Raw genomic sequence first — 53624 nt, 5'->3', positions numbered from 1 at the left:
CCGCCTGGCGCGACGGTCACGCCGGTCACGTCGACGCCGCACTCGAGGAGATCCGCACCCCTGAGTCGTTCGTCCCGCGTGCCGCGCGGCGGGTGCCCCGCACCGTCGTCGCCGAACAAGGAGACCGCGTGGTCGGATTCGCCACGGTCGCAGGCAATGAGGTCGAGGAGCTGTTCGTCGACGGGCGGGCGCGTGGCACGGGCATCGCGATCGCATTGCTGCGGGATGCGGAGGAGCGAATCGCGTCGGGCGGGTGGTCGGACGGGTGGCTGGCAGTCGTCTCTGGCAACGCCCGCGCCCGCCGCTTCTACGAGCGCGAGGGATGGCGGGATGCCGGTCCCCTGATCTATGCGGCCGAAGGATCGGATGGCCCCGTCCTCGTGCCGAGCCGACGATACGAGAGACGCCTGATGGCCGGGCGCGGGTAGCGGCCACTCATGTACTCGCCTACTTCGACCACCCCGGAACCTCTAACGGCCCGGTCGAAGCGATCCACGGCCGACTCGAACGCCTCCGCGGCAGCGCCCTCGGCTCCCGCAGCCTGACCAACGACATCGCCAGATCACTACTCTCAGCCGGCGGGCTCATACCGCGAGCACATCCTCGATTGTGAAGAGCCAGTTTGCTTTCCTAGGGCGAAAGTGACACGCTTTCTCATATGGAAAATGTTTCTTCGTCGTCCGGGCGCCCGGAGACTGCGGCGTCGGAGTTGCGAGCGCTGGATGCGGACAGGGAGCGACTCGGCGGCCTGATGAGGGCACCGATCTGGTACGGGTTCCTGTGCGGCGTCCTTGTTGCGGGGCTGTTGTTGACGCCCATGATCGATGTGGTCTGGGTGAAGTCGGCCCTGTTGGTTCTCGGAATCGGCTTGGGCTTCGCTCTGGAGAGTCTCCGGCGACGCGTCGTCGGCGTCGGCAGGCGTGGCCTCGTCGGCCCGGCGAGCGCGGGCGCGCTCACCGTCACGATGGGCAGCATGGTCGTCTTGTACGGTGTCGCGTCCCTCTTCGAAGGAGCCGGCATGCCCTTGGCGGTCGCCGCCGTGGCTGCTCTGGGGTTCGCTGTCATGTGGCTGTTCGTGGTGGTCGACGGCCGGGCGTTCGCCTGGGATGTGCGGCGTGCGGCCTGAGCCGTTGTTCGATGCCGCGATTCACGCGCCGAACAGGCTGCGGTTGTGCTCGGCGCTGCGCGTCGTTGATCAGGCTGACTTCGCCGTATTGCGGGACGTGCTCCTGCTCAGCGACGCGAGCCTCTCGAAGACCATTGGCGGGTTGATGGATGCAGGATACGTGGTCACCAAGAAGGCCCCGTCCGTCGCGCGAAGTGATGCCCGACTGACCACGTCGGTATCGCTGACCGCCGAGGGCCGGCGGGCGTTCGACCGGCACATCGCGGCGCTTCGTGAACTCGCCGGCGACGCATGGGGGGCCTGATGTCGGTCTTGCTGTGGCGACACTCGGTCGAAACCGATCTGGCCTATGAGCGTTCGGTCCAGGCGAGAAAAACTTCCGGACTCGGATTGAGAGGATCGACGTATGTCCGACAGTTCACCTGATTCCGGGATTCCGGCGCGTGATCGGCGGGCCGGGCAGGCCGCGTCCATGTCATCGCAGGATCGGCGCCCTCGCGCCCTGACGCGCTGGGCGCCGCTCATCACCGCGGCTGTAGCAGTGGTCACGATTGTCGCCGACCAACTCTCGAAGTTGTGGGCCGAGACGCAACTATCGACAAGTCGGCGCGTTCCTATGCTCGGCGATCTCCTCGGGCTCCAACTCGACTACAACCCCGGCGCTGCCTTCTCGATCGGTGAGGATTTCACCTGGGTCTTTGCGGTCATCGCCGGTCTGGCTGCCATTGGCGTGTCTGTAGCTGCGTATCGCACTCGCTCGATCGCGTGGGCGGTTGCCTGGGGTCTCCTGCTCGGCGGGGCGGTGACACATCTCGGTGACCGCTTGTTTCGCGCACCAGGGTTCGCGCGAGGACACGTGGTCGACTTCATCGCGTACGGCAACTGGTTCATCGGAAACGTCGCCGACATCGCGATCTTCGCGGGCGCGGTCACGCTCCTCGTCCTCTCCCTGCTCGGCATCGGCATGCGTGCCGCCGAGCCCGCCACAGCCTCATTCTCCTGAACTCGGATTTGATCACTTGATGCGGCCTGAGTCTGATGCAGAGTCGCTCTGGTTCATTCCAACCAGCGGATTGTGGTGTTGAGGACAACGTGGAGTACCTTCTTGGACTCGGCGGACGGACGGTGATGAGGTAATGGTAAAGGCGCTGTAGGTCGTATCAGTGCACCTGGTCGCGCGTCGCGAGGCTTATCGGCTCATCGCAAACGAGGGTGTAGCGGCGGGTAGCGCGTCGTTGCCCGGGTAGGGGTCGAGGTCTTCCGACGATGGAGGTTCCTACGCCTTCCAGCCGAAAGACCTCGACGTGCCCCACGCTACCTTCGTCCCTGCTGACCTGTCCGCGTTCTGCGGTCTCGACGAACTCGGGCTCGTCGCGATGCGACAGGTGATCGAGCCCGATCGGGCGGTCGTCGAATGCCGGGCTGTTGAGCCAGACGGCTGGTGCTCCCGCTGCGGGGCCGAGGGGATCCCGCGCGGGAGCGTGGTCCGCAGGCTCGCGCATGTGCCGTTCGGGATGCGCCCGACCACGCTCTTGGTGCGAGTACGCCGCTACCGGTGCTTGGGCTGCGGCCGCCTCTGGCGGCAGGACCTGACGATGGCGGCCGAGCCCAGATCGAAGCTGTCGCGTGGTGCGCGCTGCGATGGGCGCTGAGCGCGCTCGTGGTCGACCACCTCACCGTCGCGCGGGTCGCGGATCATCTCGGCGTCGGCTGGCACACTGCGAACACCGCGGTCCTTGCCGAGGGCCGCCGTCGACTGATCGAAGACCCGACCCGCTTCGATGACGTCACGGTGATCGGCGTCGATGAGCACGCCTGGCGGCACACCCGGCTCGGCGATCGGTTCGTGACCGTGATCATCGACCTGACGCCGGTGCGCGACGGGACGGGCCCATCGCGGCTGCTGGACATGGTCGAAGGTCGCTCGAAGGCCGTGTTCGCCGCCTGGCTGGCACAGCAGTCGTCAGGCTTCCGCGCCGGGATCGAGGTCGTCGCGATGGACGGGTTCACCGGGTTCAAGACCGCGGCGGCGGAGGCTCTGCCGGATGCGGTGGAGGTCATGGACCCGTTCCACGTCGTCCAGGTGCGCCATGAGGCGCTGTGTGTGCGGATGGGGGTGAGAGACCTCCATCGCCTGGTCGTCGCAGCGGCTGGGTTGAAGTTGAGGGCAGCCTGACCCAGGAGACGCTGGGAAGGGTGGGAAGCAGCCCTGACAAAGCCGGGACGATCCAGTACTACCAGATGGGTCGGGTCCGGCAAACGAGGCAGGAAGGTATAACGAGAGTGAACCAGTGGTTGACCCTCCGTAATTGTGGAACCGGCTCCAACCTGGTGGATGTGGGCCGGGTCGCAGTGCACGCCGAACGGATTCACGGGGAGGCGACTTTCGGGATGGTTATGGATGCTGTCTCGGGAGGCTACGAGGAATGTCTGCGGCGTACTCGCAGCGATGCTGCCGGAGAAGAGCTGGATACCGCCCCTGCCGACCGTCACACAGTGAACATGGGAACCCTCCCGCGCCTGCCCTCCCCGTTCCGCAGCCAGCGGTTCGGCGGGCAGGGCCGTCGTCGCCTGTTGGGTGCGGGAGGGGGCGGAGCCGCCGTAGTAGTCCGAGGACGGGAAAGCCGTCCACACGACCGATATGGTCGCGGCGAAGGGCGGCAGCGAGTCCGCAGCGAACGTGCTGTAATGCCAGGAGGCCGCCGGTGAAGACGGGCGCATCGTGGCCTGGTCTCGATGAGGCCAGGGCGCGGGTACTGGGGATGCAGACCAAGCTGCACCGATGGTCGGAACGGGATGCCACGGCCCGGTTCGATGACTTGTTCAACCTCGTGGTCGACCCGTCATTCATGCTTATCGCGTGGGAACGGGTCGCCCGGAACACCGGGGCGCGTTCGGCCGGGATCGATGGGCTCACCGCCCGCCGCATCGAGGCCGAAGGGCAGGTGGAGCACTTCCTCACCGATCTGCGAATGCAGGTCAAGGCGGGGGTGTTCTCACCGTCGCCGGTCAGGGAACGGCTGATCCCGAAATCGCCGGGAAAGTTCCGGCGGCTGGGCATACCGACGATCGCTGACCGGGTGGTCCAAGCGTGTCTGGTGTTGGTGCTGGAGCCGGTCTTCGAAGCCGATTTCCATCCGTCCTCGTATGGGTTCCGTCCCAGACGGCGGGCGATGGACGCGGTATCGGAGATCCAGATGTTCGCGTCCCGCTCCTACGAGTGGGTTTTCGAAGGGGACATCAAGGCGTGTTTCGATGAGATCGACCACACCGCGTTGATGGGCCGTGTCCGTCGCCGTATCGGCGACCGGCGCGTCCTGGGCCTGGTGAAGTCGTTCTTGAAAGCGGGCATCCTCGGTGAAGACCAGGTGCACCGCGAGTCGAACACCGGCACACCGCAAGGCGGGATTCTCTCCCCGCTGCTGGCGAACATCGCTCTGGAAGTGCTCGATGAGCATTTCGCCCGCCCTCTGGGAGGAAACCTCTCCAACGCGGGTGGATCGCTCACGTCGTCGCCGCAACGGCCTGCCGGTGTTCCGGCTGGTGCGTTACGCCGATGATTTTGTCGTGCTGGTCTCCGGCACGAGAGAGCACGCCGAGGCGCTACGCGAGCAGGTCGCCGACGTCCTGACCATGGTCGGGCTGCGGCTATCGGAAGAGAAAACGCATGTGGTCCATATCGACGAGGGGTTCGACTTCCTCGGATTCCGCATCCAGCGGCACCGGAAGCCGGGCACCAACAACTGGTACGTCTACACCTTCCCGTCCAGAAAGGCCGTCGCGTCGATTCGGCAGAAAGTGAAGACAATCAGCAGGCAAGGAACGAACCACCCCCTGGCAGATGTCCTCCGCAGGCTCAACATGGCCTTGCGGGGATGGACGGCCTACTTCCAGCACGCGGTCTCCAAGCACGCGTTCGGTCACTCCGTAACTACACCTGGTGGCGCGTGATCGGCTGGCTCCGCCGGAAACACCGGAAAGCCAACTGGAAGCAACTGCGTCGCCGCTACTCCACCACCGGGTGGTGGCCACGCGATCAGGAGATGGTGCTGTTCGACCCCGGCAAGGTGACGGTCACCCGTTACCGATACCGAGGCAACATCCCCACGCCCTGGACCGTGACCGTCTGACCTGCGGCACGGACTCGTGGAGAGCCGGATGCGGTGCAAGCCGCACGTCCGGTTCGGGAGGCGGCCCGGGGAAACGGACCAGCCGAAACGGCTGACACCGCGCCCCGGGCCGACCTCACCTCGCCGGCGACAGCCTCGACCACGCCAGGCAGCGCGTCCAGCAGGCCACGCTCGGACACCGCGGCCATGCCGGCGACCCGCTCTATGGGATCCGCCGTGCTCTGCACACCGGTGAGGCGTTCCTCACCGATCGGCAGCGCGCCCGGATCGACGCTGCGTTCGCCGCTGACGAGCAGCACGTGATCGTCGAGGTCACCTGGTCCGTCTACCAGCACATCGTCGCCGCCTACCGCGACCCCGACAGGCCCGCCGGGAAGCACGCACTCCAAACCGTGATCGACTCGCTGCGCCGCGGCGTCCCGACCGCCCTGACCGAGCTGCGCAGACTCGGCCGCACTCTGGCACGACGCGCCGCTGACATCCTCGCCTACTTCGACCAGCCCGGCACCAGCAACGCCCCGACAGAGGCGATCAACGGCCGGCTCGAACACCTCCGCGGCTCAGCCCTCGGCTTCCGGAACCTGACCAACTACATCACCCGCTCGCTACTGGAAACCGGCGGATTCAGACCCCAGCTACACCCTCGTTTGCGATGAGCCTCCAAAGGGCGACTCTCTCCGGTCAACGCGTGCCACCGCAGCTGGGGAACCTTACGAACGACGGGCAGAACCCCGGCATTCGCTGCGCCGTGAACGTGACAACGAGAGTGATCTGCGACGAGCCGACTGCCTCTAAACGGGGTAACTCTGGTGGACGAGATCGCGTAACCTCGCGCCCCTTGTTCGGCACGACATCTCGTGTACGAAAGGGGCAGACTATAGGCGCCATATGTCGCCTAGAACGTTTGCATGTGCGGGGACGACGCGGTTCCTCGCCGACGCGACGCGCGAAGCTGAAGAGGCAGGAGCAGTACGCGCTCGCCGAGCCGGGTTGCTGTCGGGTTGCCTCCTCCGCACCATGGCCATATTATTATCGAGTATGCAACCAATCGCAAGAGAGAGAAGGGTAGGGGTGGTTCGCTCCTATCATCGCTGCCAGCGGCGATCGCCTCCCGCCGACACTGCCCGCTCCGTGCATGGCCTTGCATCCGGACGTGGGTCCCGCGTTAGTCCAGGGCTAGACACGAAGGAGTAGTCGGTTGGACCTACAGGCAGTCGCGGGGTTCGCTCTGATGTCGTTCGCGTTGATCGTGATCCCGGGGCCGAGCGTGCTGTTCGTAATCGGGCGTTCGTTGGCGCTCGGTAAGCGCGGCGGCTTGCTGAGCGTGCTCGGAAACGAACTTGGAGGGATCCCCCTGGTGCTGCTGGTCGCCGCCGGCGTGGGCAATCTCGTCGCTTACTCGGCTCCGGCGTTCCTCGCCGTCAAGCTCTTGGGCGCCGGGTATCTCGTCTACCTGGGAGTTCAGGCGATCCGTCAAAGGAAGATGGGTCTGACGCTGGGTGCTGCCGAGGTCGACCGTCATGTCTCGTCCTGGCGCACACTGCTGCAGGGGATCGTCGTGGGCGTGACCAACCCCAAGACGATCGTGTTCTTCGTCGCCGTCCTTCCGCAGTTCGTGAATCGAGGCACCGGAGGCGTGCCGATCCAGATGATAATCCTGGGCCTCGTGTTCACTGTGATCGCGTTCTGCTGCGACGCGTGCTGGGTGCTGATCGCCTCGGCGGCTCGGCGCTGGCTCGCCACCTCACCGCGACGTATGGCCACCATGCGCGGCGTCGGCGGCGGTGTGCTCATCGGCATGGGGGCCACACTGGCGCTCACGCCCGCCAAGAGCTGAAGGGGCGCAGACGCGATGCGAACTCCACGTCTGCCAGTGCGAACCTAACGAGCGTCGCCCGGCCTGCCAGCGATAGTCACAAAACCTCACGTACCCATATTTGACCTAAGGCAGTTTTCATGCTTGACGCATCATTACTCCCACTCGAAAATCAGAACGTACGACTGCGTGCGATTGAGTCCGGTGACGCCATCGCCTTCGCTGAAGGCGCCGCCGATCCAGTCGTGCGCAAGTACGGGCACCTTCCAGAATCGGAATACACGCCCACGTCGGTCAAGAAGATGATCGTACGGGAGGCAGTTCCCGGCCTGACTCGTGGCGATCTGGGAGTTCTTGCAATCGCAGACAGCTTCACTGACGCATTCGCAGGCAGTCTCGTTATCTTTAATATCACCGAACAGTTGGGGGAAGTCGGCTTCTGGATTCACCCTGCCTACCGTGGGTCAGGGTTGAGCATTGCCGCCCTGAATCTCGCCGTCCGATTCGCCCGAGAAAGTGGACTGCAGGAACTTACCGCTCGAACCGTGCCAGAGAACTCGGCGTCACAACGTGCCCTCGTCAGAGCCGGATTCATCTTCCGAAGGCGAGGGGTTGGAGTTGCACCCTCCGGAAATGCCTCCGAATTTCTGAGCTACTTCCGCGCCCTTGGCTAGTAGGTTGTTGTCCGAGCGCTTACGTGTGATCTTGTCGGTACCCTGCTCGCATGCTGGACCAGCTAAAGAGTGAACTTACTGCCTCCATCTGACGATGAAGTCCGCGCTCACACTCACCAAGAGCTGAAAGTTGCGCTCCAGGGAGAGCGAATTCTAATCCTCGTAGTGCGATCCGAACGAGCGTCAGCGCTCTCAACGTTCACTGCCCTTTCGCCCGAAGCGTGCGAGCAGGTGCCACGCGTACTTCACGGTCTGCGGATCCTGCTTGCCGCTGCGTGCGGCCTCGGCAAGGCGATCGGGCGTCAACGTGCGCGCCAGGCTCTGGGCGAGCCGTACTGGCTCCTCGCCTCGGTAGTCTCGGTCCAACCGAGCGGTGTCGACGCGGAATCCGTGATGGAACTCGATAGGGCAGCCGAGCTGCTCTGCGTACTCGCGAACGACTCCGTCGCGATGGCAGGGGTCGAGTACGAGCGCCTCGACATGCGTGGCGAAGAACACGGGCCTGTGGACGTGGGCTTCGATGTAGTCATCGAGACAGTCCTGACCTCCCTGGTCGGCGAGTTGCACGAGCCGTGGCAGTTCGACCTCCCCGCCCACTTCGGTGGGGTCGTGGACGCTGTCGGGGAAGCAGAAGGTCGACCAGGCTGTCGCTTCTGGCGTGAGGCGGAAGTATGCGGACCCGAACCTCGGCGAACCGCCATAGAGGTCTCCCCTCCGGTTCCAGGCACCGTAGACCGGCCGCGTGTGAGCGGGGAGGCTGTCGTATTGCCCCGCGAAGAGCCGGCTTTCCCACCGGAATCGATCACCACCCGGATGCGCGGTCAACCCACCGTTGCTTGTACGGGTCTCGAACTGCGACCGATACCTGCCATCGTGCACCATCGACTCGATGACCAGACCGTCGCGATACGGCCAGTCGGGATGGAACTGCAACGTCACGCGGGCCACTCGTCGGGCGAGACCGCCCGGGGCGCTGCCAGGATCCGCGTGGGGGGTGGTCATGCATCTTCCTTGCTTCGATTGGGTCGATTCGCTAATATTATCGCTTATGCAACTAATCGCTAGTCTGCGAACCGTGGGAACCTGATGGCAAACCGCGAAACTCGTGACCCCGTAACCGGCCAGTCTGGCTCATCTGTCCGTCGTATGGCGGCCCAAGCGTCGACGCTCGAACTGATCCTGCACCCGCTGAGGTTGCGGATTCTGCAAGCGATGACAGGACGGACCATGACCACCGCGGAGCTTGCCGGACTCTTCGATGATGTCGCTGCTGCAACTGTCTATCGGCATGTCAACACCCTCCTGGATGCCGGGGTGTTGACGATCGTGTCCGAACGACGGGTGCGTGGGGCGGTGGAGCGCACGCTCGCGCTCGTCGAAGATGCGGCACAGATGAACGCCGAGGACGCCGCGCAGATGTCCGAGGAGCAGCATCGGCAGGCGTTCACCGTGTTCCTTGCTCATCAGGCGGCCGAGTTCGACCGTTTCATCGCACGCGACGATGAAGCGGCGATGCCGTTGTTCGGTTACGGGCAGACCATCCTGCACCTGACTGAAGACGATCTCGGCGACGTCCAGGAGCAGCTCAGGGCCGTTCTCGAACCCTATCTCCGCTCGCGCGGCGGTCTTGACGAATATAGAGTCAGCCTGGCGACGCTCCTTATCCCGGAAAGTACGAGCCAGGACGACTGACGCACCACGGTTGCCGCCATGAGAATGGCGACTACCCGAGATGAAGAGGAGCCACTCGATATGCCTCTGGAACAGCTCATGTCTCTGGGCTCGGCCCGTCCGATCGTCCGGTGGGGCGAAGATGATGTGCTACATCGGCCGGCCAGACGGGTCACAGACTTTGGCCCCGATCTGTGGAACCTGCTCTGCGATATGTTCGCCACGAACACCGCCGCGGACGGCGCCGGTCTGGCTGCACCGCAGATCGGCGTGGACCTTGCCGTGTTCGTCTACGAATGCCACGACGCCTTTGGCCGTGAGCGCCGGGGCCTCGTCTGCAACCCCACGATCGCGCTCGCCGCAGAGCCGGAAGAAGAAATCCTTGGAGAGGGCTGCCTCTCGCTTCCCGGCGCATACCTGCCGGTCTCTCGCCCCGGTTTTGCCGTATGCCACGGCTATAACCAGTTCGGTGAGCCCATCAAGGTCGCCGGAACCGGAACCCTCGCACGGTGCCTGCAGCACGAGACCGACCACATCAATGGCATCGTGATGGAAGACCATCTCACGCCGGCTGAGCGCCGCGACATCCACCGCCAGCATAAGAAGATCGCCAAGCGATACCCCCGCACCTGGCCCGCGTAGGCCATCTCCTCGTACCCGCTGCGAGGCGCTCGGCAAGCATCGGGTCTCGCCGGGCGTCGTCCATGCGGCAGTCCTTACAACCGGAAGTCCCGCAGACTCCGATTCGAGGCCACGAGAAGCGATGCTGGGAGCGCGAGCGCACCGAACGCCCCGATGACGGCCCCCATGCCGAAAGCCTCCCCGGCGAATCCGACCAGCGGCGCCACGACGAGCTGCGGAGCTTGCTGTACAAACAGCAGCAGACTCTGAAACCGCGACAACATAGTGGCCGGTGCCAGGAGCAGGTATGTCGGGAACGCGTGAGCAGTGAACAGGACGACGCCCGCGCCGACGAGGACCGTGGACGACACCGCGACCTCCCACCTCGGTGCGATCGCGAGCAGACCGAGGCCCAAGGCGATGATGATCGGGCCGACGAACATGGGCTTCCAGGCGTTGGTCAGCGTTCCCTTCCAACCGAACCACGCCGTGCAGACGAGCCCGCCTGCGATCCACCCGGCCTCGATCAGACCCGCCTCGCCCGCCGACCATCCTCGCTCCCGCGCGGCGAGAGGGATACCGAGGGCGACGACGGGGATGACCGCACCCGCAATGATCGCCACTGACGCGAGAAGCGCCGGAACGTCCTTTCTCGATCGCACGGCGCTCATCGCATCGAGAATGCCGCGGACGCCGAGTCGAACATCTGACGGCTGAACCCGACGGGGGACGCGGATCAACAGAAGGACGCACAGCATCACCGCTGCACCCGCAGCCCCGATCCAGGCCACTCCGGCAAGCGTCAGCATGCCGATCAGGAATCCGCCGAGCGGCGGGCCTATGGTGCGCGCCAGCTGACCTGCCATTCCCACGCGAGCCATCGCCGTGCCCAGCTCACGGTCAGCGACGAACAGCCGCGCGAACACGGCAGAGGCTGGGCGGAAGAAAGCGGACGCGGTTCCCATCGATGCCGCGATGACGAACAGCAACGCAGGAGACGTTCCGCTGCTCCACGCCACGGCCGCCAGGACCACGGAAATGGCGACCAGCCCCAGGCTGCTGACGATCATCGTTCTGCGCGGTCCGACTCGATCGGCGAGCAATCCGCCCAGCAGCCCGAGCACCACGGCCGGAGCCACGGTCAGCGTGAGCACCGCGGATGCAGTGTCAGGGCCATAGGCCGACGCCGTCCACGTCATCGCGAACGCGAGAACCGCCAACCCGAGTTCTAGCCCGAAGGATGCGGCGAGCCAGGCTTGCAGGCTTTTCGGATAGCCGTTCGTCATGTCGATGCCCATGGAGTGCTCGGTACTCGTGACTCGTCAGTGTGTTGCAGCATCGGGCGCTTCCATGCGGCTCGCCGGCCCATCGTCCGGTATCAGCACCATTCCCAGAGTCGTTCGTGCCTCTCGCCCGGTTCGCGGTCGAAGGTGAGGTCTCAGAAGCTCACGGAGGCATTCCCGAATGTGCCGAAGGTCCTCATCGGTGACGTACAGCAAGGTCTGGCTGTAACCGAAGTCCGGTGTAACGGACCCCTTCGTGGATTCGATAAGGCGGTCGAACTCGGAGGCTAAACGCGCAAGGAACACCACGAACGCCCGCTGGCTCTCGTGAGTGGGCGAAGGATGGATCGTGTTGATGTCAGGAGGACGCGCGCCGTCCTCCGAGAGAGCGAGTTCGCGTTGGGGTGAACCGTGGCGAGAGCGCTTTGGTATGACCGTGAGCACGCCGCTGGCGATGAGCGTATTCACATGTCGGTACACCGTCGTGGCGGCGACTCCTTCGACGAGAGCCGCCAGCTCTGAGACTGTGACTCTTCGAGAGGCCACTGCCTGCAAGATGCGCAGTCGTACCGGATGGAACAGCGCTTCGAATGAGTTCAACTCGCCACTCATCCAACTCCTATCAGTCGCAAACTTGCGAATAGTTGCAATATAGAGAACACTAGAGGGCGAGAACGAGGGAGGCAACATGGCCACGATCGACGTCCAGGCGCAGTACGTCACCATCCGGATGAGCGGATGGGAGGCGATGGCGACACGCCGTCCTGCGCTGACCGTCCAGAGGTCGGCGCTTTTCGCGGTCACGGCCTCCGACGAATGGGTGACCAGGGGTCTGGGGTTGCGTCACGGAGGGGTGGTCGTGTCCGGGATGCTCAAGGTCGGCATCTGGGTGGGCCTCGATGGGACCCGTCGTCTGCTTGCGATGCGCCGAGGCATGCCGACGCTGAGACTGTCGTGCGCTCCCGGCGGCGCTGAGGGGTTCTCCGAGGTGTTGGTGAGCGCGCCCGACGCGCACGAGGTGGCGGCTCTCCTGGCCGTAGGAGCCAGGGCGTGAACGGCGTTGCCGTCGAGGCGGATCGGCTCACGAAGCGCTTCGGCTCGGTGTCTGCCGTGGAGGGGATCTCGCTCACTGTGACCCATGGCCGGGTCACGGGCCTGTTGGGGCCGAACGGTGCCGGGAAGAGCACGACGCTTCGCATGTTGCTGGGACTCATCCGTCCGGACGAGGGCACGGCGGTCATCGGCGGCAGCCGGTACGTGGACTTGCCGGACCCGACCGCCCGGGTGGGTGCTGTCATCGACGGTGGCGGCCTGCAGCCCTCACTGACGGCCCGGCAGCACCTCCGAGTCCACGCGGCCCTCGGCGGGCATGACGACGAGCGCGTGGAGACCGTCTCGGCACTCCTGGGGACCGACGCGTTCGCTCGGCGGCGCGTCAGAACGTTCTCCCTCGGTATGCGGCAGCGCCTGTCGGTGGCCACCGCGCTGCTCGGGGACCCAAGCATCCTGATTCTCGATGAACCGGCCAACGGGCTCGACCCCGCGGGAATCGCGTGGCTGCGCGGGTTCTTGCGGGATTTCGCGGATCGGGGCGGGGCCGTGCTGCTGGCCAGTCACGTCCTGTCCGAGGTCGAGCAGATCGTCGACGACGTCATCCTGATCGACCGGGGACGAACCATCAGGCGCGGCTCACTCGGCGATCTGACCGACGGCGGGCAGCGCTCTCTCGAAGACGTCTTCCTGACGCTGACATCGACCGGGAGCCGAACCGGAGGCGAAGGAGAGGTGCGCCGATGAAACGCGTGATCACCGGCGAGCTGCGCCGGCTGTTCGGAACCAGGATCCCCGCATGGGCGGCCGTGATTGCGCTCGCGGCTGGTGCCTTCTTCCCCGCGGTGATCTCGATCGTGGGGCCGGAGAACGCCACTCCTCCCATGCCCGGCCTGGACACGCCAGAAGGGGTGCAGATCGTGCTCGGGATCGCCGGGCTGACACTGTTCCTGCCCGCTCTGCTGGGCGTCTTCGCCGTCGCTGGCGAGTATCAGCACCGGACCATCGTCACCACCTTCATCACCGCCCCCCGACGCGGAACAGTTCTCGTCGCGAAACTGCTCGTCTACGCATTCGCCGGTCTCGGCTACGGCATCCTCCTGGCGGCGTCGACGGGAGCCGTGCTGCTGCTCCATGCCGGCATCAGCGGGACGCCGCTCGGACTCGCACCGGCCGATCTCGCCCGCGATCTCGCCGGCGTCGCCCTCGCCGCCGTCGCTTACACGGCCATCGGCGTCGCGGTCGGAGCCATCACCCGCAACTCCCGCTCGCTGCCGGGATCGTGCTGGGCTGGTTCTACCTCATCGAGCCGATGATCATGCTCGTCCCCGGAATCAACACCGCCTACCCGCTGCTGCCCGGCGGGGCAACAGCGAGCCTGGTCGGTTTCACCTTCCTCACCGACGCCATGAGCGCCCAGCTGCACTTGTCTGGGCCGAGCATCCTCAGCCCGTGGGTCGGCGCGCTCGTGCTCTTCATGTATGCGGCCGTCGCCGCAGCTATCGCCTTCGCTCTCCCGCTACGGCGAGACATCGCCTGAGCACGGCCGAAAACCCTGGCACCTCTCATCTCGAACGAACGGAGAATCATCGAATGAACAGACAGATCGCGGGCCTCGGCCGCCGAAGCGCCTACGCCCTGCTGAACCTGTTCACCGGGCTGGTCAGCCTCGTGTTCCTGCCGGTGCTGCTGCTCTGCGCGCTGCTGTGCCTGCTCGGCATCGGCCTCGTGCTCCTCCCCGCCGCGCTACGCGCACTGCACGCCTGGGCCACATGGCATCAGAGTGCCGCCGCACGGCTGCTGGGACGAGCGGCCCCCGAGCCGCACTCGCCCCACGAAGGCAGTGGCTGGGGTGTACTTCGTCGTCAGGTCCAAGATCCCAGTACCCGGCGGGAACTGGGCTGGCTTGTCATGCAGGCAGTCTTCGGCATCCTCCTCGGCCTACTGGCCCTCGGCGGTGTCGGCATCGTCCTCGTCACGATCCTCGCCGGCGCGCTGTGGTGGACGCCCATGCTCGCCGACCATGTCCAATTCCTGGGCGAACCGGTGACCAGCTGGGGCACCGCGGCGGGACTCGGCGGCATCCAGCTCGTGCTCGGCATCATCCTCTGGCTGCTCGCGACCGTCCTCGCTACCGCCCACGCACGGCTCACGCTGAGCGCGCTGCCGGTCACGAGATGACGGTCAGCGGGCCCTCGTCCGGGGTCGGCGGTTCGAAGTTGTCGAAGTAGGCCGCCGCGAGATCGGGGTCGAGCTGATATGCGTCTGCCTCGTCGGTCCGGCGGGCGCGCACCCTCTCCAGCGCGACCTCGCGCGGTGTGGCGAGGTAGATCGTCTCGGGCTCCACGCCGAGCGGCCTGACCAGGCTGCGCCACTTCTCGCGTTCCCGCCGCGACCAGAACGAGAAGTCCAGGACGACATCCGTGCCCGCGGTGACGAGCGCGGTCAAGCGGGCGCGGAGCCCGGCCTCGATCTCCCGGTAGAGTTCTGTCGGCAACGGCATCGACCGGATGCCGCGACGCCATGCCTCTTGGTCGAAGGACAGCCGCGCCATGCCGCCCTCTTCGAGCTGGCGGGCCACGGTTGACTTCCCCGAACCGGCCGGGCCGCACATGAAGATGACCCTGCTCATGAGCACGCCCTCCTATCGTTTCGGGTCGATGGCCAGTTCCACTTCGACCTCGTCGCCAGCTCCGCGTCCTGTTCGCTTGCGTGTTTCGGCGTTGAACGAGACGAGGTAGCGCCCTCGCATCACTCCCACTGTGGTGCTGTACGTGTAATCGCCGTCGATCGTCACGCGAACGGGGACACGCTTGCCGCGCTCGAAGGCGAGCACGATGTCCTCCGGGACGACGATGCCGACGTTGTTGCCGCCCGTGGCTTCGAGAACGGTTCGAAAGACAGTCATGACGCCCCCTGAGCTTCATCTCGCTCGGCGATCACAGGATGCGGGACCAGCGCATACAGGCGTGCGGACGCCAGGGCGAGCCAGAGCCAACCGGCGAGCACGCACACCCACAACAGCAGGACCCCGATGGGTGCCCGCGCCAGGGCCGCGCCGCCGATGAAGCCTCCGAGGATGACGATCGCGCACCAGAAGCCGAGTCGCGACTGGCGCATCTCGCCGCGCGCCGAGACCCATCTCGCATAGGCGAACGCGGCCGCTGCGAGACAGACGAAACCGATACCACCGAACAGCAGATGGAGGATACCGGCGGTCGTGCCCTGGTCGCCCGTCTGCCCCGGCGGGAACCCTGCCGACGGGTCCGGGAGGAACGCCGCGCTGAGAACGAGGCACAGCCCGTAGGCACCGGTCAGGACACCGATCGCGAGTCCGCGGCCGGAACGGAGCGCGCGAAGGGTGCCGTAGGCAGCGGCGAGGACCATGAGCCCCGTGAGGACCAGGTTGACGCGCTGCATCCATCCGTGCTCTCCGAGCGCCAGCAGACTCAGCGCGTGCCGGGTGAAGTCGAAGCCGGGCCTAGTGAGCCCGAGGACGAGGCTCACCACGACGTAGAACGGGCCGGCGACGACGCCCCAACCGAGAAGGCTCCGAGTGACCGCGGCACTGCGATCGAAGACGGACGGATCTCGTGACATGTCATCATGGTAGATGACACAGAACTAGACTGTCCAGTACCATCCTGACATGAGCGGAGCGAGAGAAGAGCACGGCCCGGGGCGCACCGCCGAGAAGCGCCAGGCGATCCTGAGCACCGCTACGGAGCTATTCTTGCGAAACGGGTTCCGCGGCACGAGCATGGACGAGCTGGCATCGCAGGCGGGCGTGTCGAAGCAGACCGTCTACAAGCAGTTCACCGACAAGGAACGGCTGTTCCGGGAGATCATCGAAGGGGTCACCGCCAACGCCCAGGCCGTGATCTCCGCGCTGACGGCCGCGTTCGGCGACACACCCGCGACGACGCACGACGAACTCGAGGCCCGGCTGTGCACCGTGGCGCGCGTGTATCTCGATGCAGTCCTGAGCACGCAAGTGCTGTCGCTGCGTCGACTCATTATCGCCGAGACCGAGCAGTTCCCCGATCTCGCCCGGCGATACTACGAGCAAGCGCCGGCCGGAGGCATCGACGTCATCAGGGACAGCCTCGAACCGTACGCCGACGCGGGACTTCTCGCTGTGCGTGACCTTCGGGTCGCGGCTGCGCACTTCGCCTACCTCGTGCTTGCCCCCGCCCAGGACCGGGCACTGTTCATCCCCAGCGAGTTGCCGCCCGACAACGAGCGGGAACTCTTCGTGGTCACCGCCGTCCAAGCGTTCCTCGATGCGTATAGTGCGACGGGAAAGTAGCCAGGCCCAGTTCACCCACTTCAGGCGCTTGAGCTTGAGAGGTTGTCGTTTGCCGCCAAGCGAGTCCGAGCACGATCGCCGACTACTCCGACATGTCTGAGATCGGGGCGGCATGGGCGAGAAGCGTGTGATCGCAGCTCAGTGAGACCACTGCGTCATAACGAGCATCGATCCACTCAGCCCGGATACCGACGACGTCGGTCAGAAGCTCCACCGCCCCCGTGCAGAACCCACACTCCGAGCCCTCACACACGAGCGGACATCCAATCACCGCGGATGTGAGCTAGCAGTCAGGGATCGACCTTGGTTGAATGACGTCAACACCCGAACTGGCGTGCAGTCCGTACCACCCTCGCCACCGAGGTTCCAGGTCGGAGCACCGGTCTGGTGGATTTCCTGCCCGGAGGTGCTGTAGCAGAGTCGCGGTCGATACTGTCTCACCCCCTGACAGTGAACTCGATCCACGTGTCCGGTCGGAGCTCGGGGCGACCTGGCACTGGACGATGCTCTTTCATAGCGGCGGGGTCGATCGAGTTGCACACGCGCTGCCAGAACGCTGCCGCAGGCTCATTGGTGTCCTGGAAAGCGACGGACCAGCGTCCAGGAAACTCCTCCACAATGCACTTGACGGTGAGCGTTCCAATGCCTCGTCGCCGGGCCCCGTGGACGGGAAAGAAGCTGTTGATGACGTGGGGCGAGCTGTCCAGTGCTCGTAGCCCGGCGAAGCCCACAGGTGAACCGCCGAGATGGATCAGTCGGGCAGCCCAACCTGCCTCGCCGCCGAGGGCGGCGTCAAGCCTTTCTTGGCGGAACCGCCCGTCGTGGTCGGGTAGCGCGTGGTTGTACTGGGAGAGATCGTGACTGAACATAACCCACAGGCGTTCGAGCACATCCGGATCCGCATCGCTCGCTACCGTGACATGGAGGCGTGTTTGCACATCTGAGTTCATAAGTTCATAACTGAGAGTTTCCACGAACTTGTTCGTGGTGCTGTCGAGATCGAGCGCACAGAGACCGGGGTTCGTCCGCATCGTCTGCCTGAATGGGCTCGACGTCAAGCAGACGCGCAACTCGAGTTGGTCGAAGCGCAGCCCGCGGGAGTACGAATCGTTTTTCGATCTGCCGCGACACGCGTGACACTTGTGGCTCGCGCTGAACGTTTCGGTTACGTCGGCGTTCCGCTGCGTGCGCCGGGCGTGTTCGATGTACTCGTCGACGGGGAACTCGTCGCCTCGGCCTCGCTTTCGAGCGCGGTTCAGATCCTTCGTGACCTCACCACTGGCGAGATCACCCGCTCAGAGGCCGAGCCGGAAGAGCTGACCTTTGAGCTCGGCGTGTCCGGTGGCGTGGAACGTCTGGTCGAGATATGGCTGCCGTATTCGGAGTCAGTCGAGCTGATCTCCATTGACGCAGACGAGCCGCTCGCTCCGGCGCACCGGCCAGCTCCAACATGGGTTCATTACGGGTCCTCGATCAGCCAGGGATCTAACGCAGCCAGCGCGGCCACCATCTGGACGGCGGTTGCCGCGCGTCTCGGAGGCGTAGAACTCACGAACCTGGGCTTCGGTGGCAGTGCCCTACTGGACCCGTTCGTCGCACGAACGATACGGGATCTGCCCGCCGACTTGATCTCCGTGAAAGTGGGGATCAACATCGTCAACGCGGATCTCATGCGCCGTCGCGCTTTCGCCCCGGCACTCCATGGCTTCCTCGACGTGATCCGGGACGGTCACCCCGACACGCCTTTGCTGCTGGTCACCCCGCTGTGGAGCCCGATCTTCGAACACACACCCGGGTCCGGAGCGTTCGACCCTGACGCGCTCTCCCGGGGAGAGACGAGATTCGTCGCTGCCGGCGATCCAGCGGAGGTCCGAAGTGGAAAGCTTGATCTCGCCACGATCCGCGCTGACATCGACCGGGTAGTTCACGACCGTTCCGCGTCCGACCCGAACCTTTTCCAACTCGACGGAATGGCCCTTTACGGGGCGAGCGATGCACAGTCACATCCACTCCCAGACGACCTCCACCCTGATGCGGCCACCCACCGGCTTCTCGGGGAGAGGTTCGCCGAGGAGGTTTTCGGCGTTGAGGGGGCGATCCCCACCACAAGGTGACAGTGACTGCGTTGATCTAGTCGTTGCGTTGAGCGAGCCAGATCCCCAGCCTTCGTAGAGGATTCGATGAGCTGACTGGTGCGTCGCGGCCGTCTGATGCCTCTCGTACGGCGCGCGCCCGTCGTGACCATGCCGTCGACCGGCTGATCCCGCCCCCGGCGCAGGCCGAGCTACACGTCCTCGTCGAGGATGTGCCGATCGAGTTGCTGGGGGGAGGCGGAGCGGGCGGCGAGGAGTCCGCCGATGCCGGGGATGAGGGAGAGCACCCAGACGATGTGTCGGTCACCGCGGACGAGGATCGCGGTGATGACGGTGGCCATGTACGCCAGGCCGTGCAGCGGCCCGAGAATCTGCGAGATCGCGGGTGCATGCACGGTGAGCATGTTGGCGAGCATGAGGATGAGGGTGACCAGTTCAGCCGTCCCCGCGATCTGGAGCATGCGGCGTGGACTCATAGCCCGACTCCCGTGGTCGATCCCGGCCGGTAGATCATGAGGACGACGACGATGGCCCACACCACGTTGAAGATCCCGGTGACCATGCTTAGGCTCCCCGGGATCCGGTCGAGCGAGGGCTGGGCCGGATCGGCTGCGTCGGGGTCGAGAGCGCGGACGAGGCGTGACTGTCTGGGCAGGATGAAGGCGATGAGCAGGACCGCGGCGATCGCGGTGAGGATCATCGACGCGATCAGCCACGCGTCGCCGAGGACGCCGATGCTCGCCGCTGTGGCCAGCCCGAACACGGGCACCAGGACGGCGATCACGCTGTAGACGCGGGTGACGCGGTGCAGGATGCGTGCCACCGCGGCCTTTCGGGGATCGTCCGGGGATGCCAGTGCGAGCCGGGCGAACCGGGGGAACATGCTCGCGGCGATCGCGACGGGCCCGATGGTGAGGATTGCGGCGAGGACGTGGACAGACAGCAGGAAGGCGCTCATCGGGTGACCCGCTCTCCGGTGACGTGGGTTTGCGGCAACCGTCCGGCTCGGGATACCCCGGTGAGGCTGTCGCCGGTGATGGTGACGTCGTATTCGAGGTTGAGCCGGAGGGGCTTGGTGATCTGCTGTCTCCACGTGGCGTGCTGGCCATCCGGGGTGTCTTCCGTCTCAAGGTCGGTCAGGGGGACTGCTTCGCCCGCGCCGTGCGCCGTCCCGGTGACCGAACCGTCATGTTCTTCGAAGTGGTAGTTGGCTTCGATGGTCCCGATGGGAGTTTTCATCCTCAGTCGCCAGTCACCGCAGATGGGGTTCATTCGCTTTGGTGTTCCTTTCGTTCTCAGGTCCGGATGCTCACGGCGTGGGGGCTTCGGGCACCGTGGCAGGGGCCTTGCCGGCGGCGCGCCAGACGGTGCCGCGTCGCTCGTACTCGAAGAGTTCCTCGACAGCGTGGGCGATCCGGGGTCCGAAGTGCCGTTCTAAGAGGTAGAGCGCCAGGTCGAGCCCGGAGGTGACGCCGCCGGCGGTGACGAGGTCGCCGTCGTCGACGACGCGGGCGTTGACCGCTGTCGCGCCGGTCGCCTCCAGCAGTGGCATTCCGAGGGTGTGGGTGACGACGTTGCGGCCCTCGCAGAGTCCGCCCATCGCTAGCGCGAGCGAGCCGCCGCACACTGCCGTGACCAGGACGTCGGGGTCGCGCATCGCGTTGGCGATGAGCGGGATCGCCCCGGTCGCCGCGAACCGTGCCAAAAGGACCGGGATCGTCTCGGCGCCCTCGTCGGGGTCGCCGTCAACCGGCCCGGATGCACCGGGCACGAGCACGATCCCCGGCCGGTGGGGATCGAGCGCCGCCGTCGCGCGGAGCCTGAGGCCCTGCGAGCCGGAGACGACATCGCGCGCCCCTTCGGCGCTGACCAGAGTGATGTCGAGTGCGTTGTCGAGGAAGTACTCGCTGCCTGCGACGAACACCTCGAACGGCGCGATCACATCGAGCGGATCAAACCCGTCGAACAGCACGATCTGCACGGACATCGACACGGGAACTCCCTTGCGTTGGCGGAAACGGCGGCGACGCTATCGAGTCTCCGGCCTGTTCCGATCGGGCACAATCGGCCCGATGGCCAATGATCGCCGAAATCTGGCCACGCGTTCTGAACGTCAATCTCGCGCTTGAATATCTGTAGGATGCACGGTATGTACACCGTCGTCGCGCTCGCTCTTCCTGATGTGATCGCGTTCGATCTGGCCACCGCAGTGGAGACGTTTGGTCGTGTGACGCTCCCGGACGGGCGCCTGGCGTATCGGGTGATCGTCGCCGGGACGGCGCCCACGGTCGACGCGGGCCCCCTCCAGATCGCCACGAGCGTGGGTCTCGAAGCGCTGGAGCGAGCGGACACGATCATGGTTCCAGGGCGCAACGACGCGGCCGCGCCGCTCCCGGACGGCGTCGCGGACGCGCTCCGTGCGGCAGCGGCGGCGGGGACGCGCATCGCTTCGATCTGCGTGGGGGCGTTCGTGCTCGCAGACGCAGGGCTCCTCGATGGGCAGCGCGCGACGACCCACTGGCTCGCCACCGATCTGCTCGCACGACGGTTCCCGCGGGTGATCGTGGAGCCGGATGTGCTCTACACCGACAATGGGCAGGTGCTCACTTCGGCGGGTGCGGCCGCAGGGCTGGACCTGTGCCTGCACATGATCCGTCGGGACTTCGGTGCAGCGGTCGCCGCCCACGCGTCACGGTTGGCGGTCGCGCCGCTGCACCGCACAGGAGGGCAGGCGCAGTTCATCGTCCGGAATCCGCCCACCTACCGCACCGCCACGCTGGAGGACGTGCTCGTGTGGATCGAGGAGAACGCCCACCGTCCGCTCACGCTCGCCGACATCGCAACAGCAGCCCACACGAGCATCCGTACTCTGACCCGACGTTTTCACCAGGAGACCGGGCAGGCCCCCATGGAATGGGTCACCGGTGTGCGCATCCGGCACGCGCAGGAGCTGCTGGAGACCACCGACCACAGCATCGAGCGCATCGCCCGACAGGTCGGCTTCAGCAGCCCCAGCGCCTTCCGCGACCAGTTCCGCCGCGCCACCCGAGTCTCTCCCAGCGAGTACCGCGCAACATTCTCCGGCCGTCCGCCATACGACAACGACGAGGCGACCCGGTGAACACCGCGGGTGAGCAGGTCCGCGCGCGGTGTCGTTAGCGCGAAGCCAACACCGCCGCTGACGTCAGCGCCTCCGGAGGTGATCCGTGGGGTGTGCTGATCTGGGCCCAGAGGTCGTCGAGGGACAGGCCGAGCACGATGGCGACCGCGGCAACGGTGGGAAACGCTGGTGTGGCGACCCTGCCGGTCTCGATCTTGCGCAACGTCTCGGGGGAGATCCCCGCCTCGATCGCGACGTCAAGGATTGAACGTGGACCGCGCGCGACACGGAGTAGTTCTCCGAGCCGCTGCCCGCGTTTGACGTCCTCGCGAGTGAGCGGCAATCTGACCATGTCACCAATACTAATCACGGTATAGTCGTACCGGTATAAGTATTGGAGACCTGGCGGGAAGGTGCCGGATGATCGAGATCCTCACTCCGAGCGAGCTGGACCGGGCGCGAGTCACAGGCCGCATCGTCGGCGACGTTCTCCAGCGCCTCAAGGCCCGCTGCCGGGTCGGGACGAACCTGCTCCAGGTTGACCAGTGGGCGCGGGAGATGATCGATGCTGCCGGTGCGACCTCATGCTACGTCGACTATGCGCCCTCGTTCGGGCGCGGTCCCTTTGGGCACTACATCTGCACCGCCGTCAACGACGCCGTGCTGCACGGCATGCCACGCGACTACCGCCTCGCGGATGGGGACCTGCTCACCCTCGACCTCGCGGTCATCAAGGACGGGGTCGCGGCGGACGCCGCGATCAGCTTCATCGTCGGCGACACCCGCAACCCGCAGGACGTCGCGATGATCGACGCCACCGAACGGGCGCTGGTGGCCGCGATTCATGTTGCCGCGGCGGGGTTGCGGCTGGGGGACCTCTCGCACGCGATCGAGCAGGTGCTGTCGGGCGCCGGCTACCTGATCAATACCGAGTTCGGTGGTCACGGCATCGGATCGACGATGCACCAGGACCCGCACGTGTCCAACAAGGGACGACCCGGGCGAGGATACCGGCTGCGGCCCGGGCTGCTGCTGGCCTTGGAGCCGTGGGTGATGGCCGATACCGACCGGCTCATCACCGACCCGGACGACGGGTGGACGCTGCGCAGCGCAACCGGATGCCGCACCGCCCACACCGAGCACACCATCGCGATCACCGACCATGGCGCCGAGATCCTCACCCTCCCACAGCAATAGGTGCCCCGATAGCGTCACTGGTCCCCGCCGCTGCCCGCGTGCGCGGTCAGGACACCCGCGCAGGCGTGGCGAGGGCAGTGTCTGTGTCCTCTTTGGCGAGTCGAGCGTTGACGACGCCACCGCTGATGGCCCCGGCCCCGAGTGACATCGCCACGTTCGCGCCAGGGTCGACGACGTTCCCGGCAGCTCATGTACGTTCGTGGACGAGGACGAAGCTGTGGAATCGGGGATGCGGTGCGATAGCGGAGCTGACTGGCGATCTACCTTGCCTCGTTCCGGAGGTCGGTCAGGGCCGCGAGCACATTGCTAATCGCATTCGACATCAGCACGCGCCTCGTCACCATGAAACTCCGACGAGCAGACTCATGACCCGACAGTCGTGCAGCGCTGGTGTCCGTCTAGTTGAATGGCCGGGACGTCCGTCCGCTTCGCTGACGACTCGGCGGACCAAGCGAACGTGACGACTCCTTCACGTCATGCAGCGCCCTCCGATACTATGATCGTCGAAAGATTCGTCAGTCGAAGGAGGCTGGGGTGGGCTCGTCGCGAGAAGAGGCTGCGGAGGCTTTCGGCGTCGCTGTTCAGCAGTATCAACGGGTGGTGCAAGCCTTCGATGACGCGGTCGGTCGCACATTGGGTCTTGGGGCGACGGAGCTGCGGTGTCTGGACTGGCTGACGGACGGCGCAATGTCCTCGGGCGAGTTGGCGAAGGCTGTTGGGCTGCGGCCTGCGGGGACGACCACGCTGGTCGATCGCCTGTCCCGTCGCGGTTTCGTGCGTCGTGGGCCGGCACCGGCGGACCGTCGGAAGGTCTTGGTCGAGTTGACTCCGGAGGGGCAGGAGGTCCTCTGGAGGATGTACGGACCCCTCGTGCAGGATGGGCACCGGCTTCTGGAGGAGTTCGACGCCGAGCAGATCCTCGCCTTCGAACGGCTCCTGTCCGCGATGGCGAACAATGCAGAAGAACACACTCGGCGAGTGGCAGCGGACCCCGGGACGCTCGCCCGTGAGATGACAGCCCCGCCGCATCGAAGACGTCGCGCGGGGCGAGGACAAGTAGAGGAGAAGTAAATGCCGGATATGCAGGCGCTTGTAGCGTTCGCCGTGATGTCCTTGGTGCTGATCGTGGTGCCGGGGCCGAGCGTGCTGTTCGTCATCGGCCGTTCCCTGGCGCTGGGCCGGCGGGGCGGACTGTTGAGTGTGCTCGGCAACGAGCTCGGCGGTTTGCCTCTTGTACTCCTGGTGTCGGTGGGGCTTGGTGCAGTCGTCGCGCAGTCCGCGGTGGTGTTCCTGGTGGTCAAGCTGCTGGGGGCGGGCTATCTCGTGTATCTGGGAGTGCAGGCGATCCGGCATCGGCGCGTGGACACCGGCGCGATGACCGCTTCCAGGCAGGGCGCGTCGTCGTGGAGCGTGCTGCGGGAGGGATTCATCGTCGGTGTGACGAATCCGAAGACAATCGTGTTCTTCGTGGCGGTGCTGCCGCAGTTCGTCAGTCCGGAAAACGGGCCCGTCGCGGTGCAGATGGCGATCCTGGGGCTCGTGTTCACGGCGATCGCATTCGCCTGCGATGCGTGCTGGGCCCTGGTGGCCTCCGCGGCGCGTCAGTGGTTCGCGACCTCGCCGCGCCGGCTGTCGACGATGCGCGCGACCGGCGGCGGGATGCTCGTCGGCATGGGCGCGACCCTCGCCCTCGCCCCCGCCAAGAGCTGACCGGCGTGCACGAAAAGCGTAGAGCGGTGGCGGATCACCAGGATGAGCACCTGCTGGAGCGGGCGAGGCGGCTCGACCAGGAGGCATGGGCGATGTGTGAGCGCCTTGGCCTGTGGCGCCGGCTGGAGAGCGTCGGCGCTCCGGTCGTGGTCGGCGCCGCCGGCCTGGGCGTGATCGATCGGCGGGACATCGACATCACCACCTCGTGCGTGGCGCTGAACGAGGAGACCATCGGACGCATCACCTCTCTGGGGGCGGAACTCGCTTCGCACGAAGACGTGCGGCAGGTCGTGATCCGGGACGACACCGGCCGATGGAACACCGACCCGCGATACCCGGACGGCTACTACCTGGGGCTGGAGATCATGTCGCCGCGCGAGAAGCTGTGGACCGCGGATCTGTGGTTCGTCGGCGAGCCCGAACGCCAACCCGACCTCGAGCACCTCCGCCGCTTCGCACCACTCGTAACCGACGAATCCCGCGGGGCCATCCTGGCCCTGAAGCGCTCGGTCCGAACGCGTGGCACAGGCGATGACCCCGTCCCCGGATACCTGGTCTATGAAGCCGTCATCCAGGATGCCGTCCGCTCGGAGACGGAGTTTCAGGAGTGGTTGAACCGCCGGAGAACCGAATTCGCGGCCCACGACGAAGGGCCCAACGCATCATGAACGACAGACTCTCCGCGCTCGGGCGAGTCAACGCGCTGCTCGTCGCGCCACACGCGACGAGGCCGGAGCTCGCGCTCGGATACGGTGCTGCCCTGATGGGAGCTGCGGCTGCGACAACGGGCGGAATCGTCTCCGGATACGGGGCCGCGCACGTGCTCGTCCTCGCCGTGCTCGGATTCGACATCGCCGGCGGTGTCGTCGTCAACGCCACGCGGGCAGCGGCACGACGCTTCCATCACGGCCCGCACTGGCGACGGCGCTCCGTGCTGTTCGTCGCAGCGCACGTGCACCCGTTCGTCGTCGCGCTGCTCTTCCCCGCACAGTCCTGGTCGGCAAGCGCCGTCCTCTACCTGGGCCTGGTCGTATCTGCGCTGCTGATCACCTCGACGCCGCTCGCGCTCCGTCGGCCAGTGGCTTTCGCCTGCGCCGCCGCGTTGATCACGTGGACCGTCGTGACCGCGCCGACGGAGGACGCGCTGGCCTGGATCGCGCCGCTGCTCGTCATCAAACTGCTGCTCGCGCACCTGCTCACCGACAGCATCCCGGCACCAGAAGCCACATGAGCATGGGCGTGTCCATGATGTCTGATATCTCATCCGGATCAGCGGCGGCTAGCGGAGCATTCCGAGCGACGACCTCATTGAGAGAGCGAACCTCGGCCTGGCGCGGCTCGATGCCCTCGCTCTGTGGCGAAGTGACACCGCGAAGGACATCCCTTAGGCGCTTCTGAGCCTGCAGTGGCCTGTTGGTCACCCCAAAGCTCGCTGCAGAAAGTCATTAACGCCGTCAGTCAAGGCTGAGCAGCGTAGTGAATCGAACCGGTCCAAGGTGTGGTGCCCCCCGGGTAGCTCGACGTAGACGACCTGATCGGCCGAGGCATCGCGCAACTGCTCGGCCATCCTCCGCGCCATTGCCGGGGCGACCATGGGATCGCGGTCGCCGTGAACGATCAGGGTCGGCGGTATGTCGACTGACGAGGTTCTTCCGGTTGCCTCGCTGAGGTAGTCTTCGGGCGCGGAGGGCAGTCCGCGTGTTGGCGCGGGACCGTAGTACCCGTACAACCCGATGACGGCCGACACTCTCGTATCGGCGTCTTCGAACCCCGGCTGGAACCGTGGGTCGCCCGCAGTAAGAGCGCAGATCGTCGCGATATGAGCACCGGCGGACCCTCCGACGAGAACGACGGTCTCAGGATCAGCCCCGTAGTCTCTGGCGTGCTCCCGTGTCCAGGCAAGCACCCGTTTCGCGTCGACTACCTGGTCGGGGAACACCGCGGGTTCGAGGCGATAGTCGGCGCTGATGCCGATCCAGCCCGCTGCTGCCAGTTGTTCCATCAACAGGCGCGCCTCTTTGCTTCGGCGGCCGCTAAAGAAGCCCCCGCCATGGAAGTGGATGACGAAGCCCTTGGCGGCTTTCAGATCACGTGCACGATAGAGATCGAGGAGGTGTGCTGCCCGGTCGGGGCCATAGCGGATGGCGCTAGTCCGTTCCACGCTGCGCCGACGGAGGCGTGCCGGGGCCAGCGCGGCGCGCAGCCAATGCCGCCAACCCGGTGATCGTGACAGACCGACGTCGCCATAAGCGGCAGCCAATGAGTCAGAGATGGCGGCTCGTCCACGGCTCGCCAAGACGATCACGGCGACCTGCCCGATCGCGGCCAGCGACGAAAGCGCCAGCGCCACGCCCCCGACGATCGAGAAGGGCGCGCCCTCCGTAATTGCCAACGTTGTTGACGTGGCATTCAGGAGGAGGAAGATGTGCGGCAGTTCACTGCCCGCCATGGCGAGTACTGACGTCGGTGTAGCTCGCGGTCCGTTGGTCGGTCGGGGCCACAACGATAGATACGTGATTGCGGCGGTGACTACGCTGCCTATCAGGTATCCGATGGGGGCGTGAGGCAATATGTTCCTCCGATCAGCAATGCGACCAATAAGAGCGCGCTAAGGCCTGACAGGTTTCAGGTCGCGTCCTCCGCACACCCTGCCTAGGAGTGGGTGCGTCGAACGGAGCCAGGTTTCGTGAAATGCGACGGCGTCGGCTATCGCGATCCAGTTCGGGGCGACTGTAGCGACGTCAGGGTCGTGTGACGCCAGCGGGGAGGGTGACGCGGTGGTCGGTGATCCAGGCCTGCGTGTCTCGTGTGGCGATGCGCTGGAAGACGATGCGCAGGATGGCGTCTTGGACGATGCGTTGCATGGAGCCGACTGTCTTGGAGCTGCTTGAGCGTGCTCCTTCGGCGACGATGCGTTCGACCCGGCGGCGCCGCTGCTCTTCGAAGGTGGTGAATGCACGTTCGGGCGTGGTCTCCGTGTGGAGACAGGAGGCGAGGACGACGGCATCTTCCAGTGCCATCGAGGCGCCTTGGCCTGAGCTCGGGGCGGGCGCGTGGATCGCGTCACCGACGAGTCCGAGGCGTCCTCGGTGCCAGGTGGGGACGTGGGGCAGGTCGTAGGTGTTGTCGCCGGCGAGTTCGAGTCGGCCGGTGGTGATGAGGTCGTGGAACGGGCCGGGGTCCGCGGCGGCGAGGTCGGCGAGCAACGTCTGCCAGACCGCCGGGGGAGTGGTGGCCCGTTCCTGGCGTGAGACGGGCTGTCGTGGGACGTTGACGAACCATACGACATCACCGGCCGGGGTCGGCAGTGCGCCGAAGAACGCGCGCCTGCCGAAGACCAGTCGCCACGCGCCTGGTTCCAGGCTTGCCGCGAGCGCGGTGCTCTCCGTGATCCCGCCGAAGTTGGCCAGCCCCATGTAACGCCTCGTCGGCGCTTGTGGGTCGATCGCGGAACGTACCACCGAGTTGATCCCATCGGCCCCGAGCACGAGGTCCCCGGCGATCGTCTCGCCTGATTCCAGTGTGACGCTGGCTCCGCGATCGTCCGTGGATGCGCCGGTCACGCGTGACTGTGAGCGCACCTCGATGCCCCGCTGCCGTGCCAGGTCCGTCAGGGCTGCGGCCAGTCGCGTTCGCTTGAACGACAGCGCCACCATGCCGTCCTCGCGTGCGGCTCCCAGGGGGATGATGCCGAGGGGGCGTCCCGATGCGCTCGCCATGACGTTCCGAACGGTGGGGACCCCGAGCCCGCGAACCTGCTCCAGCGCCCCGATCTCATCGAGCGCGGCGACACCGTTGGCCGCGATAGTGAACCACGACCCGACCTCGCCCCTGTCGGCCGGGTTCGCATCCAGCAGAAGGGGTTCGATCCCCACAGCCTGCAACGCCATCGCCGTCGCCGGACCCGCGATACCTCCGCCCACGATCACCGCACGCATCCCACACTCCACTCGTTCGATGGTTGGATACTTCGATAATCGAAATGGTGTCATGAAGTCTAGATCTGAGTCAACCCGCACCTTGAGCCGGGCATGGCGCTTGTCCGATTCCCGCTGTCGGTCCTGCGCTCAGCGCTGGATTGCGTCCGATGCGGCGATCACGAGGTCGGCTCCGAGCCCCGATGGTGAACGGGGGTGGCCGGGCGGCTGATGGACCGATACCCTCGTCGCCTCAATGACGTGCGCACACGAGAGTCGCTGTCATCCCTTGACGCCGTCTCCGCCGCTGCCTCGCGCTCGGACAGGCCGTTCGAGGGGCGATCGAGGTCGCGCCATTCATTCCCGAGCTGAAGCAGCTCGGGTCACCACCCGAGCCATCCCCGTTCGCCGATCACCGACGCGCGGATGGAGTCGGCGGTGGCGATGACGAGGAGGCCTTGCTGATCCGCATTGGGGACCGTCATCACGACGTATCCGGCCGCGTCGACCGTGACGGTGTCGATCCCCGCGCCGGACGGGACATCGAGCCGCGCCTGCGCCGTTCGGGTCTCGAGGTCGGCGACCTGGTAGGTGTACCTGCCGCCGTCGTGGGCCTCGGACACCGCGAACCCCTGGTCGGAGCCGGCTGCGTATCCGGTGCTCGGGTCGAGCACGATGTTCGCGGTCCAGGCGTCGTCGGGCGCCCAGGAGGCGTGCAGCATGTTGGTGTCGGGCACGATGCCGGTCAGCGGGTCGGGCTCCGGCTCCGGTCCCGGCAGCCGAGCCTTGTAGTTCGTGGCGTCTTCCATCGTCTGCGAGTACAGGAACCGATCGGGCTCGCTGGCGGTGAGCTCGCCCTCCCAGCGGAGCGAGACCTCCGCCGGCGCAGGCTTCGCGGTGACAGAGCCGACGGGGATGGCGAGGACGGCGTCGTCCCGGTCTCGCAGCACGACCTGCCGGGATGGCTCGTCATAGGCGTACGAGGTGCGTGAGGCGACGTAGTCGTCCTCCAGCCCCGGTACCTGCTCGTCGCGGGCCACGACGCCGCCCGTCACGGCATCGAGGATCACCAGCCCGTCGTCCATGCGGACGTAGGCGTAGCCGCCGCCCACGGCGAGGGCCTCGGCCCCGATCGACGGGAAGTCGTTGGAGAGCATCGTGTCCCACAGGCGCTCCCCGGTTTCGAGGTCGAACGCGATGGCCTGCACGCTGTAGCCGATCGAGCCGATGCGGAAAAGGTCGACGTGCGGGAAGGTGTCGGTCTCGTACGCGAGAACCGCGACATGCCTGCCTCCGACGATCTCTCCGGTGGCGATCGCGTTCGACGGCCGCGTCCCGGCTGGGCTGGTCGTCGTCTCGACGAGGGTGACGACGCCGGCGATCGCGAGCAGTGGCACCATCACCCAGACGGCGGGCATCAGCCACCGACGGCGCTTCCTGTCGCCGTGCGGATGCTCGCCGTCGGCAGGCGAGCGGGTCTGCTTCGTCCGATCCATCCCCCTCCTTCCCTGTGACTGGGATTCTCCCATTGGCGCGGGAAGCCCCGCCGCCCAGACGTCCGGATGGGTTCCCTTGCCGTGCAGGGGGCGCGGCAAGCGATCCTCGACCTCACGCTATAGGCCCCACGAAGGAGCCTAGCCGCGCCCGAGGACCGCAATATCGGTTGGCGCAGTCCCGTGAGCACGGTGCCGGCCCGTTCCTGTCGCCTGTCCTCTGCCGTGGCGACGCCCCCATGTTCTTGCCACGAGCTGTTCTCGTGGAAGCAAGGAAGGCTGTGCTACTCGGGCTTGAACGCGCGCGGACATGTCGCAGCCTCCTGCGCTCCTCCCGGGCGCTTCTCCGGCTCTTGGGCGCGCCGCGGCCGTATCGCATGTGCGGCGCGGCCGAGACGGGGATCCGTGACGGTGATGGGCGTCCGCGACCATGGCGTGCCGCGGCCATCCGATGGCGGGCGCAAAGCCGGTCGGTGCCGCGTCAAGGCGCGCGCAGGCTTGAGGGGGATGAATGGAAGGCGCGAGTGAAGGCGTAGGAGAAGGCTGCCGGAGTGGCGTAACCGAGTCGCGCAGCGACGTCGGTGACGCTCTGGTGGCGCAGCAGTGGGATCGCCGCGAGGAGCCGGGCACGTGAACGCCATGCGGCCGGGCTCATTTCGGCCTCTTCCCGGAAGCGGCGCGTGAAGGTGCGTTCGCTCATCCCGGCTTCGCGTGCCCATACGCGGTTGTCGACCGCCAGGTCGGGGTCGGCAAGGTAGTGGCGGCAGAGCCCGGCCAGGGCTGCCGTGTGAGGGATCGGGACGTGCAGCGGTACCTCGTTGAGTCGGGACGTCTCGTGCAGGATCAGCTTCAGTAACGCCTCGTCGCGACCGTCGAGTCCGCCGCGGGGGTCGATGTCCGACGCGGCCAGCAGCAGTTCTCGCAGGAGCGGGGTGACCTCGACGACCCGGCACTCGGCGGGCCACCACGGCACCGCGGTGGCGTCGATGTAGAGACTGTTGGTCTCCACGTCGACCATCCGCACCTGATGTCGCGTGTCGGGAGGGATGAGCACGGCCCGCTCGCCCGGAACGGTCCAGGCGCCATGATCGGTCTCGACGAGCATCGTCCCCGTCGCGGCGTAGAGGAACTGCGCCCTCCGGTGTTCATGCCACCCCAACAAATAATCGGGTGGATACACGGTGGCGATCGGCAACACCGCAACCGGCAGTGCATCGACCTCGGCCAGCGTCACGTTCCGCACCCGACCAGACTACCGGCTGAAACTCGATATTTCTCGTCCGGCAATCGAATGCGGGCATGGCGGAAAGCCGGTGGAATGGGTTCAGTGACCGTTCTCGTCCTTGTTCTCATCGGTGTTCTCACTGGCCTGACCACAGTCCTGTTCGGCTTCGGAGGCGGGTTCGTCACTGTCCCTGTCATCGTCTGGGCCGACGCCGCGCTCGGCTCTGCGGCGGGCACGGTCGCTGTGGCGACGTCCGCGATCGTCATGGTCGTCAACGCCGCGGTCGCCACCACGGCCACGCCCCGCGTGGTCCTCGCCCGGCTCCGAGGCCGTGGAGCGCTCCTCGGCCTCCTCGCCGCAGGTGGCCTGGTCGGCGCCCTCACTGCGATGGCGGTCCCGGCAGAGGTGCCGTCATGGGGCTTCCTGATCTACGTCGCGGTCACGATCATCGACGTGCTCGTCCGCCCCGGATTCCTCCGACCCGTAGGCCTTACGCACGACGATACGTCGCAGCGCCGGATCCCGACCGCGTGCGGCGCCCCGATCGGCGCGGTCGCGTCGTTCCTCGGCGTCGGCGGCAGCGTCATGACCGTCCCGCTCCTACGCCGCGGCGGCCTGCCCATGGGGCACGCCGCCGCGCTCGCGAACCCGCTCACCCTCGCCATCAGCATCCCCGCCGCTGCCGTGTTCCTCCTCGCACGCCACACGACGAACACGGACGGCGCGGTGTTCGGTGTGGGCATCGTCGACCTCGGCGCCGCCGCGCTCCTCCTCGCCGGCGCGATCCCGATCATCGTGCTCCTGCGCCGCCGCCCTCCTCGTATCCCCGACCGGGCTCATGCGTGGGCTTACGTCGCCCTCCTCGTCGTCGTGCTCCTGGCAATGGCCGCTTCGCTGCTGCGCGAAGGCTGAAACACCGTCTCAGGGGCGCAGGTGAGCACAGAGAGCAACCGGACACCAGCAGGGGAGGCCGCATCGAGTTCTCGCCAATGAATGGCCCGCTGACCGTCGTCGAGAAGATCCGCGTCCCGGGTGGCACCCGCCGACGCGCATGCAAACCTCGTGCCCCTCGTGGCCGCTCGATCCGTAATCGGAACCGATCGCGCCACGTGACCCAGTCAGTCACGCCCTGAAGTGACGTCCCTCTGCAGGTGGATGGCAGGTCCTGTCCGCGACGATCACCGTCGCGACAGGCCGTCCCCGACGCGAAGGCGCCACTCGTGCCCGCGCACACGAAGGGCAGCACCCGAACCGCGTGAGTGAGGAACTCCGATGGCGGCAAGAGTCGGTGCTCGGCGGTCGATGCTGAGCGGGCGACGAGATCCTTGTGGAGCTAGAACCAGATAAGGTGTCAGGCGTCGATGCCGCCTCGGCCTACCCATTCGCTCTGCTTGGCGTGCGCGTGGCCGAGCGCTGCGTCGAAGCGGGTGTCGTATCCGGCGAACCTCGTGAGCACGGCGGTGAGTCGCGCGATCAGCGGGGCGAGGGCGGTGGTCAGCGTGTCGAGCTCGCTGAGGACTCGCGCGTGCGAACAACTTTCGAGGGCGGCAACGCATCTTGCCGCACCCAGGCGTGCTGCTCGACCTCGCGCAGCACCGTGATGGCCTTGTCGTGCCCGACCCCTGTGCGGTCGGTGACCGCGGCGGAATCGGCGAATCCGAACAGCTTCCGCGACGGCGTACGGAACCACGTCGTAAGAGGCCACACGTCTTTCAGACGAGGCGCGAGCCGTCCCGAGTCGCATTGGATGCGATCGGGCTCGCGGGCTCACCTGCCCTCCGAACGCCGGCGGAAGGAGCAGCCCAGGTGACGGTTTCGATGCGCGTGATGAGCGCGGGCGATGGGTACAAGTACCTGTTGAAGTCCATCGCCGCGGGCGACGGCGACCGGAGCCTGAGCACGCCGCTGACCCGCTACTACGCGGAGGCGGGGACGCCGCCGGGCTTCTGGGTGGGCTCGGGGCTGGGCCAGCTCGGGCACGGCGAGCTGGTCGAGCGAGCGCAGGTCTCAGAAGCTCAGCTCGCGCTGTTGATCGGGATGGGCCATGACCCGATCACGGGCGAGCCGCTGGGCCGCTCCTACCAGCAGTTCGCGTCAATCGGAGAACGGATCAAGCAGCGCGTCGACGCCCTCGACCCCGAGTTGGGGCCGGCGACTCGAGCGCAGGAAGTAGCTGCGATCGAGGCGGAGGAAGCCGAGCGCGGCACCCGCCGCGCGGTAGCCGGTTACGACTTCACGTTCAGCGTGCCGAAGTCGGTCTCCACGATCTGGGCGGTTGCCGACGCCGGCACCCAAGCCCTGATCGCGGACGCCCATCATGCGGCGGTTGCAGAGCTGGTTGCGTTCCTCGAACGCGAGGTTGCCGCAACCCGCGTCGGTGCAACCGGCCCGGACGGCGCGGTTGCGCACGTCGATGTCGCCGGAGTCGTGGCCGCGGCGTTCGATCACTACGACAGCCGCGCCGGCGACCCGCAGTTGCACACCCACGTCGTCATCAGCAACAAGGTCCTGACCGTGCAGGACGGGCGTTGGCGGACCCTCGCGGGCCGCCCGATGCACGCGGTGGTCGTCGCGGTCTCCGAGCTCTACAACGCCGCTCTGGCCGATCAGCTCACCCGTGTCCTCGGCGTCGAGTGGGAGGCCCGCGAACGTGGCAGGGACCGGAACCCGGCATGGGAAATCGAGGGTGTGCCCGACGAACTCGTGGCCGAGTTCTCCACCCGGTCACGGCACATCGAGGCCGAGAAAGACCGCCTCATCGCGGAGTACGTCGCCAAGCACGGCAGGCAGCCCTCATCCCGAACGGTGCTGAAACTGCGGGCACAGGCGACACTCGCCACGAGGCCGGAGAAGGAGGTCCGCTCGCTGGCCGATCTCACCGCCGAGTGGCGACAGCGCGCCGGCCGGGTGCTGCGCCGGGAAGCGAACGGCTGGGCGCGCACCCTCACGACGGCGAACGCACAGGCACCACGGCGAGTGCTGCGCGCCGACGACGTGCCACTGGATGTAGTGCGCGAGGTCGGGCAGACCGTGATGGAGACGGTCGGTGAGAAGCGCTCGACCTGGACCCGCTGGAACCTGCACGCCGAAGCATCCCGGCAGTTGATGGGGTGGCGGTTCGCCAGCATCCAGGACCGGGAGGCGATCACCGGGCTCGTGGTCGATGCCGCCGAGCACGCTTCGCTGCGGCTGACGCCGCCGGAGCTGGCGTCGAGCCCGTTGCAGTTCCGCCGCATGGACGGCACCTCCCGGTTCCGCCCGCACGCCTCGACCCTGTTCTCCTCCGAAGCCCTGCTGGCCGCCGAAGACCGACTCCTGACACGCGCCGCTGACACCTCCGGGCAGGTGGTGCCGTTGGAGACGGTCGAGAGGATCGCCCGCAGGCCCGACGCGCGCGGCCGGGTGCTCGGCGAGGATCAGGCCGCGGCCCTTGCCGCGATCGCGGTCTCCGGTCGTGTCGTGGACGTGCTGGTCGGTCCGGCTGGGGCCGGGAAGACGACAGCGATGAACGGGCTCCGGCGGGCGTGGGAGAAGGAGCACGGCGCCGGCTCGGTGATCGGGCTCGCCCCCTCGGCGGTCGCCGCGCAGGTCCTTGCCGATGACCTCGGCATCGCTACCGAGAACACGGCGAAGTGGTGGCAGAACCACATCATGTACGGGACTACGTTCACGGCCGGGCAGCTCGTCATCATCGACGAGGCGAGCCTGGCCGGAACGATGTCGCTGGATCGGCTCACCCGTGAAGCCGAGAAGGCCGGCGCGAAAGTCCTCCTGGTCGGCGACTGGGGCCAGCTCCAATCACCCGGCGCCGGCGGCAGCTTCGCGATGCTCGTGCACGATCGCGACGACGCCCCCGAGCTGACCGATCTGCACCGCTTCACCAACGAGTGGGAGAAGACCACTTCGCTCCAGCTCCGCCACGGACGCGCCGAGGCGATCGACACCCTGATCGAGCACGGCCGGATCACCGGGGGCGATGAGGAAGCGATGATCGACGCCGCCTACACCGCATGGCGACGTGATCTTGCCGCCGGGCGCGCGTCGATCCTGGTCACCGAGACCCACGCGACCGTCACCGAGCTGAACGCCAGGGCGCGGGCGGATCGGATCATCGACGGCACCGTGAATCCCACCCGCGAACTGCCGCTGCGCGACGGCACCGCGGTCTCGGAGGGCGATCTGGTCATCACCCGCGAGAACGACCGGCGGCTCCGTAACGGCCGAACGTGGGTCCGCAACGGCGCCCGCTGGATCGTCACCGGGGTTCGGGAGGACGGGTCGGTCAGCATCCGCCCGGCCGGACGCAGGTTCGGCGGCGGGATCGTCCTGCCGGCCGACTACGTGGCCGAGCACCTGGACCTCGGCTACGCGATCACTGCGCACCGCGCCCAGGGCGTGACCACCGACACCGCGCACGCGGTTGTCACCGCCACCACCACGCGGGAGAACTTCTACGTCTCCATGACCCGCGGCGCCCACAGCAACCACGCCTACGTCGCCGTCGGCCGAGAAGACGTCGAACACGCGGTGCCGCATCCCGGCGACAACCCGAACATCACCGCCCGCTCGATCCTCTACGGCGTGTTGCAGCACATCGGTGCCGAGCTGTCCGCGCACGAGACGATCGCCGCCGAGCAAGACCGCTGGGGCTCGATCGCCCAACTCGCGGCCGAGTACGACACCATCGCGCAAGCCGCTCAGCACGATCGCTGGGCGACCTTGCTCGCCGCGTCCGGGCTCACGGTCGAGCAGATCGAAGACGTGCTCGGCTCCGACGCCTACGGCGCGCTGTCGGCCGAGCTGCGCTACGCCGAGGCCAACCATCACGACCTCGACGCGCTGCTCCCGCGTTTGGTCGCCGCGCGGAGCCTGGACGATGCCGACGATATCGCCTCCGTCCTGCACGCCCGCGTCGCGCGCGCCACCGTCCGGCCCGCTGGCTCAGGCCGCACTCGCAAGTCCCCGAGGCTGATCGTCGGATTGATCCCGCACGCTGGCGGGCAGATGACCGAGGACATGCGGCAAGCCCTGGACGAGCGCCACGAGCTGATCGAAGCCCGCGCCGACGGCGTGCTCCGCGGTGCCCTCAGCGATAAGGAGCCGTGGGTAGCGAAGCTCGGCACGGTGCCGAAGGACAAGAAGCAACAGGCGGCATGGTGGCGCGCTGCTCGCACAGTCGCGGCCTACCGCGACCGCTATCAGATCACCGACACCAGCACCCCGCTCGGCACCGAACCAGAAAACACCAGTCAGAAGATCGACTCCATCCGCGCCCGCGCCGCCCTCAACCGCGCCCAAGCCATCGCTGCCGACAACGCACCGGCGGAGCAACACCGGACGAACGTCGTGGTGCGGCAGGGGCCGAGCCTTTAAGACCGCCGTCAGCCAACCATCTGCGCTGCACGGTCGTGAATCATCGAGCGGTACTTGCGGGGCGTCACGCCGATGCTGCGGCGGAACTGACGTGCCGCGAAGTCAGGATCGCCCCAGCCGACCTTGCGGGCGATCATCGAAATCGGATCGTCTGTCGTGCGGATGAGGCGCGCCATCCGTTCCGTCCGTAGCATCGTCAGATAGGCGATCGGTGACTTGCCGTAGGCATCCACGAACAGTCGGCCAACCTGCGACTTCGACAGATGCAGTTCGGCGGCGAGGTCGCCCACCGACCAATGCCGAACTGGATCGCTCCGCAGCAGTTCAGCGCCTCTTCGTGCCTCTCGCCGTAGTGGGGAGAACCGGCGAACGCGCGGAACCGCCGGCCACGTCGTCGCTCGTTGCGTCGATGACAGGCGCGTATCCGACGTTCTGATGAACGGCGCGATCACGTGTGCGATGGAGAACCACAACGCCTGCACCCGGTAGAAGTTCTCGACCGGCCGGTGCTCAGTGCTGAGTGCCACCAGCTCATCCAGCCAGGGCTCGAGCGCACCGGCCCGACCTTCACCGAGGCGAAGTATCTGCGCGGGCTCGGTATAGATGGTGGCGGCGAAGTCTTGCGCGTCCAGTCGATCCTGCAATAGGCCGACATGCTGCCAGAACACCTGGTCGATCACATAGTCGGTGTCCGCGCAGATCGTCGTGACGGTCACCTGCTCTTCCGATTCCCCGCCACAAAGCGTGTTCGCGGCCAGCAGGATCACGTCGCCTACGTTGATCGGTTTCTGTCCGAACTCGCTGAGCAAGATCGCGCTGCCGTCGCGAACGACCGTCACGGTCACGCAGTTGAATGCCAGAGGCGCGACGGCTGCGCGGATCACTCTGGTTCGAGCTACGACTGGCTCGAACCAGAGTGATCCGCCGTGAAGAGGTGACATCGTGCTGTCGAACCCCGTCGGTGCCGGGTCTTCGTTCCGTGGTCGGTCCTACATGCCGGTTCCTTGGCGCTGGTTTGCGCTGCGCAACCACAGGAGCAGCGCGAGGCCGACGAGTGCTGCGCTGGTCAGGGCGATGCCGTGGGTTCCGACGAGGTGGAGGGCAAGGCCGCCCGCGATGGGGCCGATGATCGCTCCGATGTTGAGTGCTGCGGTGGAGTATGCCCCGGACATGGTTGGAGCCGATTCCGCTTCGGCCATGATCCGCGCGATCAAGGTGCTGCCGACGGCGAAGGACAAAGCGCCTTGCGTGAATGCGAGCGTCCACAGCAGGGCGGGACTGACGGGCGCGAGGCCGAGCGTGACCCAGCCGACGAGCAGGATGGGACTCGCGAGCCCGAGCAACGGACGCCAGTGACGGTCCCCGAGCCGGCCGGCCACGGTGACGCCGAGAAAGGCACCGATCCCGAACAGTGCCAGGAGCCCGGGAATCGCAGCCTCGCTTGCGCCCGCCGGTTGGGTAGCGATCACCGCCAGGTAGGTGAATGTGCAGAATGTCGCTGCGTTGACCAGGACCGCCAAGGTGACAGCGAGCTGCAGCGGTCTCCGGCGCAGTACCGACAGTTCGGCGCCAAGTGTCGCCGGGGTGGTGGCTGTGGCACCGGGCTCGGTCCGGGTCGGCGTCGCCACAAGCACGGCCGCCAGCGCGGGCAGACAGATGACGGCGATCGCCCACAGCGTCATACGCCACCCCAGCATCTCGCCGACGAGAGCGCCGAGGGGGACGCCGGCGATGAGTGCGAGGGTGGTGCCGCCGAGGATCACGGCCAGAGCGCGGGCGCGCTGGCCGGCGGCCACGATCCGACCGACCGTCGACAAGGCCACGGCGAGGAACCCGGCGTTCGCGAGGGCGGCGACGAACCGGGTCAGCAGGAGGACTGTGAAGGAGTCGGTGAGCGCCCCGATGATGTGGGCGATCACGAAGATGGCGAGGAACCCGGTCATCGTCCACCGCGGCGACAGTCTCCGGCCACCGGCGGCCATCGCGGGTGCGCCAATGACCATGCCGACCGCGAACGCGGAGGTCAGCAGACCGGCTTGGCTCAGCGACACGCCGAGCTCAGCGGCGATCGCCGGCAGCAGGCCGGCCAGGACGAACTCGGAGGTTCCCTGGGCGAAGACAGCCAGGGCGAGCAGATACAACAAGAAGGGCATAAGTGTGCTTCCGAAACATGAGAGAGCGGGTACGGGTGCGTATGGCACGACCGGTGTTTCGGATGCGCAAGCTCACACAGACGCGACGCCAAGGAGCGCACGCGAGAAGAGGATGAGGGAAAACGCCAGCATCACGGGCTACCGGTGTACCGGTAGCCCCGCTCTGTCTGATTCAGGCGATCCCATGCCGTCAAGACTACCGGAGAAGCATCGCCGACACCTCGGTGCCCAAACTACAACACCTTGATGCGGGGTGACGGAAGTCAGAGCGAGGGTCCCGGTGCGCCCGAAGACGGCCACCGGTAGCCGAGGTCCCGTCCAAGCTCCGATCGCGCAACAACGCGGTTTGGGGCGTTGGAATCGAGCAGAGCGATCACGTCGCTCGGCTGAGTGACGAGCACGGCGAAGCCTTGCTTGATGAGTTCGTTCGGTCCGGCACTGGCGACGCTGGTCACCGGGCCGGGCACCGCGCCCACGCCCCGGCCGAGTTCGCGTGCGGCGATGACAGTGGTCATCGACCCGGACCGAGGGCTGGCCTCGGGGATCACGGTTAGACCCGAGAGCGCCGCCAGCAGGCGGTTGCGAGCAAGGAACCTATACCTGGTCGGTGCGGCTCCCGGCGGCAGCTCGCTCACCAACAGCCCGACATCCCCAATGCGACTCAGCAGCTCACTGTGCCCGGCCGGGTAGGGGCGATCCAGCCCGCCGGTCAGGACCGCGATCGTCTGACCGCTCGCGGCGAGCACGCTCTTGTGCGCGGCGCCTTCGATCCCGTAGGCACCACCGGAGACGACGACCCGTTCTTCATCAGCCAGGCCCATCGCCAGCTCGCCGGCGACGTGCTCGCCGTAGGGGGTCGCAGCGCGAGCGCCCGTGATCGTGGCCCGATCGCTCAGCGGCGTCGTCAAGAACGAGGCCGCGCCGCGCGTCCACAGCAGGTACGGCGCACGCTCGCCCAGGTTGTTCAGGCCGGCGGGCCATTCCTTGTCCGCCGGGATGAGCGTGCCGAACCCGTGGCGCTCCGCCTGAGCCATCTGATCCAGCAGACCGGGCGTGACCCGCGCCGTCAGTCGTTCGCGCCACATCAGTGCGTCGGCGCGGGCCAGGCCGGGCACCTCGTCGTCGGACTCGATCAGCCGCAGCGTCTCGACCCCGCCGTGACGGGTGAGGACGTGGCCGGTGGCCGGGTCGTTAGGTTCGGCGATCATCGACAAGGCGATCCGCGCCATCCGCTCACCCTGCACCTGCTCCGCCAACGTCGCCATGATCGGTGTCCCTTCCGCTCCAAGGTCACCGACGAGGTACACGCCCGGCTGCCGCCGGGGTTCCCTCTGTCGCGAGTCAGTCGTAGACTCGGTAGCGAGGCAGATTCAGTAAACTACGCGGGTCCTTCGGGACGGCCCCTCGCGGGCACTCGGTTCATAGCCGCCTCCACGACGGAACACCGTCGCGCTATGACGAGGAATGAGGCCCGCAATGCTCCGGACGTGCGTGGCGCTCAGCGCACGAGGCTATGGCGTACTCCGCTACGCACCCACGAATCTGCTGCTCAACGCGATCCGCACACGGCGCGGCCTGAAGTGGGGCGTCCCCGCGATGCTGCTCGCCGGGGTCTACTTCTACGCCGCGGCGATCTGCACCACGATCATCAACGACGGCGGCCCCGGCTGGCTCTACCTGCTGGTCCTGCTGTTGGTCTGGAACGCCTTCAGGTTCCTCTGGATCGGCCCCGTCAGTCTGATCCAGCTCATAAGTGTCCGTGCGGGGGAGCGTCGCGAACGGCAACCGGTGCCGTCCTCGCGGTGACGCGCAGGCGAGCCCACCGCGCCGTAAGGCACTGACCACGACACAGTCGCATTCGGTTGGCGCGTCCCTTCGCGGTGTACCGCATCGATTCGGCGTGTCGATGGCTCTGTGATGTCGTTACGAGTAGTATCCGTTACATGCAGGACCTCACGAGCCTCAGCGACGCGGGCCTCACTGACGTTGATCGAGCGCTGCGTCATGAGCGGCTACGTCGCCGTAAGGCGTGGCGTAACTGCGAGCGCTGCGATCAGGCGTTCCTCGGTCGAGGTGATGCGCGCTTCTGCTCGGCTCGCTGCCGAGTCGCCGCGCATCGAGCAGGGAAGGAGTCCTGATGAGTGACACGCTGCGGGTTGTCGCGTCACGTCGGTACGGAACGCTCTCGCCGCTCCGCTATCCGGGAGGAAAGGCGGCGCTCGCTGGCTTCTTTGGCGACATCATCGATGCCCTCAGGGTCGAGCGCGCACGCTATATCGAGCCATATGCCGGTGGCGTGGGAGCTGGGATTGCGTTGCTCCGCGAGGGCATTGTCGAAGAACTGGTTGTCAACGACATTGACCCTGCGGTGTACGCCTTCTGGAAATCTGCGGTCGGAGACAATGCCAACTTCGTTGAAATGGTTGCGTCCGTCCCACTCACGATCGCTGAATGGCAGAAGCAGCGAGAGATATACAGATCGCGCGATGAGCGAGATTCACTCCGCCTCGGGTTCGCCTTCTTCTTTCTGAACAGGACCAATCGTTCAGGGATTCTGAATGCCGGAGTTATCGGCGGTCAGCGGCAGGAAGGGAGATACAAGATTGACGCCCGCTTCAATCGTGAAACGCTCATCGAACGATTGACTGCGATCGGAGGCCTGGCCGATCAGATCACGGTCTCAGACCTTGACGGCAGGACAGTGATCCAGCGTTACGCTCAGGACGATCGAGCATTTATGTACATCGATCCGCCCTATGTTCAGGCAGGGTCTCAGCTCTACCTCAACGCGTTCGACGGGCGCGATCACACAGCCCTCGCGGCGATCGTCAATACGGTTGAGAAGGCGCACTGGCTCATGACGTATGACACGGCTCCACTGATTGAGAAGCTGTATCGCGAGCACTTCCAATGCCGCTTGGAGCTGACCTACTCCGCGCGGTATCCGGGGCAGGCCGAAGAACTGCTCGTTGCATCGCCCGCGGTCGCCGGTGTGGTCAAGGCGTTGCAGGGGCAGACTGTAATGGCGGACGCAACAAGCGCCTGAGCAGCGGATTGACCACCTTCCACGCCTGCCGAACGTCCTCTGCGGTCACTGACGCATCTGCGCTGTGCGCGATGAGATTGAACCACTGGATAGAGCCATGTTTGTGGGCGTTTCCCGACTGTATGGCGCCGATGGTCGATTTGAGAGTCTTCTCCGAGCCATAGGTTTGCGCGACCACTTTGAAAACCGCACTCAACTCGCCTGTCGCGGGCGTTGCGGAGCCCTCGAAATGGACTTTGATGGTGGCTTCGAGAACAGAGCGCAATAGGATCGCGGACGCGATAGGCAAGTTTCCCAGGTTGATCCGTCGTAGCTCGAAGTAGCGCAGTTTGAGGTTCAGTGGTGCGTTCTCGTAGTCGAGGCCAGACAGATCGAGCGTGTCCTTTGTGTCTGGATGGTTCGGTCCACGGCTTCCTGCTCCGCTCGGAGGCTCCGGCTGGGGTGGCGTTGCCCCGCCGGTCGCGCTGCCGGGACCGCTTGGAGGCATTCCGTGGCTGCCACCTTGCGACGGTCCAGGCGGAGTCGGTGGTGCGGGCGCGGCGGGTGATGGTGTCGGCGTTGCTGTAGTGGGTACACCGTTGAGACGGTCCACGAACGGCTGGTAGGCGTCATCACGCTTCTTGAGCTCCGGAGAGCGGGTGTTGAGCCTTCCAGCGCGAAACTCCCCGACTAGATACTCCAATGCACCGAGCTTCTTCTTTGGAAGTTCCGACGCGATCTTTTCGGGAGTTGAGGACCGAGGAAGCAACATGCCGTCTCTATCGAACTCCACCCCGATCGCAGCCGCGATGTCCTTACTTCGGTACGCGTACTCAAAGGCCGACATCGCCAAGTCGTCGCTGGCGGCGTACTGCCGGAGGGTGTGATCGGAGAATGGCGCAGCGGCAAGGAAGCGTCGCATCACAGCCATCTTCATGAACCTTGCGACCTCGACATCGGGGTACTGCGCCTTGACGTCCTCCACAGTCGTCTGGTCGTCCACGAGTGAGTAGTAGAAGGTTGCTTGTTGGTCGCGGCTCCACCGCTTCTTGGAGATGCCAGTGTGCAGTCGGGCAACGTGCGGGGCGGCGGTCGCGCGATCAGTCGCCACGATCACGCGGATTCGCTCGGGGAGGTTCTCTGCCTCGACTGCGTACCGCTTGAGCAGTGAGCGAACCTCGGCTTCGTGACCAGGCACGATCGTCGGGTCGTAGAGAGCCTTGAGTGCGCTGACGCGCCGGTTGCCTTCCAGGACGATGTACGAAGGCGGCTCGTCCCGTGACTCCGCCGCGATCACGATCGGCACCTCGTTGTCGAAGTAGCCGTCGCGGAGGATCAGCCGCGCCGCGCCGAGGACGTCCTCGGAAGCGAACAGATACTTCAAGGCTCCGGCTTCATCGTCGCGACGCGTCGGGATGCGGTAGTTCTCCAGGTCGAGCAGGAGCCGGCTCAGTTCGACCTCCACGATGGGTAGCTGCTCGTAAGCCATGTCCAGCCTCGTCTCGATGATTCGTCCGGCGATCTACGCCCTCGGTGCCGAACGGACGAGAGCTGTCGTTCAGTCCTAACCGTAGCCGCGCGGTTTCGCGATCGGGCTGAGACACGTCGAGGCGCATCAACCGGAGCTCCGCTGATGCGCGAACGCACGAACTGGTTGCCATAGGCGCCCGTGACGCCGTGACAGTTCTCGACGCGGGCAGGCGCCCAGGCACGGGACCACGGTCATGCAAATCACTCAGCATGCCGGCGACGCCGCGTGGGTCGCCTGAACTGCGGAACCAGACGGAACGAGGCCGAGCTGCCGCTTCGGACGCTTGTACGGAACCTGTCGTCGCGTGTCTCACGGGACGGCCATGGTGCGTCGCCGCCTGGTACTGACCACAGTCCGTGGGACGATAGGCATGGGAGCCGCCGGTTCCGAGCGGGAGAAGGTCCGTTGATTCACGCTCATCGTCCCGTTGCGAGCCGAGCGCTCAGCTTGCATCGGGGGGGGGTATGCAAGGAGTAGCCAATGAGGGTCGCGCGCATCCGTATCGGACGCTTCCGGGGTTATCGCCATGCAGCGCTCGTGGTGCCAGAGAACATGGTGCTTGCAGGTGAGCCGCAGGCGGGCCGCACTGACATCGTCGAGGCCCTGCGCCGGGTTCTCGACGCCCGCAGTACTCGGTCCCGCGTGAATCCTCTCGACGTCTACCGACCTGCTGACGGCGATGAAGAGTCCTTGACGGAGGTAGAGGTGACTCTCCTCGACCTCGGGGAGGACGTAGAAACTCTTCTCAGCGAGAATCTGGAAACGTTCGACCGGGCAACCGGGGAGATCGCCACGCCAAGCAACGCGGGCGACGCGGTTCTGGGCGTACGTCTGTGCTATCGCGCACGATATGACCTCGATACGGACACCGGTGAGCACTGGGTGGATTACCCGGCGCGAAGTGATCCCGCTGCCGGTGTGTTCAAGAAGGCGAGCCGGATCGAGCGTGAGTCTCTGCCTGTCCAGTTCGTTGACAGTGCGCCGGCTCTCCAGCTGCGGGCAGAGGGAGTCCTGAGAGCACTCCTTGCTGATGCCGATCCTGGTGGCCTGGACAGCGCCCTCACCGATCTGGATTCGGCCGTCCATGCTGCAACCGGGTCGTTCTCTGAGACGGAGGTGGTCACTAGCGTTCTGGATAAGGTAATTGATTCCGGACCGCAGGCTCTCTTCGGTATCGATGACTCCGCCGACATCAGTTTTCTGGCGGATGACGGTTCTATGGCTGCCCTCCTCAGAGCGCTTCAACCAGCGATCTCGATGGGTGCGGCCGGGGCCCTTCCCGTCCGTTCCCAGGGGTCGACTCTCGAGAGTGTGCTCTCGGCCGCTGAAGCCATCGCAGCCGCGCGAGATGCACAATCAGGCGTCGTCATCATCGGCGATGACTTTGGAGATCGCCTTGACGCATCTTCATCTGAACACATGGCGCGGCTCATCCACGTAACGGCAGGGCAAGCGATCCTCACAACGCGCCGTCCTGAGGTAGTACGAGCATTCGATCCCGGTGAGCTGGTTCGGCTCACGGTCAGCCACGGCGAGAGACGACAGCACCAGCTCTCTGCAGTCACGGACAAGACGGGCCGAGTCAACCGGAGGCTCATCCTGGAGCAGCTTCTCGCAGCGCTGAGCGCGAGAACCGTTGTCCTCCTGGAGGGGCCGCTCGATGTCGAGGGGTACGGCGCGCTCGCGTCGCGGCTCTTCCGGAAGACGAACGAACCGCACCACAGCCTCCCCGCTAACGGCATCCGCCTGGTCGCCCCGCCAGGGTCAGACGGAGGAGTTACCCGGCTCCCAGCCATTGCCGAGATCGCCCTTGAACTCGGATTCCACGTCCGAGCGATCGTCGACAATGACAAGCCAGGACACGAAGATCCAGCAGTCGGAGTCCTTGCAGGAATGGTCGAACAACTCGTCGTGCTTCCCACTCGCACCGCCGTGGAGGCCGCGCTCATCCGCGGCGTACCTGGAGATCAGCTCCGAGAGACGGTCGAGACCCTGGAAGACTTCGGCATGCCTGCCCTGCCACCCGATCTCGGCGACGACGACATCGCGGACCACCTCATCGCGACGAAAGTGATCAAGAAGCAGGGGCTAGGGGCAGCCTGGGCTCACGCACTGACACGACAGCCGCCGATCGCGCGGTCCGCGATCGAAGCAGTCTGCGGCGATACGCTCGGACGCATCGACATCCCTGATCTGCCATGACATTCGCCCCGCAGAACCCGGAGCAGCAGCGAGTCGTAGCGACGCAGGCCGAACTCACTGTCGTGCTCGGCGGAGCGGGTGTCGGAAAGACGACCAGCGCGCTCGCCGCAGCTCACGCCCATCTTGAACGAGTAGCAGAAAGCGAACCCCACGATCGGGTCCTGTTCCTCTCGTTCTCTCGTTCCTCGGTGGCGCGCATCGCCTCCCGCGCAAATGAGATTCTCGGCCGCCGAGGCTCCCAGGTGGACATCATGACGTTCCACTCGCTCGCGTTCTCCGTGGTCCGGAGATTCGGGAATCTGGTCGGACACGGCGACGCCGTCCTCGTCAGCCCCGCTCGCGAGAAGCTCGGGCTGGCCCAGCACGAGATCGGATACAGCAGGCTCATCCCGCTCACACTTGAAATCGCTCAGGCCGCACCTGCTGTCGCAGAACACCTTCGCACCCGATGGGGCCTCGTAATCGTCGACGAGTTTCAGGACACCGGCGATGCGCAGCAAGACCTCCTTCAGCTGATTGCCCGCGACAGCAGGTTGATACTGCTCGGCGACCCGAACCAGTGCATCTACACGTTCCTCGCCGAAGACGGCGTCAGAGTGGAGCGCATCGATGAAGCCTGCTCGGCCGCTGGGACAGAGAACACCATCCTGCTGCCAGAAACCTCCTTCCGAGACCCCTCCGGGATCATCCCGGCCGTCGCCAACGCCATCAGGGGACGCCTGTTCGGCTCAGAGGCCATCGCGGCCGCCATCCAGGACGAAAGACTGGTCATCCAAGACGGAATACCACTCTCCGACGAGACCAGTCAGGTCGCACGGGTCGTTAGCGAGTTGGCCGCGGAAGATATGGGCGTGGCAGTATTCACGCACCATAACGACATGCTCGCGGCTCTCTCGGATGCACTTGAAGCCGCCGGGATCGAACATGAAGTTGCTGGTCTCAGTGACGCGCTCGCCGCCGCTCTCGACGCCCAGACAGCGATGGCGCGATTCCACACCGGCGATGGCACCTGGGGAATTGTTCTCGAAGCGATAGCCGTGTTCCTGACGAGCGCGCAACGTGGGCAGAAGGCGCCCCCCATCGCGTACCAGGTGATGAACGGTTCAGGCCCCACGACCCTGCAAGCTCGCCTGAGCGCTCTTCGAGAGCGTCTCTCCGAGGCGGGGTCCATTCGGGAGGTAATCGAGGTAGCGGCGACGGCACACGACGCGCTCGGACTACCGCAGAAGTCGGGCGCCTGGCAGCAAGCAGCCACCCTGCTCTCGGTGATGTACGCGCGAGCGGCACGCACGAGCAGCGCCCGCGATGACCGTCAGATGGTTGCAGCGATCTGTGCGGAAGCTCGTGAGGCGAGTTACGCGGCGCTCACGGACTCGGCGCTGAGCCCGCGAGAGGTTCAACTAATGAACCTCTACCAGACGAAGGGACGCGAGGCCGACGCAACCGTCGTGGTGTTGCGGGAGGGAGACTTCATGGGCTACGAATCGGAACCGTTCCCCACAACAAGTCGGCTCCTCTACGTGGTCTTTTCCAGAGCCAGACACAAGATCGTCGTGCTGCTCGTGGGCAACAGGTTCCACGCCGCCGTAGCGCCTCTCGCGGCTCTGGCCGCGAACTGAGCTTGCCTACGAGGGGGACCAGAAGGGGACCAGAATCATGCAATCCATGCATCCCGTGACGTGTTCTGCATGATCTGACGCCCGGAATCACGCGGAATCCGGGCAGACCGGAGCCGTCTGGACGCCTGGGGGTCAAGGGGTCGCAGGTTCAAATCCTGTCAGCCCGACAGAAAAGCCCAGGTGAGAGCAGGTTTCTCACCTGGGCTTCGTCGTTTCTGTTGTCCTTTTCGGAGGGGTTTATGGAAGCATCCGACCGCAGGTGCTGATGCTCTCCTGAACCCTTCGATTGCGGCCATTGTGACGAGCCGGGACCTGGCCGGGACCTGGAGCCCGTTTTGGGCCGCGATCGGCAGCCTTGTCATCGCCGAGGTGCCGTCGCTCGATTGGACGTAGCGGGGCTGTCGCGGTCGGGGTTTTCGTGTCCGTCGAGGAACGCGTTGGCGCGTGCGGCAGCGTCGGTGAGGTGCCTGGTGTCGGGGTGGAGGTACCCGCGGGTTGTCTCGATTGATTTGTGGCCGAGGATGCCTTGGAGGACGTGGAGTGGGATGCCTGCGTCGGCGAGCCAGGTTGCCCCCGTGTGGCGGAGTCCGTGCCGGGTGAGGCTGGGTAGCTCGAGCTCGGTGACGAGCTGGTCCCACTTCGTCGCATCCCGCACCGATGCTGTGGTGAGGACCCCACCGCGAGGGCCAGTCAGTAGCCGCTCGCTGGGCTCGCGGTCGTGGGTGAGTCGTTCCAGTACGGGTGTGAGGGCCTGCAGGATGGGGACGTGGCGGATGTCTCGGCCCTTGGTTTGTTTGGTGACGAGGCCTCCCCGCGCCGGGGTAGGTTTGGCGGCGGATCGTGACGATGCGTTGATCCCAGTCGATGTCGCCGACTTGGAGGCCTGAGATCTCGGAGCCTCGCGCGGCGAGGAGAGCGCCGAGCATGACGAAGTCGGAATAGCTCTGATGCACCTCCCCACACCGATCCGCCAGAGTCGTGAGGGTCGAGAGGTCTTTGAGTGCGTGCACGCGTGGCGAGAGGTCGGGAATGCTGAGCCTTTGGTTGACTCGTTTCCTTATCCCGCCAGGCAGGCGGGGTCTTTCATGATGGTCTCGAACTCGATGGGGGTCAACTTCCCGAGTCTTCGTTGACGGCGGCGTCGGTGGTAGCGGGCTTCGATCCAGTACACGATCGCGAGGCGGAGGTCTTCGCGGGTGGCCCATTGCTGCTGGTTGAGGACGTTCTTCTGCAGCAGGCTGAACCAGTTCTCCATTGCTGCGTTGTCCGCGCACGCGCCCACTCTCCCCATCGATCCACGGAGCTTGTGGCGACGCAGCGTGCGCCGGAATCTGCGGCTGCGGAATTGACTGCCCCGGTCCGAATGCACGATCACTCCGGCCGGGTTCCCGCGGCGTCCGACGGCGTCCTTGAGCGCGTCGACGGCCAGGCGGGCTTTCATCCTGTCGCTAATCGAGTAGCCCACGATCCGGTTGCTGAACACGTCCTTGACGGCGCACAGATACACCTTGCCCTCACCGGTTCGGTGTTCGGTAATGTCGGTCAGCCACAACCGGTTCGGAGCATCCGCGGTGAACTCCCGATTCACGAGGTCGTCGTGCACGGCAGGACCCGGCCGGCGATGCTTCCTCCGGCCCTTGCGGCGGTGCGCGGCCGAGAACATGCCTTCCTGCGAGCACACCCGCCAGACGCGGCGTTCCGACACGTCCCAGCCGTCGTCGATGAGCTCGTCCGCGATGAGCCGGTACCCCTGGCAGCGGCCCTCGTCCCACACGTCCCGCGCGGCGTTGATCAGATGCGCCTCGTCCCAGTCGCGATCGCTGAGTGGCTTGCGCAGCCACTGGTAATACGCCTGCTTCGAGAAGCCAAGGATCCTGCACGCCACCGCGACCGACACTCCGGAACGAGTGCCGGCCGCGGCCAGTTCACGGACGAGCGGGAACACTATTTTGGGGACGCGGACCCGATCCGCAGATTCGCTTGCGACAGATACGCCGCAGCCTTCCGGAGGATCTCGTTCTCCATCTCCAACTCGCGGATCCGCTTGAGCATCTTCGCCTGCTCACGCTGCCCTGCTATGTCGCCCGATGCTGCGGGCGCGATCCCGCGACCGGCGAGCTCGGCGTTGCGCACCCACGCCTGCAACGCAGACTTCGAGACCCCCATGTCCGCGCAGACCTGCTTCTGCGGCATCCCCTGCGTGAGCACCAGAGCGACCGCGTCGCGCTTGAACTCCTCTGAAAACTTCACCGGCATGACTTCATCCTTCCCGCCCCGATCGATCAGATCAAAGCAGTCCCGGAGTCAACCAAGGCTTCAGCATTCCCGTCCGTGATCGAGGACGTTGCGGACGACGGTTCCTTCGAGCGGTTTCCGGGCGATGATGATCGGTTCAAACGCGGGCCGCAACGCGGTACCCCAGCCGTCCCATCGCTGGGCGTTGCCGGTGACCGGGGTACCTTTGGATAGGACGGTGCGGGTTGCGTTGAATACCCCATCATGGTCGGTGGTCTGCACGATGCGGTCGGTGCGGTATGCACCGTGGTGCTTGTCGATCGCGTGCGCGAGGTCCATGCTCTTCGGCATACCGGGTGTGCAGCCACGCAATCTGGTCACGGATCTCGAACCCTGCATTCTCGATTCCGCGCACCATGCGATGCCACGTGCGTGCACCACCGAACGCTGCAACATGCGCGCCCGGCTTGTAGTGCGTGCAATGCCCCCGCAGCCCACGCTGTGCACCACGCTTCGAACACTTCCGGTGCACTCATTGCAGACGTGTCCATGTGCGGGAGGGATTCTCGGAACCCGGACGCGTCGTCCCAGGAGTGACCGTTGAAGCTCAACCCATAGGGCGGGTCCGTCACCAGCGCGTCGATGCTCGCCTCAGGCAGGAGCGGGAGGAGTTCGACGGCGTCGCCGAGGTATACGGTAGCCCGTCCCTCGGCGATGACCGGGGCGGGGAGTTCGGCGAGCCGCGGAGGGGGCGGCGGTGTGCGGTCTGGCATGGCGGTGGCTCCCTGCTGTTTGGGGCCTGTTCGCCTTCGTGTGCGACGAACAGGATCACTCAGCAGGTACGCGCCATGCAGACGGCTATACCGCGACACAATCCCAGCGCCAGATTCCGGCCGCCTGCGCTTGCTCACTCGAATCCGTCACCCGGAGTCGATCTGGCTTCGCTGATTCCCGGTGCGCTCATACCTCCACACACGATTGGCTATCAACGACCGAGCCCCTGAGGGCGTCCTTGTCATCATGCCTGTGGCTCAACGGACCGTCTCTGGCATGACCGAAGGAACTGCTGTCGATCTGCGATACAGGTTCGCGTAGACGCTCGGCGGCACGCCGTACCGCTGTTTGAACGAACGGGATGCCATCGCCATATCATTCCAACCCACGACCGCTCCAGCTTGACCCACAGTCAAGCTCGTCGTTGCGAGCACCTCCGCCATCCTGTCCGCTCGAAGCTGCCGAAGAAACTCCGCTGGTGAGACACCAACCTGGGTACGAAACAGCCGAGCCAGATGCGACGGGGACAATACGATCTCTCGGGCGAGCTCATCGATCCTCCAGGCCCGGCTCACATCCGCGCGTAACAGTGAGATGGCTCTGGCTACCTCACGACGTGGGGCCGTTCTCCAAGGGTCGTCATTTCCAGCGTGCACGCCGCTGAGCCGACCGACCGCATCGAACACATCGAAGGCCATCGATAACTTCGCAAGGTCTCCTACGATGTCTGTGGGGTGCGCCAAGCGTACGAGTAGCGGCGCGAGCTTGCGTACCGCGGCGCTGGCAAGTTGCAGAGTGCGCAACTTAGGATCGCCGTGCAGTGCGTGGTGGATGTGGTGGACGAGGGGATGCGCGGCAGGCAGCCATCGCAGTTGATCAGCCAGATAATCGGGATGGAAGTAGAACGTCACCGTGCGCGCATGCCCGGTGGGGAAGCCTCGGCATTCCACCTCAGCCGGGATCGTCAAGATGCTCCCGGGCTCCAGGCAGATTTGTTCTGACGATGAATGCACCTGAGCCCAACCTGAAATGTTGAACACGACTTTTGTCGCGGTCGTCGCAACTGGGCCTGAAGGTTTATCCGCCCTCTGATCACGGACTACCAGCGGCGTGCTGGTGGGTCCAAGCGGAGGCGCGCCCAAGGTTGTCACGATGGTCACCCTCTTCCAGATTCCTCGGCGTCGAGCGCTGTCGAGGCGAGGGTGGCGGTGTGACGAACTCTTGGATGATGGTCGGAGAGGCGTGTATGCAGAGCATTTCCAGTTCTGCTCTCCCGACGTTCCAGAATCGATGGTTGGTGTTTGCCGGGACGGTCACGATGTTGCCGGTCTGCGCCAGCAACTGTTCGTCGCCTGCCTCGATCCGGACCTCCCCCTGGAGCACCACCCATGTCTCGGTGTAGGGGTGCCAATGAAAATCTGGGCCTTTCCCCGGTGGAGTATGAACCCAGAACATCGACACATCGGCGCTGTGGTCGGCTCCTTCGAACCGTGAGGTGGGTGAACCAGGAAGTTGCAGGGCGCTTCGGTCGACGATCGTGATCACTGCGGTTTGCTCGCTTTGCCATCGAGCCAGAGCATGTCGGATTCGTCGCGGTGCGATCCGGTGGTGCCGACGTGTCTGCTGTCGATGCGCGCCCCTTTCTTGATGACATGGACAAGCGCCATTCCGTGGCCGCGGCCAAGTCCGTAGTCGTCTTTGAGCCATTCGAGGATGACGGTTGCCTTAACCTCGGGTGCGTCGTAGCCGCGACTCTTGGCGATGTCGAGAAGCTGACGCGGCGTGAGGCCGGTTTTGTCTTCAATGGTGTCTAGATATGCCTGGAACGACATCTGATCTTCCTTTCTTTATTTCAGCGAGAGCCAGCCTGCGATGGCCGGTCAGCAGAGTTGTAGGTGTGAAGCACTGCGCAGGAGTCGAAACTCAGCGTGGATGCCAGCGTGAAGCGAAGACTTTCAACCATCCTTGATTCCCCTGCAGAAGCAAGAGCGGTGGTGTTCATGCCGTCCACTCTTCCGCGGGCGGCGGCTCATATCATCGCTCACTCGGGTGAGACCGAATCACCCGGACGGGTGATCCGAGGAACTACAGCCTGGAATTAGGGTGGTTGCATGCACATCCGTCAGGCTGAAATCGACGACGCTGAAGAGTTGGCCCGCATACTGAACAGCATCATTGCCGAAGGCGGAAAGACCGCGATCGATACTCCGCTGTCCGGCCCCGAGCTCGCGGAATGGTTCATCACCGGCCCCCACTGCATCAGCTGCCTCCTGGCAGACACCGATGAGGGGTTCCTCGGCTTCCAGGCCCTTGAACGCTTCCATGCGGACCTGCCGCACGACATGGCGGACATCGCCACGTTCGTTACTGACCGTGCGAGAGGCTCGGGCATTGGTCGGAGCCTGTCACATGCGACCGCAGCCATCGCAGGAGAAAACGGAGTACAGCGCATCCGCGCCGTGATTCAACGCTCGAACGAGGACGCGATCCACTACTACCGCTCAGTCGGATTCCATGACGATACGGCCAATATGACGAGTAGCTCAGTCACCTTGATACGACCTACGGCACCAGGGGGACGTTGAGAATGACAAGCCCTAGCATCTCTCCGTCTGCGCTTCGAGATGACTGATCGGCCCGACTCGATGGCCCCCAACGCAAGGGAGCGTCCCAGCGGCGTGTTAGAGCCGGCCGTCAGGGGAGAAGACCTAGACCCAGTTGCACATAACCGCCTCGCCTGGGATCGTCTCGTCGACAGCGATATCGAATGGTCGCGACCGGTCGGCACTCACAGCATCGAACGCGCACGCGAGGGCGACTGGTCCGTGGTCCTCATCGGCCATGAACCGACGCCGCGCGATTGGTTTCCCGCCGAGTTGGTCGGCGTTCGCGTACTCTGCCTCGCTTCTGGTGGAGGTCAGCAGGGGCCTATCCTCGCAGCCGCGGGCGCGACCGTAACGGTGTTCGACAACTCTCCCAAGCAACTTGCCCGTGACGACGAGGTCGCCACACGTGAGGGGCTCGAGATTCACACTGTTCTGGGCGACATGCGCGACCTCAGCGCTTTTAACGACGACGCATTCGACATCATCGTCAACCCCGTGTCGAACGTGTTCTGCCCCGACCTCGCTCCGGTCTGGGCGGAGGCGTTCCGTGTCCTCCGGCCCGGCGGACTGCTCCTCACCGGGTTCATGAACCCCGACGTCTACCTCTTCGATGAGGTGTCGCTCGATCAACAAGAACTCGTCGTGCGCCATCCACTTGGCGGATTCAACCGGTCAACGCAATGGGTGCTGT

Annotated in this window: 57 protein-coding genes and 4 pseudogenes (1 of these 61 running past the window's edge); 35 read left to right on the top strand and 26 right to left on the bottom strand. The window is 65.7% G+C overall.

The window, feature by feature from the left end:
- From HMPREF2833_RS10645 to HMPREF2833_RS12235, 12 genes and pseudogenes are all read left to right on the top strand, one after another.
- Positions 1-428 carry the 3' portion of a GNAT family N-acetyltransferase gene (locus HMPREF2833_RS10645; RefSeq protein WP_070638048.1) on the top strand. It extends 67 nt beyond the left edge of the window, so only the last 428 of its 495 coding nucleotides appear in the window; its start codon lies off the left edge, out of view; it ends in the stop codon at positions 426-428.
- 2 nt (positions 429-430) lie between these two features.
- Positions 431-613: pseudogene (locus tag HMPREF2833_RS12445) on the top strand (transposase); the annotation flags it as partial.
- A gap of 96 nt (positions 614-709) precedes the next feature.
- A complete protein-coding gene (locus HMPREF2833_RS10640) occupies positions 710-1126 on the top strand; it encodes a hypothetical protein (protein WP_141756186.1) in 417 nt (138 codons plus the stop codon).
- Positions 1116-1430, top strand: coding sequence for a transcriptional regulator (locus HMPREF2833_RS10635; RefSeq protein ID WP_101888500.1), 315 nt, complete (start codon positions 1116-1118; stop codon positions 1428-1430). The genes HMPREF2833_RS10640 and HMPREF2833_RS10635 overlap by 11 nt, the downstream gene beginning before the upstream one ends.
- Before the next feature lie 102 nt (positions 1431-1532).
- On the top strand, positions 1533-2129 hold the full coding sequence (locus tag HMPREF2833_RS10630; RefSeq protein WP_246829125.1) for a signal peptidase II: 597 nt from the start codon (positions 1533-1535) through the stop codon (positions 2127-2129).
- Positions 2130-2430: 301 nt separating this feature from the next.
- Positions 2431-3227, top strand: a pseudogene (locus HMPREF2833_RS10625) (ISL3 family transposase); the annotation flags it as partial.
- Between the two features lie 604 nt (positions 3228-3831).
- Positions 3832-4686, top strand: a complete 855-nt coding sequence (locus HMPREF2833_RS12750) for a reverse transcriptase domain-containing protein (RefSeq protein ID WP_070638040.1) — start codon at positions 3832-3834, stop codon at positions 4684-4686.
- Positions 4622-5077 (top strand): group II intron maturase-specific domain-containing protein, encoded by a 456-nt coding sequence (locus HMPREF2833_RS12745; RefSeq protein WP_246829124.1) that lies wholly within the window; start codon positions 4622-4624, stop codon positions 5075-5077. Before HMPREF2833_RS12750 ends, HMPREF2833_RS12745 begins: the two co-directional genes overlap by 65 nt.
- Entirely contained in the window at positions 5074-5256 is a 183-nt protein-coding gene (locus HMPREF2833_RS12740; RefSeq protein ID WP_246829123.1) for a hypothetical protein, read from the top strand. Before HMPREF2833_RS12745 ends, HMPREF2833_RS12740 begins: the two co-directional genes overlap by 4 nt.
- Positions 5257-5375: 119 nt before the next feature.
- Positions 5376-5912 (top strand): annotated as a pseudogene (locus HMPREF2833_RS10610) (transposase); the annotation flags it as partial.
- A gap of 575 nt (positions 5913-6487) precedes the next feature.
- Complete coding sequence (locus tag HMPREF2833_RS10605) at positions 6488-7093, top strand: LysE family translocator (RefSeq protein ID WP_070638566.1); 606 nt, start codon at positions 6488-6490, stop codon at positions 7091-7093.
- A 119-nt stretch (positions 7094-7212) separates the two neighbouring features.
- Complete coding sequence (locus HMPREF2833_RS12235; RefSeq protein ID WP_083311023.1) at positions 7213-7746, top strand: GNAT family N-acetyltransferase; 534 nt, start codon at positions 7213-7215, stop codon at positions 7744-7746.
- 192 nt (positions 7747-7938) lie between these two features.
- Here the strand turns inward: HMPREF2833_RS12235 and HMPREF2833_RS10600 are convergent, their stop codons facing one another.
- Positions 7939-8748 (bottom strand): DUF3626 domain-containing protein, encoded by an 810-nt coding sequence (locus HMPREF2833_RS10600; protein WP_083311022.1) that lies wholly within the window; start codon positions 8746-8748, stop codon positions 7939-7941.
- Positions 8749-8832: 84 nt separating this feature from the next.
- Between HMPREF2833_RS10600 and HMPREF2833_RS10595 the strand changes: the two genes are divergently transcribed.
- Both HMPREF2833_RS10595 and def read left to right on the top strand, forming a co-directional pair.
- The gene (locus HMPREF2833_RS10595; RefSeq protein ID WP_083311021.1) at positions 8833-9438 is read left to right on the top strand and encodes a helix-turn-helix domain-containing protein; all 606 of its coding nucleotides are present in this window, start codon (positions 8833-8835) and stop codon (positions 9436-9438) included.
- A 60-nt stretch (positions 9439-9498) separates the two neighbouring features.
- On the top strand, positions 9499-10059 hold the full coding sequence (gene def, locus HMPREF2833_RS10590) for a peptide deformylase (protein ID WP_070638034.1): 561 nt from the start codon (positions 9499-9501) through the stop codon (positions 10057-10059).
- A 74-nt stretch (positions 10060-10133) separates the two neighbouring features.
- Here the strand turns inward: def and HMPREF2833_RS10585 are convergent, their stop codons facing one another.
- Complete coding sequence (locus tag HMPREF2833_RS10585; protein WP_070638032.1) at positions 10134-11336, bottom strand: MFS transporter; 1203 nt, start codon at positions 11334-11336, stop codon at positions 10134-10136.
- 24 nt (positions 11337-11360) lie between these two features.
- The gene (locus HMPREF2833_RS12230; protein WP_168165730.1) at positions 11361-11933 is read right to left on the bottom strand and encodes a helix-turn-helix domain-containing protein; all 573 of its coding nucleotides are present in this window, start codon (positions 11931-11933) and stop codon (positions 11361-11363) included.
- Positions 11934-12009: 76 nt separating this feature from the next.
- On the opposite strand from HMPREF2833_RS12230, the gene HMPREF2833_RS12440 reads away from it, so the two are divergent.
- The 5 genes from HMPREF2833_RS12440 to HMPREF2833_RS10565 are packed head-to-tail and all read left to right on the top strand — an operon-like array spanning position 12010 to position 14552.
- Positions 12010-12375, top strand: coding sequence for a hypothetical protein (locus HMPREF2833_RS12440; RefSeq protein ID WP_070638029.1), 366 nt, complete (start codon positions 12010-12012; stop codon positions 12373-12375).
- Positions 12372-13118, top strand: a complete 747-nt coding sequence (locus tag HMPREF2833_RS10575) for an ABC transporter ATP-binding protein (RefSeq protein WP_070638026.1) — start codon at positions 12372-12374, stop codon at positions 13116-13118. Before HMPREF2833_RS12440 ends, HMPREF2833_RS10575 begins: the two co-directional genes overlap by 4 nt.
- Positions 13115-13687, top strand: coding sequence for an ABC-2 transporter permease (locus HMPREF2833_RS10570; protein WP_210387063.1), 573 nt, complete (start codon positions 13115-13117; stop codon positions 13685-13687). Before HMPREF2833_RS10575 ends, HMPREF2833_RS10570 begins: the two co-directional genes overlap by 4 nt.
- Positions 13684-13911 carry a hypothetical protein gene (locus HMPREF2833_RS12600; protein WP_210387062.1) on the top strand — a complete coding sequence of 76 codons (228 nt, stop codon included), beginning with the start codon at positions 13684-13686 and terminating at the stop codon, positions 13909-13911. The genes HMPREF2833_RS10570 and HMPREF2833_RS12600 overlap by 4 nt, the downstream gene beginning before the upstream one ends.
- 53 nt (positions 13912-13964) lie before the next feature.
- Complete coding sequence (locus HMPREF2833_RS10565; protein ID WP_070638024.1) at positions 13965-14552, top strand: sensor domain-containing protein; 588 nt, start codon at positions 13965-13967, stop codon at positions 14550-14552.
- Here HMPREF2833_RS10565 and HMPREF2833_RS10560 read toward each other — a convergent pair.
- The 3 genes from HMPREF2833_RS10560 to HMPREF2833_RS10550 are packed head-to-tail and all read right to left on the bottom strand — an operon-like array spanning position 14542 to position 15971.
- On the bottom strand, positions 14542-15003 hold the full coding sequence (locus tag HMPREF2833_RS10560) for a P-loop nucleotide/nucleoside kinase family protein (RefSeq protein ID WP_210387061.1): 462 nt from the start codon (positions 15001-15003) through the stop codon (positions 14542-14544). The two genes, HMPREF2833_RS10565 and HMPREF2833_RS10560, sit on opposite strands and share 11 nt — an antisense overlap.
- A gap of 12 nt (positions 15004-15015) precedes the next feature.
- The gene (locus HMPREF2833_RS10555; RefSeq protein WP_083311018.1) at positions 15016-15279 is read right to left on the bottom strand and encodes a DUF1905 domain-containing protein; all 264 of its coding nucleotides are present in this window, start codon (positions 15277-15279) and stop codon (positions 15016-15018) included.
- Positions 15276-15971: a DUF998 domain-containing protein gene (locus tag HMPREF2833_RS10550; protein WP_070638021.1), complete on the bottom strand. Its 696-nt coding sequence runs from the start codon at positions 15969-15971 to the stop codon at positions 15276-15278. Before HMPREF2833_RS10550 ends, HMPREF2833_RS10555 begins: the two co-directional genes overlap by 4 nt.
- Positions 15972-16020: 49 nt before the next feature.
- Between HMPREF2833_RS10550 and HMPREF2833_RS10545 the strand changes: the two genes are divergently transcribed.
- Entirely contained in the window at positions 16021-16680 is a 660-nt protein-coding gene (locus HMPREF2833_RS10545) for a TetR/AcrR family transcriptional regulator (RefSeq protein ID WP_070638019.1), read from the top strand.
- Between the two features lie 437 nt (positions 16681-17117).
- Here the strand turns inward: HMPREF2833_RS10545 and HMPREF2833_RS12220 are convergent, their stop codons facing one another.
- Positions 17118-17654, bottom strand: coding sequence for a GNAT family N-acetyltransferase (locus tag HMPREF2833_RS12220; RefSeq protein ID WP_210387060.1), 537 nt, complete (start codon positions 17652-17654; stop codon positions 17118-17120).
- On the opposite strand from HMPREF2833_RS12220, the gene HMPREF2833_RS10540 reads away from it, so the two are divergent.
- Positions 17637-18794, top strand: coding sequence for an SGNH/GDSL hydrolase family protein (locus tag HMPREF2833_RS10540; protein ID WP_070638015.1), 1158 nt, complete (start codon positions 17637-17639; stop codon positions 18792-18794). The two genes, HMPREF2833_RS12220 and HMPREF2833_RS10540, sit on opposite strands and share 18 nt — an antisense overlap.
- Before the next feature lie 170 nt (positions 18795-18964).
- Here the strand turns inward: HMPREF2833_RS10540 and HMPREF2833_RS10535 are convergent, their stop codons facing one another.
- From HMPREF2833_RS10535 to HMPREF2833_RS10520, 4 genes are read right to left on the bottom strand one after another with little or no spacing between them, the layout of a single operon-like run.
- Entirely contained in the window at positions 18965-19249 is a 285-nt protein-coding gene (locus HMPREF2833_RS10535; RefSeq protein ID WP_024842403.1) for a hypothetical protein, read from the bottom strand.
- Positions 19246-19731: a membrane protein gene (locus HMPREF2833_RS10530; protein WP_024842404.1), complete on the bottom strand. Its 486-nt coding sequence runs from the start codon at positions 19729-19731 to the stop codon at positions 19246-19248. The genes HMPREF2833_RS10535 and HMPREF2833_RS10530 overlap by 4 nt, the downstream gene beginning before the upstream one ends.
- A complete protein-coding gene (locus tag HMPREF2833_RS10525; protein WP_070638013.1) occupies positions 19728-20045 on the bottom strand; it encodes a hypothetical protein in 318 nt (105 codons plus the stop codon). The genes HMPREF2833_RS10530 and HMPREF2833_RS10525 overlap by 4 nt, the downstream gene beginning before the upstream one ends.
- A 37-nt stretch (positions 20046-20082) precedes the next feature.
- Complete coding sequence (locus HMPREF2833_RS10520) at positions 20083-20760, bottom strand: DJ-1/PfpI family protein (protein WP_024842406.1); 678 nt, start codon at positions 20758-20760, stop codon at positions 20083-20085.
- 162 nt (positions 20761-20922) lie between these two features.
- Here HMPREF2833_RS10520 and HMPREF2833_RS10515 point away from each other — a divergent pair, with 162 nt between their 5' ends.
- Positions 20923-21894, top strand: a complete 972-nt coding sequence (locus HMPREF2833_RS10515) for a GlxA family transcriptional regulator (protein WP_024842407.1) — start codon at positions 20923-20925, stop codon at positions 21892-21894.
- Between the two features lie 34 nt (positions 21895-21928).
- On the opposite strand, the gene HMPREF2833_RS10510 is transcribed toward HMPREF2833_RS10515, so the two are convergent.
- Positions 21929-22225: a helix-turn-helix transcriptional regulator gene (locus HMPREF2833_RS10510; RefSeq protein ID WP_006902578.1), complete on the bottom strand. Its 297-nt coding sequence runs from the start codon at positions 22223-22225 to the stop codon at positions 21929-21931.
- Positions 22226-22293: 68 nt separating this feature from the next.
- Here HMPREF2833_RS10510 and map point away from each other — a divergent pair, with 68 nt between their 5' ends.
- From map to HMPREF2833_RS10485, 5 genes are all read left to right on the top strand, one after another.
- Positions 22294-23070: a type I methionyl aminopeptidase gene (gene map, locus HMPREF2833_RS10505; protein WP_070638010.1), complete on the top strand. Its 777-nt coding sequence runs from the start codon at positions 22294-22296 to the stop codon at positions 23068-23070.
- 534 nt (positions 23071-23604) lie between these two features.
- Positions 23605-24141: a MarR family winged helix-turn-helix transcriptional regulator gene (locus HMPREF2833_RS10500; RefSeq protein ID WP_246829121.1), complete on the top strand. Its 537-nt coding sequence runs from the start codon at positions 23605-23607 to the stop codon at positions 24139-24141.
- Complete coding sequence (locus HMPREF2833_RS10495; protein ID WP_070638007.1) at positions 24142-24780, top strand: LysE family translocator; 639 nt, start codon at positions 24142-24144, stop codon at positions 24778-24780. It begins immediately after the preceding gene.
- Positions 24781-24806: 26 nt separating this feature from the next.
- Positions 24807-25448 (top strand): hypothetical protein, encoded by a 642-nt coding sequence (locus tag HMPREF2833_RS10490; RefSeq protein WP_083311016.1) that lies wholly within the window; start codon positions 24807-24809, stop codon positions 25446-25448.
- Positions 25445-26011 carry a hypothetical protein gene (locus HMPREF2833_RS10485; RefSeq protein WP_070638004.1) on the top strand — a complete coding sequence of 189 codons (567 nt, stop codon included), beginning with the start codon at positions 25445-25447 and terminating at the stop codon, positions 26009-26011. The genes HMPREF2833_RS10490 and HMPREF2833_RS10485 overlap by 4 nt, the downstream gene beginning before the upstream one ends.
- A gap of 186 nt (positions 26012-26197) precedes the next feature.
- On the opposite strand, the gene HMPREF2833_RS10480 is transcribed toward HMPREF2833_RS10485, so the two are convergent.
- The 4 genes from HMPREF2833_RS10480 to HMPREF2833_RS10465 all read right to left on the bottom strand — a co-directional run bounded on the left by HMPREF2833_RS10480 (position 26198) and on the right by HMPREF2833_RS10465 (position 31424).
- A complete protein-coding gene (locus HMPREF2833_RS10480; protein WP_070638001.1) occupies positions 26198-27229 on the bottom strand; it encodes an alpha/beta hydrolase in 1032 nt (343 codons plus the stop codon).
- 292 nt (positions 27230-27521) lie between these two features.
- A complete protein-coding gene (locus HMPREF2833_RS10475) occupies positions 27522-28718 on the bottom strand; it encodes an FAD-dependent oxidoreductase (RefSeq protein ID WP_070637998.1) in 1197 nt (398 codons plus the stop codon).
- Between the two features lie 362 nt (positions 28719-29080).
- A complete protein-coding gene (locus HMPREF2833_RS10470) occupies positions 29081-30193 on the bottom strand; it encodes a PA2928 family protein (protein WP_070637995.1) in 1113 nt (370 codons plus the stop codon).
- A 478-nt stretch (positions 30194-30671) separates the two neighbouring features.
- Positions 30672-31424: an AraC family transcriptional regulator gene (locus tag HMPREF2833_RS10465; protein ID WP_219620220.1), complete on the bottom strand. Its 753-nt coding sequence runs from the start codon at positions 31422-31424 to the stop codon at positions 30672-30674.
- Between the two features lie 93 nt (positions 31425-31517).
- Between HMPREF2833_RS10465 and HMPREF2833_RS10460 the strand changes: the two genes are divergently transcribed.
- Both HMPREF2833_RS10460 and mobF read left to right on the top strand, forming a co-directional pair.
- Positions 31518-32327: a sulfite exporter TauE/SafE family protein gene (locus HMPREF2833_RS10460; RefSeq protein WP_210387059.1), complete on the top strand. Its 810-nt coding sequence runs from the start codon at positions 31518-31520 to the stop codon at positions 32325-32327.
- Positions 32328-33233: 906 nt separating this feature from the next.
- A complete protein-coding gene (gene mobF / locus HMPREF2833_RS10455; protein ID WP_070638553.1) occupies positions 33234-36788 on the top strand; it encodes a MobF family relaxase in 3555 nt (1184 codons plus the stop codon).
- An 8-nt stretch (positions 36789-36796) separates the two neighbouring features.
- Here the strand turns inward: mobF and HMPREF2833_RS10450 are convergent, their stop codons facing one another.
- From HMPREF2833_RS10450 to HMPREF2833_RS10440, 3 genes are all read right to left on the bottom strand, one after another.
- Positions 36797-37633: a helix-turn-helix transcriptional regulator gene (locus HMPREF2833_RS10450; protein WP_246829144.1), complete on the bottom strand. Its 837-nt coding sequence runs from the start codon at positions 37631-37633 to the stop codon at positions 36797-36799.
- A gap of 144 nt (positions 37634-37777) precedes the next feature.
- Entirely contained in the window at positions 37778-38941 is a 1164-nt protein-coding gene (locus tag HMPREF2833_RS10445; protein ID WP_070637989.1) for a Cmx/CmrA family chloramphenicol efflux MFS transporter, read from the bottom strand.
- 263 nt (positions 38942-39204) lie between these two features.
- Positions 39205-40206: a DNA-processing protein DprA gene (locus HMPREF2833_RS10440; RefSeq protein WP_070638547.1), complete on the bottom strand. Its 1002-nt coding sequence runs from the start codon at positions 40204-40206 to the stop codon at positions 39205-39207.
- A gap of 211 nt (positions 40207-40417) precedes the next feature.
- Between HMPREF2833_RS10440 and HMPREF2833_RS10435 the strand changes: the two genes are divergently transcribed.
- Together HMPREF2833_RS10435 and HMPREF2833_RS10430 are read left to right on the top strand one after the other, a co-directional pair.
- Positions 40418-40747 (top strand): sulfate permease, encoded by a 330-nt coding sequence (locus tag HMPREF2833_RS10435; RefSeq protein ID WP_070637987.1) that lies wholly within the window; start codon positions 40418-40420, stop codon positions 40745-40747.
- A 331-nt stretch (positions 40748-41078) separates the two neighbouring features.
- On the top strand, positions 41079-41987 hold the full coding sequence (locus tag HMPREF2833_RS10430) for a DNA adenine methylase (RefSeq protein WP_070637984.1): 909 nt from the start codon (positions 41079-41081) through the stop codon (positions 41985-41987).
- Here the strand turns inward: HMPREF2833_RS10430 and HMPREF2833_RS10425 are convergent.
- Positions 41938-43455: a hypothetical protein gene (locus HMPREF2833_RS10425; protein WP_070637982.1), complete on the bottom strand. Its 1518-nt coding sequence runs from the start codon at positions 43453-43455 to the stop codon at positions 41938-41940. The two genes, HMPREF2833_RS10430 and HMPREF2833_RS10425, sit on opposite strands and share 50 nt — an antisense overlap.
- Positions 43456-43977: 522 nt before the next feature.
- Here HMPREF2833_RS10425 and HMPREF2833_RS12435 point away from each other — a divergent pair.
- Both HMPREF2833_RS12435 and HMPREF2833_RS10405 read left to right on the top strand, forming a co-directional pair.
- Entirely contained in the window at positions 43978-45699 is a 1722-nt protein-coding gene (locus HMPREF2833_RS12435) for an OLD family protein (RefSeq protein WP_114116244.1), read from the top strand.
- Positions 45696-47318, top strand: a complete 1623-nt coding sequence (locus HMPREF2833_RS10405; RefSeq protein WP_083311014.1) for a UvrD-helicase domain-containing protein — start codon at positions 45696-45698, stop codon at positions 47316-47318. Before HMPREF2833_RS12435 ends, HMPREF2833_RS10405 begins: the two co-directional genes overlap by 4 nt.
- 358 nt (positions 47319-47676) lie before the next feature.
- On the opposite strand, the gene HMPREF2833_RS12215 is transcribed toward HMPREF2833_RS10405, so the two are convergent.
- The 6 genes and pseudogenes from HMPREF2833_RS12215 to HMPREF2833_RS10385 all read right to left on the bottom strand — a co-directional run bounded on the left by HMPREF2833_RS12215 (position 47677) and on the right by HMPREF2833_RS10385 (position 52159).
- The gene (locus tag HMPREF2833_RS12215) at positions 47677-48279 is read right to left on the bottom strand and encodes a tyrosine-type recombinase/integrase (RefSeq protein WP_246829120.1); all 603 of its coding nucleotides are present in this window, start codon (positions 48277-48279) and stop codon (positions 47677-47679) included.
- Positions 48280-48375: 96 nt separating this feature from the next.
- Positions 48376-49574 (bottom strand): annotated as a pseudogene (locus tag HMPREF2833_RS10400) (IS3 family transposase).
- 60 nt (positions 49575-49634) lie between these two features.
- A complete protein-coding gene (locus HMPREF2833_RS12210; protein ID WP_083311013.1) occupies positions 49635-49892 on the bottom strand; it encodes a hypothetical protein in 258 nt (85 codons plus the stop codon).
- Between the two features lie 692 nt (positions 49893-50584).
- Positions 50585-51367 carry a helix-turn-helix transcriptional regulator gene (locus HMPREF2833_RS12430; protein WP_141756185.1) on the bottom strand — a complete coding sequence of 261 codons (783 nt, stop codon included), beginning with the start codon at positions 51365-51367 and terminating at the stop codon, positions 50585-50587.
- Between the two features lie 52 nt (positions 51368-51419).
- Positions 51420-51872, bottom strand: coding sequence for a cupin domain-containing protein (locus HMPREF2833_RS12200; RefSeq protein WP_246829119.1), 453 nt, complete (start codon positions 51870-51872; stop codon positions 51420-51422).
- The gene (locus tag HMPREF2833_RS10385) at positions 51869-52159 is read right to left on the bottom strand and encodes a DUF4287 domain-containing protein (protein WP_070637958.1); all 291 of its coding nucleotides are present in this window, start codon (positions 52157-52159) and stop codon (positions 51869-51871) included. The genes HMPREF2833_RS12200 and HMPREF2833_RS10385 overlap by 4 nt, the downstream gene beginning before the upstream one ends.
- 279 nt (positions 52160-52438) lie before the next feature.
- On the opposite strand from HMPREF2833_RS10385, the gene HMPREF2833_RS10380 reads away from it, so the two are divergent.
- Complete coding sequence (locus HMPREF2833_RS10380) at positions 52439-52912, top strand: GNAT family N-acetyltransferase (RefSeq protein WP_070637955.1); 474 nt, start codon at positions 52439-52441, stop codon at positions 52910-52912.
- Positions 52913-53005: 93 nt separating this feature from the next.
- A partial coding sequence (locus tag HMPREF2833_RS12195) for a class I SAM-dependent methyltransferase (RefSeq protein ID WP_210387058.1) occupies positions 53006-53624 on the top strand: 619 nt, incomplete at its 3' end.

It is taken from the genome of Kocuria sp. HMSC066H03 (assembly GCF_001812045.1).
GTDB lineage: Bacteria > Actinomycetota > Actinomycetes > Actinomycetales > Micrococcaceae > Kocuria > Kocuria rhizophila.
This window is presented reverse-complemented; position numbering and strand designations above follow the sequence as displayed.

What these genes read in the sequence shown, in the direction of transcription:
- HMPREF2833_RS10630 (WP_246829125.1), top strand. Translation starts at nt 1,533, where the DNA reads ATGTCCGACAGTTCACCTGATTCCGGGATTCCGGCGCGTGATCGGCGG.
- HMPREF2833_RS10605 (WP_070638566.1), top strand. Translation starts at nt 6,488, where the DNA reads ATGTCGTTCGCGTTGATCGTGATCCCGGGGCCGAGCGTGCTGTTCGTA.
- HMPREF2833_RS12235 (WP_083311023.1), top strand. Translation starts at nt 7,213, where the DNA reads ATGCTTGACGCATCATTACTCCCACTCGAAAATCAGAACGTACGACTG.
- HMPREF2833_RS10600 (WP_083311022.1), bottom strand. Translation starts at nt 8,748, where the DNA reads ATGACCACCCCCCACGCGGATCCTGGCAGCGCCCCGGGCGGTCTCGCC.
- HMPREF2833_RS10595 (WP_083311021.1), top strand. Translation starts at nt 8,833, where the DNA reads ATGGCAAACCGCGAAACTCGTGACCCCGTAACCGGCCAGTCTGGCTCA.
- def (WP_070638034.1), top strand. Translation starts at nt 9,499, where the DNA reads ATGCCTCTGGAACAGCTCATGTCTCTGGGCTCGGCCCGTCCGATCGTC.
- HMPREF2833_RS10585 (WP_070638032.1), bottom strand. Translation starts at nt 11,336, where the DNA reads ATGGGCATCGACATGACGAACGGCTATCCGAAAAGCCTGCAAGCCTGG.
- HMPREF2833_RS12230 (WP_168165730.1), bottom strand. Translation starts at nt 11,933, where the DNA reads ATGAGTGGCGAGTTGAACTCATTCGAAGCGCTGTTCCATCCGGTACGA.
- HMPREF2833_RS12440 (WP_070638029.1), top strand. Translation starts at nt 12,010, where the DNA reads ATGGCCACGATCGACGTCCAGGCGCAGTACGTCACCATCCGGATGAGC.
- HMPREF2833_RS10570 (WP_210387063.1), top strand. Translation starts at nt 13,115, where the DNA reads ATGAAACGCGTGATCACCGGCGAGCTGCGCCGGCTGTTCGGAACCAGG.
- HMPREF2833_RS12600 (WP_210387062.1), top strand. Translation starts at nt 13,684, where the DNA reads ATGATCATGCTCGTCCCCGGAATCAACACCGCCTACCCGCTGCTGCCC.
- HMPREF2833_RS10565 (WP_070638024.1), top strand. Translation starts at nt 13,965, where the DNA reads ATGAACAGACAGATCGCGGGCCTCGGCCGCCGAAGCGCCTACGCCCTG.
- HMPREF2833_RS10560 (WP_210387061.1), bottom strand. Translation starts at nt 15,003, where the DNA reads ATGAGCAGGGTCATCTTCATGTGCGGCCCGGCCGGTTCGGGGAAGTCA.
- HMPREF2833_RS10555 (WP_083311018.1), bottom strand. Translation starts at nt 15,279, where the DNA reads ATGACTGTCTTTCGAACCGTTCTCGAAGCCACGGGCGGCAACAACGTC.
- HMPREF2833_RS10550 (WP_070638021.1), bottom strand. Translation starts at nt 15,971, where the DNA reads ATGTCACGAGATCCGTCCGTCTTCGATCGCAGTGCCGCGGTCACTCGG.
- HMPREF2833_RS10545 (WP_070638019.1), top strand. Translation starts at nt 16,021, where the DNA reads ATGAGCGGAGCGAGAGAAGAGCACGGCCCGGGGCGCACCGCCGAGAAG.
- HMPREF2833_RS10535 (WP_024842403.1), bottom strand. Translation starts at nt 19,249, where the DNA reads ATGAGTCCACGCCGCATGCTCCAGATCGCGGGGACGGCTGAACTGGTC.
- HMPREF2833_RS10530 (WP_024842404.1), bottom strand. Translation starts at nt 19,731, where the DNA reads ATGAGCGCCTTCCTGCTGTCTGTCCACGTCCTCGCCGCAATCCTCACC.
- HMPREF2833_RS10525 (WP_070638013.1), bottom strand. Translation starts at nt 20,045, where the DNA reads ATGAACCCCATCTGCGGTGACTGGCGACTGAGGATGAAAACTCCCATC.
- HMPREF2833_RS10520 (WP_024842406.1), bottom strand. Translation starts at nt 20,760, where the DNA reads ATGTCCGTGCAGATCGTGCTGTTCGACGGGTTTGATCCGCTCGATGTG.
- HMPREF2833_RS10515 (WP_024842407.1), top strand. Translation starts at nt 20,923, where the DNA reads ATGTACACCGTCGTCGCGCTCGCTCTTCCTGATGTGATCGCGTTCGAT.
- HMPREF2833_RS10510 (WP_006902578.1), bottom strand. Translation starts at nt 22,225, where the DNA reads ATGGTCAGATTGCCGCTCACTCGCGAGGACGTCAAACGCGGGCAGCGG.
- map (WP_070638010.1), top strand. Translation starts at nt 22,294, where the DNA reads ATGATCGAGATCCTCACTCCGAGCGAGCTGGACCGGGCGCGAGTCACA.
- HMPREF2833_RS10495 (WP_070638007.1), top strand. Translation starts at nt 24,142, where the DNA reads ATGCCGGATATGCAGGCGCTTGTAGCGTTCGCCGTGATGTCCTTGGTG.
- HMPREF2833_RS10485 (WP_070638004.1), top strand. Translation starts at nt 25,445, where the DNA reads ATGAACGACAGACTCTCCGCGCTCGGGCGAGTCAACGCGCTGCTCGTC.
- HMPREF2833_RS10480 (WP_070638001.1), bottom strand. Translation starts at nt 27,229, where the DNA reads ATGGCGGGCAGTGAACTGCCGCACATCTTCCTCCTCCTGAATGCCACG.
- HMPREF2833_RS10475 (WP_070637998.1), bottom strand. Translation starts at nt 28,718, where the DNA reads ATGCGTGCGGTGATCGTGGGCGGAGGTATCGCGGGTCCGGCGACGGCG.
- HMPREF2833_RS10470 (WP_070637995.1), bottom strand. Translation starts at nt 30,193, where the DNA reads ATGGATCGGACGAAGCAGACCCGCTCGCCTGCCGACGGCGAGCATCCG.
- mobF (WP_070638553.1), top strand. Translation starts at nt 33,234, where the DNA reads ATGCGCGTGATGAGCGCGGGCGATGGGTACAAGTACCTGTTGAAGTCC.
- HMPREF2833_RS10445 (WP_070637989.1), bottom strand. Translation starts at nt 38,941, where the DNA reads ATGCCCTTCTTGTTGTATCTGCTCGCCCTGGCTGTCTTCGCCCAGGGA.
- HMPREF2833_RS10440 (WP_070638547.1), bottom strand. Translation starts at nt 40,206, where the DNA reads ATGGCGACGTTGGCGGAGCAGGTGCAGGGTGAGCGGATGGCGCGGATC.
- HMPREF2833_RS10435 (WP_070637987.1), top strand. Translation starts at nt 40,418, where the DNA reads ATGCTCCGGACGTGCGTGGCGCTCAGCGCACGAGGCTATGGCGTACTC.
- HMPREF2833_RS10430 (WP_070637984.1), top strand. Translation starts at nt 41,079, where the DNA reads ATGAGTGACACGCTGCGGGTTGTCGCGTCACGTCGGTACGGAACGCTC.
- HMPREF2833_RS10425 (WP_070637982.1), bottom strand. Translation starts at nt 43,455, where the DNA reads ATGGCTTACGAGCAGCTACCCATCGTGGAGGTCGAACTGAGCCGGCTC.
- HMPREF2833_RS12435 (WP_114116244.1), top strand. Translation starts at nt 43,978, where the DNA reads ATGAGGGTCGCGCGCATCCGTATCGGACGCTTCCGGGGTTATCGCCAT.
- HMPREF2833_RS10405 (WP_083311014.1), top strand. Translation starts at nt 45,696, where the DNA reads ATGACATTCGCCCCGCAGAACCCGGAGCAGCAGCGAGTCGTAGCGACG.
- HMPREF2833_RS12210 (WP_083311013.1), bottom strand. Translation starts at nt 49,892, where the DNA reads ATGGACCTCGCGCACGCGATCGACAAGCACCACGGTGCATACCGCACC.
- HMPREF2833_RS10385 (WP_070637958.1), bottom strand. Translation starts at nt 52,159, where the DNA reads ATGTCGTTCCAGGCATATCTAGACACCATTGAAGACAAAACCGGCCTC.
- HMPREF2833_RS10380 (WP_070637955.1), top strand. Translation starts at nt 52,439, where the DNA reads ATGCACATCCGTCAGGCTGAAATCGACGACGCTGAAGAGTTGGCCCGC.